This window comes from Mesorhizobium sp. M0571 (genome assembly GCF_040320985.1).
Taxonomy (GTDB): domain Bacteria; phylum Pseudomonadota; class Alphaproteobacteria; order Rhizobiales; family Rhizobiaceae; genus Mesorhizobium.
On sequence record NZ_JAMYQT010000003.1, the window covers coordinates 171,422 to 229,092 of the forward strand.

Here is a 57,671-nt window from a genome sequence, read left to right on the forward strand (position 1 = left end):
GGTTCGCTCCATATGCTGCCGAAGATGCACCACCGGCATGTCGCTGATATCGATCGAGACGGTGCCCGATTCGATCTTCGACAGATCGAGGATGTCGTTGATGAGGCTCAAAAGATCAGTGCCGGCCGAATTGATGGTGCGCGCGAACTCGACCTGCTTGTCATTGAGATTGCCTTGCTGATTGGTTGCAAGCAGGTTTGAAAGGATGAGCAGCGAGTTGAGCGGCGTGCGCAATTCGTGGCTCATATTGGCGAGGAATTCGGACTTGTATTTGGAGGTCAGCGCCAGCTGCTCGGCCTTCTCCTCCAGCGCCCGCCGCGCCATCTCGATTTCGAGGTTCTTATTCTCCACCTGCTTCTTTTCGTTCTCGAGCAGCTGCGCTTTTTCCTGCAGCTCCTCATTGGTGGCGTGCAGCTCCTCCTGCTTCTTGGTCAGCTCGGTCTGACGCGCCTGCAGCTCCGAGGTCAGCAACTGCGACTGCTTGAGCAGGCCTTCGGTGCGCATCGTGGCGGCGATGGTGTTGAGAACGATGCCGACGGATTCCATCAGCTGGTTGAGGAACGACTGGTGCGTGTCGCGGAATTCGCTGAACGAGGCGAGTTCGATGACGGCTTTCACCTCGTCCTCGAACAGAGCCGGAAGAATGATCACGTTCGCCGGCGCGGCATTGCCAAGGCCGGACGTGACGCGCAGGAAATCCGGCGGCACGTTGCCCAGCATGATGGCGCGCTTGTCGGCGGCACTCTGCCCGACAAGGCCTTCGCGCAGATCGAGGCGCTGCTTGATCTCCGCCTTGCTTTCGGCGCCATAGGAGGCCGCAAGCTCGAGATAGGATTCGTCCTCGTCGCGGTTGGTCACGTAGAACACGCCATATTGCGCATTCACCAGCGGGGCGAGCTCGGACATGATGAGACGCGAGACCGTGGCCAGGTCGCGCTCGCCCTGCAGCATGCGCGAGAACCGGGCGAGATTGGTCTTCAGCCAGTCCTGCTCGGCATTCTTCAACGTCTGATCCTTCAAATTGCGGATCATCTCATTGATGTTGTCTTTCAACGCCGCCACCTCACCGGAGGCCTGGACGCTGATCGAGCGGGTCAGATCGCCCTTGGTCACCGCCGTCGACACCTCGGCGATGGCGCGCACCTGGGTGGTCAGGTTGGCGGCGAGCTGATTGACGTTGTCGGTCAGGTCGCGCCAAAGGCCGGCAGCGCCAGGCACGCGGGCCTGGCCACCGAGCTTGCCTTCGATGCCCACCTCGCGGGCGACGTTGGTCACCTGGTCGGCGAAGGTCGCAAGCGTCTCGATCATGCCATTGATGGTGTCGGCGAGCGAGGCGATCTCGCCCTTGGCATCGACCGTCAGCTTGCGCTTGAGATTGCCTTGCGCCACCGCGGTCACGACATCGGCGATGCCGCGCACTTGGTTGGTCAGGTTCGTCGCCATCAGATTGACGTTGTCGGTAAGGTCCTTCCAGGTGCCGGCGACGCCCTCGACCCGCGCCTGGCCGCCGAGCTTGCCCTCGGTGCCGACCTCGCGGGCGACACGCGTCACTTCGCCGGCAAAGGAGTTCAACTGGTCGACCATGGTGTTGATCGTCGATTTCAGCTCCAGTATCTCGCCCTTGACGTCGACGGTGATCTTCTTCGACAGGTCGCCGCGCGCCACTGCAGTCGTCACCTCGGCGATGTTGCGCACCTGGCCGGTCAGGTTCTCGGCCATCGAATTCACATTGTCGGTCAGGTCCTTCCAGGTGCCGGCAACGCCGCGCACCTGCGCCTGGCCGCCGAGCTTGCCCTCGGTGCCGACCTCGCGCGCCACGCGCGTCACCTCCGAGGCGAAGGAATTCAGCTGGTCGACCATCGTATTGATGGTGTCCTTCAGCTCGAGGATTTCGCCGCGCACATCGACCGTGATCTTCTTCGACAGGTCACCCAACGCCACCGCAGTCGTCACCTCGGCGATGTTGCGGACCTGACCGGTCAGGTTGGCGGCCATTGCGTTGACGTTGTCGGTCAAATCTTTCCAGGTGCCGGCAACGCCGCGCACCTGCGCCTGGCCGCCGAGCTTGCCGTCGGAACCGACTTCGCGCGCCACGCGCGTCACCTCGGAGGCGAAGGAATTCAGCTGGTCGACCATCGTGTTGATGACGTCCTTGATCTGCAGGATCTCGCCCAATGCATCGACGGTGATCTTCTGGGTCAGGTCGCCGGTCGCAATCGCCGTCGCCACCTTGGAGACGTCGCGCAACTGCACGGTCAGATTGCCGGCCATGGCGTTGACGTTGTCGGTCAGGTCCTTCCAGGTGCCGCCGACGCCCTCGACGTGAGCCTGGCCGCCGAGCTTGCCTTCCGACCCCACTTCGCGCGCCACACGCGTCACTTCCGAGGCGAAGGAATTCAGCTGATCGACCATCGTGTTGACGGTGTCCTTGAGCTCCAGGATTTCGCCCTTGACGTCGACGGTGATCTTCTTCGACAGGTCGCCGCGGGCCACTGCGGTGGTGACCTCGGCGATGTTGCGCACCTGGCCGGTCAGGTTGGCGGCCATCAAGTTGACGTTGTCGGTCAGATCCTTCCAGGTGCCGCCGACGCCCTTCACCTCGGCCTGGCCGCCGAGCTTGCCTTCCGTGCCGACCTCGCGCGCCACGCGCGTCACTTCCGAGGCGAAGGAATTGAGCTGGTCGACCATCGTGTTGATGGTGTCCTTGAGTTCGAGGATTTCGCCTTGCACGGCGACGGTGATCTTCTTCGACAGGTCGCCGGAAGCGACGGCGGTGGTCACCTCGGCGATGTTGCGGACCTGGCCGGTCAGGTTCTCGGCCATCGAATTGACGTTGTCGGTCAAGTCCTTCCAGGTGCCGGCAACGCCGCGCACCTGCGCCTGGCCTCCAAGCTTGCCTTCGGTGCCGACTTCGCGGGCGACGCGCGTTACTTCGCCGGCAAATGAATTCAGCTGGTCGACCATGGTGTTGATGGTCGATTTCAGCTCGAGGATCTCGCCTTTGACGTCGACCGTGATCTTCTTCGACAGGTCGCCAAGCGCCACCGCCGTGGTCACCTCGGCGATATTGCGCACCTGGCCGGTCAGGTTTTCGGCCATCAGGTTGACGTTGTCGGTCAGGTCCTTCCAGGTTCCGCCGACGCCTTCGACGCGCGCCTGGCCGCCGAGCTTGCCTTCGGTGCCGACCTCGCGCGCGACGCGTGTCACTTCCGAGGCGAAGGAATTGAGCTGGTCGACCATGGTGTTGATGGTGTTCTTAAGCTCGAGGATTTCGCCTTTCACATCGACGGTGATCTTCTTTGACAGGTCGCCGGAAGCGACGGCGGTCGTTACCTCGGCGATATTGCGCACCTGCCCGGTCAGGTTCGTCGCCATGGCGTTGACGTTGTCGGTCAGGTCCTTCCAGGTCCCGGCCACGCCCTTCACGCGGGCCTGACCGCCGAGCTTGCCTTCGGTGCCGACTTCGCGCGCCACGCGCGTCACTTCCGAGGCGAAGGAGGCCAGTTGCCCGACCATGGTATTGACGATCTTGCCGATACGCAGGAACTCGCCGCGCAGCGGCCTGCCGTCGATTTCGACCATCATCGTCTGCGACAGGTCGCCCTTGGCCACCGCGCCGATAACGCGCGCCACCTCGGCCGTCGGCTGAACCATGTCTTCGATGAGGTCGTTGACGGAGCGGACGCTGGATTCCCAACTGCCGGTGGCGTTGCGGACGCGGCCGCGTTCGCCGATCCGGCCATCCTTGCCGACGACCTTGCTGAGGCGCTCAAACTCACGCGTCACCTGATCGTTGAGCTCGACGATTTCGTTGAAGGTATCGGCGATCTCCGAATCGAGGCCAGTGTAGACATTGTCGATGCGAACGGAGAAATCACCGCTCCGAAAAGCCTTCAACGCGTTCAGTATTTGACGACGGTCCAATTGCCCTTTGGATGCAAGCACGCTCACAGCGCCCCTCCCAGCTCACGACTCTCTTGAATGTCTTGATGAAACTGTCCCCTGCGGCCGACACAACTCCCCGCAAGCGCAACAACGCGGCATCTTCGATTTGGTTCCAGACAAAATTTCTGTTGTGACACAGGAATTTCACGGCCCCATTCACGAAACGATGAGCAACAAAGCTCTCATAGCGATTGTATTGATCACTATTTCCGTCAAACGGAACATCCCGGAAAAACTCTCGTTTGGTATAGATCGCGATACAGCGATGCACCCCAATGGAGACACTATCATGCTGAAATTACTCTCTGCAGCCCTACTTGCCATAGGCCTGGCCACATCTGCCATGGCGCAAACTGCCGGCCAGGAAACCGGCGGAACTGGCAATGATGCCAATACCGGTGTCAATACGGGCACTTCCGGCGCTAACACAGGAACCGGCACCGGAACTACGCCGAACACAATCGATCCGAACGCAACGAACGCCACGCCGCAGGGCAACGGCATGAATGACCGCTGCAAGGATACGGCGGGCAACGACACCGACAACAACACCCCAAGCGGCGCTATGACGTCGGATATGCAGAACTGCAACAAGTAACGGAGTTTTGCTCAGCCGTCATTTCAGCCCTGGAACCTATCCGAAATCGGTGCTCGTGGTTCGATCACACGCCAGGCTAGGATAGGTGTTCTATCGGGCGCAGACTCGTCATTTGGATGAAATGGCGAGTCTTGGGCTGATCGACCGTGCTTAATTATTTTCCGCGCGATAGGCGGCGGCCAGCTCGGTTCGGGCGGCTGTCCTGATGGTTTCGATAGAGAGAACTGGTGGAGCCAATCGGAATCGAACCGACGACCTCTTGAATGCCATTCAAGCGCTCTCCCAACTGAGCTATGGCCCCACTCCGGCAGTCCGCCGGCGCCGTTTCCGGCGAAGAGATCCGGCGCGGGTTGAGACCGCGCCGTTAGTGCAGGCGGCTTCTAACCCCGCCTTCCCCTAATATCAAGCCTTCGAGAACCGCTTTTTCTTGCCGGCGCGACGAAAGCCGTCAAATGCGGTTCGCACCCGCTCAGACTTCGTCGTCGTCGTCGCCGACGCCGATCATGTCGGCGACGTCGTCGTCCTCTTCCTCCTCGTCGGCGAGGAAAGTGTCATCCTCGTCATCGCCGAGGTCGACGTCGTCCTCGTCGTCGCCGAGATCGGGCAGTTCGTCGGCCTTCACGTCCTCGTCCGCCTCTTCGAGCGAAACGACCTCGACGCCCTCTTCCTCCTCGGCGTCGACCTCCTTTTCGACAACTTCCTCTTCCTCTTCGACGGCGGCAACCTTGCCTTCCTCGAAATAGGAGCGCGGATAGCTCTTGCCTGTGTAAGGCGAGACGATCGGGTCTTTGTTCAGGTCATAGAATTTTCGACCCGTCTCCGGGTCGATGCGTTTGGTGCCAAGTTCGGGTTTTGCCACAGCAAGCCTCGTCGATAAAAGTTTGGTCCCCTTAACCAGAGTTTACGGCGCTGTCAAAGCGAAAAGCCGGCGTCCCAAAAACCTTGAATTCGAAGGCCTCGTGCCAAGGGGATGACCATTTCGGTCCGCCATGATAGGAGACCGCGCAAACCAGAAGAAAATAGCCGGCCGCCGGCGTTCATCCAGGAAAGAACCATGTCGCATACTGCCGCCCCGATGCAGGCCACCGCCCGCAAATCATCTGCCCTTTCCGGCGCGGCGCGGGTGCCGGGCGACAAGTCGATCTCGCACCGCTCGTTCATGTTCGGCGGCCTAGCCTCCGGCGAAACCCGCATTACCGGGCTGCTGGAAGGCGAGGACGTGATGCGTACGGGCGCTGCCATGAAGGCCATGGGCGCCCATATCGAGAAGCATGGCGCTGAGTGGGTGATCCGCGGTACCGGCAACGGCGCGCTGCTGCAGCCGGAAGGCCCGCTCGATTTCGGCAATGCCGGCACGGGCTCACGCCTCACCATGGGCCTGGTCGGCACCTATGACATGGAAACCACCTTCATCGGCGACGCCTCGCTGTCCGGCCGGCCGATGGGCCGCGTGCTCGAGCCGCTGCGCCAGATGGGCGTGCAGGTGCTGAAGGCGACGCCTGGCGACCGCATGCCGATCACGCTGCACGGGCCCAAGCACGCCGCGCCGATCACGTACCGCGTGCCGATGGCATCGGCACAAGTCAAGTCGGCGGTGCTGCTGGCTGGGCTGAACACGCCGGGCATCACCACCGTCATCGAGCCGGTGATGACGCGCGATCACACCGAAAAGATGCTCAGGGGATTCGGCGCCAATCTGTCGGTCGAGACCGACGAGCGCGGCGTGCGCCACATTTTCATCGAAGGCCAGGGCAAGCTCACCGGGCAGACCATCGCGGTGCCAGGCGACCCCTCCTCGGCCGGCTTCCCGCTGGTGGCGGCGCTGATCGTGCCGGGCTCGGACATTATTATCGAAAACGTGCTGATGAACCCGACCCGCACCGGACTTCTGTTGACGCTGCAGGAAATGGGCGCCCGGATCGACATTCTCGACCCGCGCAACGAAGGCGGCGAGGATGTCGCCGATCTGCGCGTGCGCTATTCCGAGCTGAAGGGCGTCACCGTGCCGCCCGAACGGGCGCCGACCATGATCGACGAATATCCGGTGCTTGCAGTGGCGGCCAGCTTCGCCGAGGGCGAGACGCTGATGCAGGGGCTGGAAGAGCTGCGGGTGAAGGAATCCGACCGGCTGGCGGCAGTCGCCAACGGGCTGAAGCTCAACGGCGTCGATTGCAGCGAAGGCGAGGCCTCGCTTGTCGTGCGTGGAAAACCCGGCGGCAAGGGCCTCGGCCAGCATCCGAACGGACGGGGCACTATTGTCCAGACCCATCTCGACCACCGCATCGCCATGAGCTTTCTGGTGATGGGCCTGGCGACGGAAAAGCCCGTGACCATTGACGACCAGGCGATGATCGCGACGAGTTTTCCGGAATTCATGGGTCTGATGAAGGGGCTGGGGGCGGAGATCGGGTGAAATATGTCTGCGTACATTGGAAGCACGAAAGGCCGGAGCAACCATTTCACCTCTGGTATGAGATTGAAGATGACAATTATCAGTCGAGAACAATAGAGTTCTATCGGGACGGTTCGGTCGGGTTCGCGTCACGTGGCGTCGCGCCAGATGGATCAAAGGACCTCGACGTTGGCGGGACAACGAACTCAGACCAACCTTTTCCGGACCTCGACGAGATCAACGCTGATCCTGTATTTGAGGCGGTGGAAGTCACGGCGGCAGAGTTTGAAAAGCGTTGGCAGCAGGCGCTTGCCTCGAGGCGGCGAATGACCTCAACCTTCACCATCGCCATCGACGGTCCCGCCGGCGCCGGCAAGGGCACCCTTGCCCGGCGACTCGCCGACCATTACCGGCTGAACCTGCTCGACACCGGCCTTACCTATCGCGCGGTGGCGCATGCGCTGCTCCGGCTCGGCCTGCCGCTCGACAATGTTTCGGCCGCTGAAACCGCTGCCCGGCAGGTCGATCTGGCAAAGCTCGACCGCCCAGTGCTTTCGGCACACGCCGTTGGCGAGGCGGCTTCGAAAGTGGCAGTGATCCCGTCGGTGCGGCGCATCCTGGTCGAGAAACAGCGTGACTTCGCAAGAACACCGCCTGGCGCGGTGCTCGACGGCCGCGACATCGGCACCGTCGTCTGTCCCGATGCCGACGTAAAACTCTATGTCACGGCCAGTGCCGAGGTGCGGGCAAAGCGGCGGCTGGATGAAATCGAGAGCATCGGCGGCACTGCCAATTTCGATGAAATCCTTGCCGATATCGTGCGCCGCGACGAGCGCGACATGGGCCGCGTGGACTCGCCCTTGAAGCCGGCCGTCGACGCGCACTTGCTTGACACGTCGGAAATGGCTATAGAGGCCGCGTTTCTGGCAGCTCGGGCGATCATCGACGACGTCCTGGCCAAGAGAAATGAAGCCTGAGCCGGGTGTTCCCGCCGCCGCCGATTGCCGGCGACAAAAAGAATTCCCATATCAGGCATGAACCAGCCTGCCAGCATTCTTCATGCGCCGGAATTGCCGCTCAAAGGCGGCCAAGGGCTTTTTGCCCGGAACGCCGGCAGGCCAACGCAACGCTAACCCACGGCGCCGGCCCCGCGACAGATTGCGGGGCATTCCAGGAGAAACTATGTCAGTTGCAAATCCCACTCGCGATGATTTCGCGAGCCTGCTCGAAGAATCATTTTCCGCCGGCCATTCCGGCGAAGGCCAGGTCGTCAAGGGCATCATCACTGCCATTGAGAAGGACATGGCTATCATCGACGTCGGCCTCAAGGTCGAAGGCCGCGTGCCGCTGAAGGAATTCGGCGTCAAGGGCAAGGACACGACGCTCAAGGTCGGCGACACGGTCGAGGTCTATGTCGAGCGTATCGAAAACGCGCTTGGCGAAGCCATGCTGTCGCGTGAGAAGGCCCGCCGCGAAGAGAGCTGGGTCCGTCTCGAAGAGAAGTTCACCAAGGGCGAACGCGTCGAAGGCGTCATCTTCAACCAGGTCAAGGGCGGCTTCACCGTCGATCTCGACGGCGCCGTGGCCTTCCTGCCGCGCAGCCAGGTCGACATCCGCCCAATCCGCGACGTCTCGCCGCTGATGCACAACCCGCAGCCCTTCGAGATCCTCAAGATGGATCGCCGCCGCGGCAACATCGTGGTGTCGCGCCGCACCGTGCTCGAGGAAAGCCGCGCCGAACAGCGTTCGGAAATCGTGCAGAACCTCGAAGAGGGCCAGGTGGTCGAAGGCGTCGTCAAGAACATCACCGACTATGGTGCATTCGTCGACCTCGGCGGCATCGACGGCCTGCTGCACGTCACCGACATGGCCTGGCGCCGCGTCAACCATCCGACCGAGATCCTCAATATCGGCCAGACGGTCAAGGTGCAGATCATCCGCATCAACCAGGAAACCCACCGCATCTCGCTCGGCATGAAGCAGCTCGAGAGCGATCCGTGGTCCGAGATCGGCACCAAGTTCCCGATCGGCAAGAAGATCAAGGGTACCGTCACCAACATCACCGACTACGGCGCGTTCGTCGAGCTGGAGCCGGGCATCGAAGGCCTCATCCACGTTTCGGAAATGTCGTGGACCAAGAAGAACGTGCATCCCGGCAAGATCCTGTCGACGACGCAGGAAGTCGACGTGGTGGTGCTCGAAGTCGATCCGGCCAAGCGCCGCATCTCGCTCGGCCTCAAGCAGACGCTGGAAAACCCGTGGGAAGCCTTCGCGCGCAGCCATCCGGTCGGAAGCCAGGTTGAGGGCGAGGTCAAGAACAAGACCGAGTTCGGCCTGTTCATCGGCCTCGAAGGCGACGTCGACGGCATGGTCCACCTTTCCGACCTCGACTGGACCCGTCCGGGCGAGCAGGTGATCGAGGAGTACAATCGCGGCGACATGGTCAAGGCGCAGGTGCTCGACGTCGACATCGACAAGGAACGCATCTCGCTCGGCATCAAGCAGCTGGCCAAGGATACGGTCGGCGAAGCAGCGACGTCAGGCGAACTTCGCAAGAACGCAGTCGTCACCTGCGAGGTTATCGGCGTGAAGGATGGCGGTCTGGAAGTGCGGCTGGTCGACAGCGGCATCGAGACCTTCATCAAGCGCTCCGATCTCAGCCGTGACCGCGACGAGCAGCGCCCCGAGCGCTTCACCGTCGGTCAAAAGGTCGACGCCCGCGTCATCGCCTTCGACAAGAAGACCCGCAAGCTGCAGGTCTCGATCAAGGCGCTGGAAATCGCCGAAGAGAAGGAAGCGGTCGCCCAATACGGTTCGACCGACTCCGGCGCTTCGCTGGGCGACATCCTTGGCGCCGCGCTGAAGAAGCAGGGCAGCTGAGCCAACACCGCGCCTCACGCAGGTTGTAAACGAAACAAAAAGCCCCGCCGGAGCGATCCGGCGGGGCTTTTTTTGTACTAGACTAGGCCTGAATTTCAGGCCCTGCCGTAAAGCGGCACCAGCGTACCGCTGATCGCCATGTTGGCCGGCGAGGCAAGATAGGCTATGGCCTCGGCTGCCGCTTCGAGGCTGACCCATCTGCTGAAATCGGCATCCGGCATGTCAGCTCGGTTGGCCGGCGTGTCGAGCGTCGAGGGCGCCACGGCGTTGATCAGGATGCCCTTGGCCTTCAGCTCTTCAGCCATCGCCACGGTCATCGCGGCGACCGCCGCCTTGGCGGCGGCGTAAGCGACCTTGCCGGAGCCGCGCCGCGGGTCGAGCCCGGCTCGCGCGGTGACATTGACGATGCGGCCCGACACGGAAGATCCCAGCATCGAGCGTATCGCCGCGCGGCAGCACAGGAAGGTAGTTCGGGCGTTGGTGTCCATCATCTCGGCAAAGGAGGCGGGCTCGATCTTCTCGACCGGCGCGGCGGTGAAGCCGCCGGCAAGATGCACCGATGCCCACAAATCCGGAACACTGGCATAGAAGGCGTCGACCTTGGCAGGGTCGGCGAGGTCGACATTGTGCGCCAGCCTGACGCGGTCATGTGCCGGGAAGGGAAAATGCGCAGGCGCGGCAGCGTGAGCATTGGGCACATGGCAAATCGCGCCCTGCTCCAGCAGTTTCCCCACGACCGCGCCGCCAAGCGCCCCGGTGCCGCCGGTCACCACGATATGTCTGCCGTCCAGTGTTTCCATCATATTCGACCGCTCCGTGATTGCGCGCCGCCGGTGCGGAAAGTCGCGCCTTTCGCGCGATCACTCAACCGAAATCTCGATGACGTAGGGTCGTCCAGCCGCTCGCGCGCGCCTAAGCGCGTCCGCCAAGCCGCCAACGCCGGAAATCCGCTCGGCGGCAATGCCATAGGCTTCGGCCAGCTTGCAGAAATCCGGCGGCGCCGGCGAGACGCCGACCGGCTCGACGCCAACGTCAAGCATCGAGGTTTCGATCTCGCGGTAGCCGCGATTGTTCCAGACGGCGAAAATCACCGGCGCCGCCGCATCGAGCGCCGCGCCCAGTTCCGGCAGGGTGAACTGGAAGCCGCCGTCGCCGGTGAGGCAAACGACCGGTGCGTCGGGCCTGGCAAGGGCGGCGCCGATTGCCGCCGGCGGGCCATAGCCGAGCGCGCCGAAGCCGGTGGCGGCGTTGAACCAGCCGCCCGGCCGGTCGTGATCGTAATAGAGATTGGCGGCGTAGACCGGCTGGGTCGAATCGCCGACGATGATCGCGCCGGGCAGCGTATCGCGGATCGTCTCGACGGCCCGCAGTTGCGCCTGCATAGCCGGGCCGATCTCGGCAAAGGCTGCTTTGCGCGTCGCGGCGGCGCGAGCCGAACCATCATCCAACGGTGCCTGGCCCGTGCCGAGTTCGGCAAGCAGCGCTTCGAGCGCTGCGCCGCAATCGGCCTGGATCGAAATCCGCGCCGGCCGGCGGGCAAGCTGGTCGGCGCCGATGTCGATGCGGATCAGATTGGCGGGCAGGACAAAGCCGCCGTCACCATATCCGTCATAGTCGGTCGGACCGAATTCGGTGCCGGCGGCGATGACCAGATCGGCATCGGCCATCAGCGCACGCACCGCCTTCAGGCTGGGGCTGGCCGGCACGCCAAGCGGATGGCGATACAGCAGGCCGCGCGCATTGGCGGTCTGGACGACCGGCGCGCTTAGCCTCTCGGCCAGGCGCTGCAACGGCGCTTCGGCGGCTTTGGCGCCGCCGCCGGCGAGGATAAGCGGCTGGCGGGCAGACGCGCACAGCCTTGCCGCCTCTGCAATCGCCGCCACATCTGGCTCGGGCGGCGCTGAATTTCGCAGCAGCGCCACGATGCCGTTGGCCGGCATGGTCATGACATCGGTCGGGATCTCGATATGCACCGGGCCCGGACGCGAGGATGAAAACAGTGCGAAGGCGCGGGCGAGCACGCTGGGCAGTTCGCCAGCCTCGGTGACGCGGTGCGAAAACAGCGCCACCTTCTCCATCATGCCGCGCTGGTCCGGCAGTTCGTGCAGATGGCCGAGGCCCTTGCCCAGCGTCGGTGTGGCGTTGACGCCCGAGATCACCAGCATCGGCACCGAATCGGCGCGCGCCTGGCCCATGGCGGTGATGGTGTTGGTCAGCCCTGGCCCGGTGATGACGAAGGCGACGCCCGGCCTGCCGCTGGCGCGCGCATAGCCGTCAGCCATGAAGCCGGCACCCTGCTCGTGGCGCGGCGTGACGTGGCGGATATTCGACCGCGCCAGGCCGCGGTAGAGCTCGACCGTATGCACACCGGGAATGCCGAAGACGGTGTCGACGCCATGGGCTTCGAGCAAGGTGATGAGGGCTTCGCCGACCGTCGTCATTGTCTTAGCACCGGGCGTGTGAGGCAGGTTGGGCCGCCTTCGCAGGCAATGCACAGCGCATCGGCCTCGAATGTCGAGACCGTACAGCCGGCGGCCTGCATGGCCGCTGCTGTTTTGGGAAAGCCAGCAACGGCGATGACGTGGCGCGGCGCGGTCGGCAGGACGTTCAGGCTGAGCCCATTCGAGGCGAAGAATTCGTCGGCGTCGCCTTCGACCAGGCGAATGCCATGCGCGCGCAGCATCTGATAGAAGGCCACAGGCAAGAGCGGCGCATAAACCAGCGCCAGATCGTCGGCGAGCGGGCTGATCACCGACATCAGATGCAGGCAGGCCTCCTCGCCGTGCCAGAGCGGCAGATCGAAGCCATAGACCTGGATGCCCTTGGGCGAAAGCAGATTGGAGAGCTGCTGGATGCCGTGCTGGTTGGTGCGCACGCCGCGACCGACCGCCAGCGTCTTCGCATCCAGCCAGACGCAATCGCCGCCCTCGACCTGGCCGGGAGCCTCGATACGGCCGAGGATGGGGATGCCCATGCGCCCGTAGGCTGCCTCGTGCAGGCCGGGCTCGGGCCGGCGCAATGCCTTGCCCATGGCCAGGATAACGGCGCCATGGTCGGTCATCAGCGACGGATCGTGGGTGAAGACAGAATCGGCAAGCCCGTCATCGGCGTCGCTCAGCCATTCGATCTCGGCGCCTGAGGCCGAAATCAACCTGGCCAGCGCTTCATGCTGGGCCGCCGCCTTTTGCGGATCGAAGCCCGGGCCATAGTGCCACTCCAGCGCTTCGGCCCCATGCATGGCGCTGGCGGCGGAGCGCATCAGTACGCGCTGCAGCGGCCCGGCCATCGACTGCGACCCGTAAGCTTTGCCCACTAAATTCTCCTGAAACGCGCCCCCTCCTGCCAATAGCCACTCGGCAGGCCGTGATCAATGGTCCAAAAACTGCGGTTGACGGAGGCAAGCGGAACGGTCCATCTTGAGAATCGGAACGCTGTCCAGTGACGGGTAATGGGTAAAAAATTCCAGCAAGGACTGCCTCGGCCGCTCCGCGGGGCACCGCGACGATGACAGCGCCGGGCACCGCCCTGAAGCATACGGCGCAGAACGGCGCCGCCGAAGCCATTCACGTCGAGAACCTGCACAAGAATTTCGGCAAGCTGCATGTGCTGAAGGGCGTTTCGCTGTCGGCGCGCGATGGTGAGGTGATCGCCATCATCGGCGGCAGCGGCTCGGGCAAGTCGACGCTGCTGCGCTGCATCAATTGCCTGGAGAACCCGACCAGCGGCATCATCCGCGTCAATGGCGAGCAGATCCGGCTGAAGGCCGACAGCCACGGCCACACCGTGCCCGCCGACCGCAAGCAGATCGAACGCATCCGCTCCAAGCTCGGCATGGTGTTCCAGAACTTCAATCTGTGGAGCCACATGACGCTGATCGAGAACGTCATCGAGGTTCCCATTCATGTGCTCGGCGTCAAGCGCGATGCGGCGATCAGCGAGGCGGAGAAACTGCTGGCCCGCGTCGGCCTCGCCGAAAAACGCGACGTCTATCCCGCCTATCTCTCGGGCGGCCAACAGCAGCGCGCCGCGATTGCCAGGGCGCTGGCCATCAACCCGCGCGTCATGCTGTTCGACGAGCCGACTTCGGCGCTCGACCCGGAGCTGGTCGGCGAGGTGCTGAAGGTGATCGGCGACCTGGCGCGCGAAGGCCGCACCATGGTGCTGGTCACCCATGAGATGAAGTTCGCCCGCGAGGTCGCGACGCATGTCGTCTATCTCTACAACGGGCTGGTCGAGGAAGAAGGGCCGCCGGAGCAGATTTTCGGCGCACCCAAATCCGAAAGGCTGAAGCAATTCATCCGCAACATCGGTTAAACCGAGGCGGATGGAAAAACCGGGAACAACGACAAAACTGGGAGTCATGACCATGAAGACTATTCTCAAGACCTTTGCCGCAGCGCTGCTGCTTGGCGTTGCCGCGATGGGCGTGGCCAAGGCCGATCCGGTCAAGATCGGTGTCGCCGCCGAGCCCTATCCGCCGTTCACCTCGCCGGACGCTTCCGGCAAATGGGTCGGCTGGGAAATCGAATTCATCGACGCCGTCTGCGCCGAGGAGAAGCTCGATTGCGTCATCACGCCCGTCGCCTGGGACGGCATCATCCCGGCGCTGACGACCAAGAAGATCGACGTCATCGCCAGCTCGATGTCGATCACCGACGAACGCAAGAAGACGATCGACTTCTCCGACAAGTATTACAACACCCCGACGGCCATCATCGGGCCGAAGGACCAGAAGTTCGGCTCGACACCGGAGGATCTCAAGGGCAAGATCATCGGCGTCCAGGTCTCGACCGTGCATGCCGACTACGCCAAGAAGCACTTCGCCGAAGCGGCGGAAATCAAGGAATACCAGACCCAGGATGAAGCCAACCAGGATCTTGCCGCCGGCCGGGTCGACGCGGTGCAGGCCGATTCCATCGCCCTCGACGCCTTCCTGAAATCGGATCAGGGCAAGCAATGCTGCGACCTGAAAGGCATGGTCGCGCCGGATCTGGCCATCCTCGGGCCTGGCGTCGGCGCCGGCGTCCGCAAGGAAGACACCGAGTTGAAGGAAAAGATCAACGCCGGCATCAAGGCCATCCGCGCCAATGGCAAATATGACGAGATTTCGAAGAAATATTTCGACTTCGACATTTACGGTGCCGACACGCAGTCGAACTGACGGCCTTATCCCATGAGCGATAACCACGCGGCGCTGGCAGCGCGCCGCGTGGTTCGTCGAAAACCCATCCACGCAAGCTTCCGCAGGCGCAGATCGCCGGCGGTTTTAGCGCCAGCAATTCGGGGGCGACGCTGATCGACGCATTTCTTCCTGCTTGGGCCGCCTCTACGATCGCGCTTCTCTCGCCCACGCCGCCGGGCTGGGGTGGAACGCTCCTGGTCGGGCTGCTCCATACGATCGAGATCGCGGTCGGGGCCACCTGCCTCGGCCTTCTGATCGGCATCGGCGGCGCCTCCGGCAAGCTCTATGGCGGTCCGGTCGTGCGCGATCTCCTGGCAGTCTATACGACCGTCGTGCGCGCCGTGCCGGAGCTGGTGCTGATTCTGCTGCTCTATTACGCCGGCACCGACCTGATCAATCAGATGCTGGCGGCAATGGGCTATCAGCGCATCGACATTAGCGGGCTTGCGGCCGGCATTGCCGTGCTCGGTTTCGTCCAGGGTGCCTATTCTACCGAGGTGATCCGCGGCGCGATCCTCGCCATTCCGCAAGGCCAGATCGAAGCGGCGAGAGCCTATGGCATGCCTCCCGGCCTGCTGCTGCGGCGCATCACACTGCCGGCGATGTTGCCTTTCGCCATACCCGGCCTTGCCAATCTTTGGCTGATCGCCACCAAGGACACCGCCCTGCTGGCGGTCGTCGGCTTCTACGAGCTGACATTGGCGACGCGGCAAGCGGCAGGCGTCACCAAAGCCTATCTTACATTCTTCGTCGCCGCAGGCGCGATCTACCTGCTGTTGACGCTGGTTTCCAACCTGATCATCGGCCGGATCGAGACCTGGGCCCGCCGCGGCATGCCTTCGCTCAAGGAGGCCCGGTGATGACTGGCGAAGCTGTCGTTGTCAATGTCGCTGCACGCGCTTCGCTGTGGCTGAAGCCGCATCGCATCGTGCTGATCCTCATCGCACTGGGGCTGGTTCTGTCGGCGGCTTTCTTCATGCGTTGGGACTGGCTGCCGAAATATTACGAAATGGGACTGCTCGGCATCTGGCGCTCGCTGTGGATTCTTGCCGTCACCTGCACACTGGGCTTCCTGCTCGCCGTGCCGCTGGGGCTGGCGCAGGCCGCCGGCCCCATCTGGTTCGCGGCACCCGCCAAGGTCTTCTGCACCGTCATCAGGGGAACACCGCTGCTGCTGCAGCTCTGGCTGCTCTATTACGGCCTCGGTTCGCTGTTTCCGCAATATCCGTGGATTCGCCAGTCCTGGATGTGGCCTTATCTCAGGCAGGCATGGCCCTATGGCGTCCTCGGACTGACGCTGTCCTTCGCCGGCTATGAGGGCGAGGTGATGCGAGGCGCCTTTGCCGGCGTGCCGAAAGGGCAATTGGAAGCCGCCCGCGCTTTCGGCATGAGCCGCTGGAAGACATTCCAGCGAATCTGGCTGCCGCAGGCCTTCTACCGCGCATTGCCGACGCTGACCGGCGAAACCGTGCTGCAGCTGAAATCGACGCCGCTGGTGGCGACCATCAGCGTGATCGACATATTCGCCGTCTCCTCCAAGGTGCGGCAGGATACCTATCTCACCTATGAACCCTTGCTGCTCTTGGCGTTGATCTATATGGCGATCACCGGCATCCTCGTCTTCACCCTGGGCAAGATCGAGGCGCGGATCCCGAACAAGATCGGGTAGGTGAATGGTAAATGGTGAGTAGTGAGTAGTGGGATCAACCAGTCACCACTCCCATCCACCTATTCACGCTTCACTATTCACCATTCACCATTCACTACTCACCCAGAGGCAATCCCAATGCAACTCAGTCTCGACCAGGCGACAGGGCTGTGCCGGATGGCCGCACTTGGCGCCGGCGCCAACGAAGAGGCGGCACAGTCGCTGGCTGCCTCGATCGTCACGGCCGAGGCGGAAGGACTGTCGGCCGTCGGGCTGTCGCATTTCATCGATTATCTCGAAGCACTGGAGGCTGGCCGCATTGACGGCAACGCCGATCCGGTGATCACCAGGCCGGCGCTCGCCGTCTATCTCTCCGATGCGCGCGGCGGCCTGGCGCATACCGGTTTCGACCGCACGATCGATGACCTTGCCAAGGCGGCGCGGCTGTTCGGCGTCGCCATTTTTTCGCAGAAGAATGCCTATACGTGCGGCGCACTCGGCTATTTCACCGGGCGGCTTGCCGCGCAGGGGCTGGTTTCGTTCGCCGCAACCAACGGCCCGGCCGTGCTTGCCGGCTCGGGCTCGGTCAAGCCGGTCTACTGTACAAATCCGATGTCCTTTGCAGCACCCGCCGCAGACGGGGCGCCGCTGGTCATCGACCAGTCGTCGAGCGCCACCGCCTTCGTCAACATCCGCAAGGCGGCCGAGGACGGCAAGAAGATTCCCGAAGGCTGGGCGCTGGACGCCAGCGGCAACCCGACCACCGATCCCGCGTCCGCCATGAAAGGCGCTATGATTGCCTTCGGCGGCCAGCGCGGCGCCAACATCGCGCTGATGGTTGAGGTGCTGGCTGCGGGCCTGTCGGGCGCCAACTGGTCGCTCGATGCGCCATGGTTCAGCGGCGGACCGGACAGTCCGGGGACCGGCCTGTTCGTGCTCGCCGTCGAGCCCAAGCTGCTCGATCCGGACTTCGAGAAACGGATGAAGGATCAACTCGACCGGCTGCGCCGCCGCTATGGCGTGCATGTGCCAGGGCGTGCCCGGGCAGAAGCGGCTGAGAAGGCGGCGGCTCGCGGCATAAGCGCGCCGAAAGCCGTGGTGCAGCGCATTTCCGAATTCGCCGCCCGCTATTCATCCTGAAGAAATTCGTTTGTCCGATGAGTGGCTGACCACGCCGGCCGATCCGGCAGCGCGAGCCTACTTCCCGCAATGATGATCGTTGATGACGTTCAGCGCATTCGCGTCCGGTCCTACCCTGTTGTAGGAGCAGGGTTCGGCGGCCGTCGTGAACAAGTGGTTGTCATAGTAACGCGGGCCACCGAACAGGATGTCGATGATGTCGCCATTGGCGGAAACGTAGCGTTCGGGTTGAGCTTGGTGGTGATGCCGGTTTCCGGCGAACGCCGAAGCGCCAATGCTGCAGCCTGTTGCGAAAGCCAGAGCGAAGATCGCAACGCATTTTTTCGTCATCGGCAATATCCTCCATTCGGAATCAAACCATACATCTAAAATCGCCGACCGAATAAAAGTTCCTGCCGGTGCTGGTCCTATCGGATGTTCGGGGTTGGGGCGGGCGTACTTGCTTCACGCCCTCCCGATATCGTCTCAGGTCAAGCGGCCCGTTGAACCATGGTTGCAAATGAACGCGACCCCGGAAAGCCGCGCCTCGGCCGGGTTTTCTGCCGTTTCGAACGGATCCGGAAAATCATGCTTCAACAATGCCGGGCGACCTATGGTCACCCTTTGCCTTTGGCGCGAAACGGACTATGAAACGGCTTCAACCGAGCCATCTGGATAGCCCGCCGGAGCCAGCCATGACCGAAATCCTGCAGACCCCAAAGCTCGTCGTCGTCTTCGGCGGCTCCGGCTTTGTCGGTCGTCATGTCGTGCGGGCGCTGGCCAAGCGCGGCTACCGCATCCGAGTCGCCTGCCGCCGGCCCGATCTCGCCGGCCACCTGCAGCCGCTCGGCAATGTCGGGCAGATCCAGCCGGTGCAGGCCAATGTCCGGGTGCGCTGGTCGGTCGACCGCGCCGTGCAAGGCGCCGACCATGTCGTCAATCTGGTGGCTATCCCGTATGAGGGCGGCCGGCAGAAATTCGCTGCCGTGCATGAGTTCGGCGCACGCGCCATCGCCGAGGCGGCGCGCACCGTCGGCGCCGGCCTCACCCATATCTCGGCTCTGGGTGCGGATCTCCACGCGCAATCGGACTATGCGCGTACCAAGGCGCTCGGCGAAAAGGCGGTTCTGGAGACGATCCAGGACGCCGTGATCTTGCGGCCATCGATCAATTTCGGGCCGGAGGACGGTTTCTTCAACCGCTTTGCCAACATGGCCCGCTTTTCCCCAGTCCTGCCGCTGATCGGCGGCGGGCAGACGAAATTCCAGCCGGTCTATGTCGGCGACGTCGCCGAAGCGGTGGCGCACTCGGTCGACGGCAAGGTCCAGGGCGGCCAGATCTATGAGCTCGGCGGGCCGCAAGTGCTCAGCTTCAAGGAATGCATGCAAGAGCTGCTTGTCATCATCGAACGCAAGCGGCTTCTGCTGCCGATGCCATGGTGGCTGGCGAACCTCCAGGCATCAATTCTCGGGCTGCTGCCCAAACCGTTGTTGACCAAGGACCAGGTCCTGCTGTTGCGCCAGCACAATGTCGTGTCGGATGCCGCCGTCAAGGATAACAGGACGCTCGCCGGCCTCGGCATTCAGCCTCGGTCGATCGGAACCATTCTGCCAAGCTATCTCTGGCGCTACCGCGCCGCCGGCCAGTTCCAACGCAAGTCCGCATAATACGGAACGAACGTTCAGCCGCTTACGGCACGCGCCGGGTGACCTGCATCGGCAGCCCGCCTTGCGGCTGCGTCGTCAGCTTCTGCACCGGCCAGGGCCGGGTCTCTGCGGTGGTGTCGAAACGGTAGCGCGACAGCATGATCGCCAACGCGATGATCGCCTCCTGCATGGCGAAGCTGGCGCCGATGCAGACGCGAGGCCCGGCGCCGAACGGTAAATACTGGAAACGGTCGATCTTTTCGCGGTTTCCCGGATGGAAGCGTTCCGGCATGAAAGCGTCCGGCCGGTCCCACAATTTCCGATGGCGGTGGACGACCCACGGCATCACCAGCACCGCGGCGCGCCGCGGTATATAGAGGCCGTTCCAGGTTTCGGGCTCGATCGGTTCGCGGTTGATCGACGGCGCCGGCGGATAGAGCCTGAGCGCCTCGTCGAATGCGGCGCGGGTGAGCGGCATTGCGTCGAGCCATTTCGTCGGGTCGGGCTCGCGCGCCAGCACCGCATCGATCTCGTGCTCGATCTTTTCGCGCTCCCACGGCGCTTCGGCAAGGCAGTAGAGCGTCCAGCCGAGCGCCCTGGCTGTAGTCTCGTGGCCGGCGCCGATGAAGGTGATGATATTGTCCTCGACCTCGGCCCGGGTCAGCCCGTCCGGTCCCTCCGCCTTGAGCAACAGAGTGAGAAAGTCCATCCGGAGCGCGCTTCAGCCGCTCTTCGCGCATCTGCACCGTGTCGGTGACGATCTTGCGGAAGTAGGCCATGGTCTTGCGGCCGCGGATGCGGGTCAGGCGCGGCATCCAGTCGGGCGCACGCAAAAGGTCGAGCGGATCGACCCGGCCCATCGTCTCGAACAGGCGGTCGATCTCCTTGGCGAAGCTGCCCGGCTCGCCCGATATCTCGCCCGAAAACAGCGTCTCGGCCAGGATGTCGAAGGTGAGCAGCGTCATGTCGTGGGCGATATCCGACGTGCCACCCTGCTCGTAGCGCGTGACGAACTCGAGCGTGCGTTTCAGCATCGGCTCGGCGAAGCCGAAGATGTGGCGCGGCGTGAACACCGGCGCCATCGCCTTGCGCGAACGCTTCCAGACATCGCCCTCGGCGGTCAGCAGGCCGTCGCGCAAGATCGGCCGCAGGATCAACTGGCGCACCGTCGCCATCTTGTAGTTCTTGGCATTGTCGACCAACACGTGGCGGATGAGGCCGGGATCGTTGGCGATGACCAGCCGCCCCCCGACGCCGTTCACCGAAATCCAGGGCTCGTTGTAGGTCGCCTCGCCCCACAGTTCGAGCGGATTGCGGTATACGATGCGGATCATCTCCAGCGTCGAAGGCGGCGAGGTGCGCGGCTTCGGCGCCGGCGGGACGAAGGGGACGGGCTGACTGTCCATGGCGTGCTCCGCTAGCGAGCTCAATGTAGTGGCTGGCAAGGCAAGCGTCCATGTGGCCGAACGGCAAGGCGAAGCATCCACTCTCTGGAATGTGACCGGGGCACCGGAAAGTGCCTGCTTGTTGTGTCTGGTTGCGTGCCTTAGGTGGCACTCACCAACAGATACCGCCAACCGGCAGGAGCCCACCTTGAAGCACCAGTTGAACGTCATCATCGGCAGCACGCGGCCGGGCCGCGCCGGGCCGGTTTTCGCAAAGTGGCTGGAGAGCTTCGCGGCCGAGCACGGGAAATTCGAGCCGGTGCTCACCGACATCGCCGCCTTCAACCTGCCGGTGCTAGACGAGCCGCATCATCCGAGACTCGGCAAATACGAAAACAGCCACACGAAGGCTTGGTCGGAGGCAATCGACGCCGCCGACGCATTCGTCTTCGTGGCGCCGGAATACAATTATTTCGCAGCCCCCGCGATCGTCAACGCGGTCGACTACCTGCTCAGGGAATGGCGATACAAGCCGGCCGCCATTCTCAGCTATGGCGGTGTCTCCGGCGGCTTGCGAGCGGCGCAGGCGGTCAAACCGCTGCTGACCTCCGTCGGCGTCATGCCGATCCCGGAAGGCGTGGCGCTGCCGATGTACCAGAAACTGCTCGACGAGACCGGTGCCTTCCTGCCCAGCGAGCAGGTGCTCGGCGGGGCCAGGACCATGCTGGACGAGCTGTTCCGCTGGAGCGAAGCACTGAAGCCGATGCGGGTCGGCTAACAACGCGAACAGCCTGGCTTGCTCATGCCATAAAGAGATGGAATGCTCCGGCAAATGACCGGGCCGGGGCGGTTCGATTTGCGTCTTCTGTTTGCCTTGCTGCTGATCCTCTCGACGGCCTCCGCTGCCGTGGCGGAGCGGCGCGTTGCGCTAGTCATCGCCGAGAACGACTACCGGCTGATCCGGCCGCTCGCCAATCCCGTCAATGACGGCGAGATCATGGAAACGGTGCTGAGGAAGCTCGGTTTCGAGGTCTTCCTCGAAACCAACCGCGACCTGCGGCGCATGCGCCGGGCGCTCGACGATTTCCGCGACGATGCCAAAGGCGCCGACGTGGCGTTCGTGTTCTTCTCCGGCCACGGCGTCGAGATCGCCGGCGAGAACCGGCTCCTGCCGGTCGATGCAGACTCGTCGTCGCTCGATGCGCTGGAAAAGACCAGTCTGCCGCTGGAAGAGGTCCGCGAGGTCGTCGCCGCCACCAGCAAGATCGGACTGATTGTGCTCGATGCCTGCCGTAGCGATCCATTCGCGGGCACGGGCGATGAAGGCCGCGGCGCGACGGCACTGGCAAAAGACGTCAGCGACAAGGTCCGGCCGGGTCTTGGTCGCATCGGGCGGGCAGAAAACATCCTGTTTGCCTTTTCGGCGGCGCCCGGCGAGACCGCAGCGGATGGGACCGGCGAGAATTCGCCGTTCACCGCGGCGCTGACGAAATATCTCGGCACCGAAGGGCTCGAGATCCGCTCCGTGCTGACGCTCGTGCAACAGGAGGTCTACGATCTCTCGCGCGGCAAGCAATTGCCCTATGTCGAGAGCGGCCTGCCGCAGCTGTTCTTTGCCACGACAGCCAAGGAGAAATTGCCGGAGCGCGAACGCCTGTTGCTGGCCATGGCCGAGGTGACGCCCGAGATGCGCGGCGAGGTGGAAAAGATCGCCAGCGACGCCGACATGCCGCTGGCACCGCTTTATGGCGCGTTGATCAGTTCCGATGCCGGCCACCTCTCCGCGGACAGTCTGAACGCCAGGCTGCGTGAGGCGGCCGACGCCTTCGTCAAGGTGCGAAGCGAAATGCAGACCCTTGGCTCCGACGATCTGCGGGTGGCAGCGTTGCGCCGGCAGGCCGAAGAGCAGCTTTCGCTGGGAGCGTTCGATGCCGCGCGGAAAAAGCTCGCCGAGGCAGCCGAGATCGACAATGTCTCGCGCAACGCGCTGAAGGCTAATTTCGTCAGCCGCACGCTTTCCGAAGCCGCGACGCGCTATCTGTCCGGCGGCGCGGCGCGCGCCGACCTCGACTACGCCACAGCCATCAAGGATTATGAATCGGTGCTCGCGCTTTATGGCGAAGCCGGCCAGGTGGTGCTGTCGCTCGACGATGCCGACCGCTTGATCCGCACGCTGGACGAGCTCGGCAAGCTCTATACCACGGTCGGCAATATCGAGGCGGCCGGCCGCGCCTTCGAGGCGCTGCAAGCTGATCTCGAGCGGCGGTCGCATCAGGAAACCGATCCGAACGTGAAGCGCGACTTCGCCGTCAGCCACGTCAAGCTCGGCAATGTGCGGATGGCGCAAGGCAATCTGCCGGCAGCGCTGCAGAACTATGAGACCGCCAAGACCGTTCTGCAGGGCCTGACCGAGGCAGAGCCGGACAATCTGGAGTGGTTCGGCGACCTCGCCATGACCGACGACAAGATCGGTAACGTGCTGGCGACGCAAGGCGATCGGGCCGGCGCCGCACAGGTCTATCAGGAAAGCCTGTCGATCAAGAAACAGCTCGCTGCCGGCGAACCCGACCGTGCCGAGCTGCAGCGCGACCTGACCATCGCCTATGATGAGATCGGCCATCTTGCCCATGTCGCAGGCCAACTGGACAACGCACAGGCGGCCTATGAAGAGAGCCTGAAGGTGCGGCTGGCGCTGGCGGCGGACAAGCCGGGAGATGCCGACCGGCAGCGTGACGTCTCGGTCAGCCACGATACGATAGGCGACCTGCTGCGCGAACGCGGCGACGCCGCCGGGGCGCTGGCGGCCTACAAGGAAGGCCTGGCGATCATCAAGCAACTGGCGAAACGCGATCCGGACGACACCGAGCTGAAACGCGACCTGTCGGTCGGCAACGCCAAGATCGGCAACGCGCTGAGCGACCAGGAGAATTGGCCGGCGGCACTTTCGGCTTATCGTGAGGCACTCTCGCAGGCCAGCGCGCTCGCCGCCGGCGACCCGAACAACACCGATTGGCAGCGTGACCTGTCCGTGTGCCTCGAGAAGGTCGCCGGCGTCCTGGCGATACAGGGCGACCACAAAGGCGCGCTGAAAGCCTATCTGGACAGTTACGCGATTGCACAGAGGCTGGCGAAGCTCGATCCCGCCAATTCCGACTGGCAGCGTGACTTGTCGATAACGCTGTCCGAAGTCGCCACGCTGCGCCTCAGGCAGCGCGACGTCAGAGGAGCCCGGCAAGCCCTTCAGGACAGCCTCGCCATTCGCGAGAAACTTGCCCAGTCCGATCCGGACAACGCCACCTGGCAGCGCGACCTTGTGGTCGCCTATATCGACTACGCGCAGATTGCGAAGGATCCGAAAGCCGTGCTTTCCAAGGCGCTCGACATGACGCTCGAGCTCGACCGGACCGGTCGGCTGGCGCCGCGATACAAGTTCATGATCAAGTTCCTGCGTGAGCGGCTGGCCAAGATCGAAGCCAGGCGCCGGTAGCCGGCCCACGCGACGGTCATTCCGTTCGGAAACGCCTGCAAACCTTGGAAAAACCGCCTTTTGCGCCTATATCTACGACATTAGAAATGCGCGATTCGACGCCGATTTTTCGCGCTCTGCACACGGCATCAATCAGACAGGTTTTCATGAGCGACCAGACCGACATCGCCAACGGCGTTGAAGCCGAATACGGCGCCGATTCCATCAAGGTTTTGAAGGGCTTGGATGCCGTTCGCAAGCGGCCGGGCATGTATATCGGCGACACCGACGACGGCTCGGGCCTGCACCACATGGTCTATGAAGTCGTCGACAACGCCATCGACGAAGCACTGGCCGGCCATGCCGACCTGGTGACGGTGACGCTCAATCCGGACGGCTCGGTGACGGTCATCGACAATGGCCGCGGCATTCCGACCGATATCCACACCGGGGAAGGCATTTCGGCGGCCGAAGTGATCATGACGCAGCTGCATGCCGGCGGCAAGTTCGACCAGAACTCCTACAAGGTGTCGGGCGGCCTGCACGGCGTTGGCGTGTCGGTCGTCAACGCGCTGTCGGCTTGGCTGAAACTGAAAATCCGCCGCAACGGCCAGATCTACGAGATGAGCTTCACGCATGGCGATGCGGACGCGCCGCTGCGGGTCACCGGCACCTACGAACAACACAAGGTCCCCGGCACCTATGAAGGACGCAGTGGCAGCGAAATCACGTTTTTGCCGTCGTCCGAAACCTTCACCATGGTCGAGTTCGACTACGGTACGCTGGAGCACCGGCTGCGTGAACTCGCCTTCCTGAACTCCGGCGTGCGCATCGTTTTGACCGACGCCCGCCATGCCGACATCGTGCGCCATGAACTGCACTACGATGGCGGGCTGGAAGAGTTCGCCAGATATCTCGACCGGACGAAGAAGCCGCTGCTCGACAAGCCGATCGCGATCCGCGCCGAGCGCGACGGCATCACCGTCGAAGTCGCCATGTGGTGGAACGACAGCTACCACGAGAACGTGCTGGCCTTCACCAACAACATCCCGCAACGCGACGGCGGCACGCATCTGGCCGGCTTCCGCGGTGCGCTGACGCGCCAGATAACCGGCTACGGCGATTCCTCCGGCCTGACGAAGAAGGAAAAGGTGGCGCTGATCGGCGACGATTGCCGCGAAGGACTGACGGCCGTGCTGTCGGTCAAGGTTCCCGACCCGAAATTCTCCTCGCAGACCAAGGACAAGCTGGTGTCGTCCGAGGTTCGCCCGGTGGTCGAAGGGCTCGTCAACGAAGCGCTCGGTACCTGGCTCGAGGAGCACCCGACCGAGGGCAAGGCGGTCATCGAGAAGGTCATCCAGGCCGCTGCCGCGCGCGAAGCCGCGCGCAAGGCACGCGATATCACCCGCAAGAGCTCGCTCGGCGTCACCTCGCTGCCCGGCAAGCTGGCCGATTGCCAGGAGCGCGATCCGGCGAAATCCGAAATCTTCATCGTCGAGGGCGACAGCGCCGGCGGCTCGGCAAAGGGCGGCCGTTCACGCCAGAACCAGGCCATTCTTCCGCTGCGCGGCAAGATCCTCAATGTCGAACGCGCCCGCTTCGACCGCATGCTCGGCTCCGACATGATCGGCACGCTGATCACCGCGCTCGGCACCTCGATCGGCAAGGACGAGTTCAATGCCGACAAGCTGCGCTACCACAAGATCATCCTGATGACCGACGCCGATGTCGACGGCGCCCACATCCGCACCTTGCTGCTGACCTTCTTCTTCCGGCAGATGCCGGAACTGATCGAACGCGGCCATCTCTATATCGCGCAGCCGCCGCTCTATAAGGTGACGCGAGGGAAGAGCTCGCAATATATCAAGGACGAAGCCGCCTTCGAGGAATTCCTGATCGGCTCGGGGCTGGAAGAGGCGTCGCTTGCGCTCAGCACGGGCGAGGTGCGGGCCGGACAGGACCTGCGCAGCGCCATCGACGACGCCTTGGCTGTCCGCCAGCTCATCAACGGATTGCATACCCGCTATAACAGAGGCGTGGTCGAGCAGGCAGCGATCGCCGGCGCGCTCAACCCCGAGATCTTCACCGACCTCGGCCGCGCCAACGAGATGGCCGAGCGTGTTGCGCGTCGTCTCGACATTATCGCCGAGGACACCGAGCGCGGCTGGACAGGCCGTATGTCAACCTCGAACGAGGGCACCGGCGGCTATGTCTTCGAGCGCACCGTGCGCAGCGTCAAGGAGTTCGCGCATCTCGATCTGGCGCTGATCAATTCCGCCGATGCACGCCAGCTCGACCGCTATGCGCCGCGCCTGTCAGAAATCTACGGCGAGCCGCCGGTGCTGCGCCGCAAGGACGTCTCCGAAACCATTTCGGGGCCGCTCGCACTGCTCAATGCCGTTTTTGCCACCGGCCGCAAGGGCCTGACCATGCAGCGCTACAAGGGCCTTGGTGAAATGAACGCCGAGCAGCTCTGGGAAACGACGCTCGACCCGAATGTGCGCTCGCTCTTACAGGTAAGGGTCAATGACGCAACGGACGCGGACTCACTGTTTTCGCGATTGATGGGCGACGAGGTCGAGCCAAGGCGCGAATTCATCCAGGAGAATGCGCTGTCGGTCGCCAATCTGGACATCTGAGCCGCGATCCAGATACCCAGCCGGCGGGCGTGAAGTGGATCGGTGCGCCTTGGCGCACCGATGCGCCTGCTGCATTGCAACAAAGATCACCGCGTATCTCCCGGAACGGAAAGTCTTTCAAGGCATTGTAGTCGATCACAATCGCCGCAGGAGGCATCCATGGGACGTGGCATTTTGCTCTGGCTTCTCGGAGTTCCGATTCCGATCATTATTCTCCTGATGCTGTTCGCACGGTAGGGGGCTTCGATGTCCACCCTAACGTCTGTCGACGTTTCCGCACCGACGGAATCCTCTTCTACTGCTGTCACCTGGGGGCCGATCATCGCCGGCGCCTTTGCTGCGTCGACGCTTACCTTCATTTTGATGCTGCTCGGCTCCGGGCTCGGGCTGAGCATGGTGTCGCCATGGTCCGGCTCGGGTGCGTCAGTCACCACTTTCGCCGTTTCCACCGCCGTCTGGCTGATCATCGTGCAGTGGCTATCTTCCGCTCTCGGCGGCTACCTTGCCGGACGCCTGCGGACCAAATGGGTCGGCATCCACACCGATGAAGTCTTCTTCCGCGATACCGCTCACGGCTTCCTGGCCTGGGCGCTTGCGACGCTGCTCGTCGCCGGCGTGCTCGGCACGGCGCTTTCGGCCGCAATAGGCACCGGTGTCCAGGCTGCTTCGACTGTGGCATCCGGCGCGGCAATGGGCGCTTCGGCGGGTGCCACTGCAAACGCTGGTGGCGCCTCGACTGACAGCGCCACATCGTATTTCGTCGATACGCTGTTCCGCCCGGCCGATCCGGCAAGGCTCGCTGCCGCCAATCCGGAGAGCGACGCCGCGGCAACTGCGCAGGCGTCGCGAATTCTGATCGCGAGTGCGGCAGCAGGCGAAATATCGGGCGACGACAAGACCTATCTGTCGCGGCTGGTGGCCGCCCGTACAGGCCTGTCCGAAGCGGATGCCACCGCTCGGGTCGATGCGGTAATCGCCAAAGTGCAGGACGCCAAGGTCAAGGCCCAGCAGGCGGCCGACACCGCCAGAAAGGCGGGCGCCACCTTCTCGCTGATTGGAGCGCTGTCGCTGGTCGTCGGGGCTTTCATTGCCAGTGCAGCTGCAGCACTTGGCGGCAGGCAGCGCGACGACGAGGAGGCAATTTTCCTGACCAACCGTTGATCGGTGCTTAAGCGAGTTTGATCCGCTTCAGGGAAGGTTACCCCGAAGCGGATTTTGCTTTGAGCTGTCGTCGCCATGATCGTGCGCCGTTCATTGCCTATAGCTCAGTTCCCAGCTTGCGGCCGAGATCGATTGCGTCGCGCAGCACGGCAAGATGCGAGCGCGGCACGCCGGATGGTGCGTTGGCCTCGACGCCGCTCGCCGTCAGCGACCAATAAAGGGTGTGCGTGAAGGCGCGGCCGCGCGGGCCGCGCAACTCGACCTGAATGTTTTCCACCCCCGGACCGAAATTCTCCGTCATCGGTCCGGAAATCGGGTCGCCGGTCAGCCAGCCATTTCCCCTGTCGAAAATGTTGGTCCAGCGCGTCGCCGCAAACACCGCGCCATGATGCACCGCCCGCTGCGGCTTGCCCGAATGGCTGCGCCCTTCCTGATAGAGCACAGTCCCGCCGCCTGCCGTGTCGGCGATCGGCGGACATGCCGAAAACAGGCGTTCGGCGATGCCGCGCCTGAATTCGGCGAGGTTGTAGGTAACCAGAAACTCGCTGTGGGTCAGCGGACTGCCGAGCGTGACGAAATCGCTGATCTTCCACGGCAGCGGGTGATCCGCATCCTTGGCACGGAGCTGCTGGTAGAGCTCCCATTGGTCGCGCTGGAATCCGGAGAGGTCATCGAGATGCTCGGGCCAAGCTGAAACATCGGCGGCCAGCGTCGCCTTGTCGACGGCGCGGATCGCCTTCAGCCTCGCTTTGTCGCGAACGGCTTCCAGCCTTCGAGGCCTGAAATCGGCCCACAATATCTGCAGCAGATCATAGGCGATGATTGACCCCAAGCTGTGCGAGACCAGGACGATGCGGTCGTAGGCGTCGTCCATCATAAGGCGCTTCAGCAGCTTGAGGCCACGCTCGCGGACCAGCGCGCGCTTCTCGACCGTCGTCGCTTCGGCCCGTACATAGGCAGCGACATCGCCGAAATAAGGCAGGCCAAACTGGTCCACCGACCAGATGACGAATGACGCCACGACGGTGAGAAGCACACCGGTCGTCCAGGAGATGTAGCCTTGCCAGGCCGACGTTGCGAGCGCCAGCGCCGCGCCGAGGACGACGATAGTGGCCAAAAGCGTGACAGCGTAGAGTTTGCGCACATCGTGCGGAATATCGGCGGGCTTGCGCCAGAGCAGGGTCGTCACCCAGGCAGCAAGGCGGCTCCGGGTCGTGCCTTGGGTGATGTCGGCCCAGTAAAGCTCGTAGAAATCGGTGCGGCGGCCATCGACATCATAGGGCGTGGTGATCCGGCGAAGCTCGTGCGAATTGGTCCGGCTGTCGGGCGTGATCCAACTCTGGTTGATCTTCGCACCCGTCGGGTCGGCCGGATCTGCGACATGGGCATAGAACGGAGCACGGGCGGGATCGTGGCTCCATATCGCCTGGACAAATCCCCTCAGGGTGTCCATGGGCCGCTGTTCGCCCATGCCGTGTACGACCACCACCGCCTGGCTGAGCTTGCGCGGCGCCTTCTCTGCTGCAGTCAGATCGGTGGCCGGCGATGCAGCAGAACCAGGGTCGGGCACCGGCACCTCCACCGACGACGCCGTCAGACAAGACGACCGGTCGCTATCGTAACTTCAGAACCGGTAACAGCCAAGAAAAAGCCCGGCGCGAAGCCGGTCTGTATTCGACGACCGACCGGCAGTGAGTTGGCAACGACGCCGTTTCAGTGATCCATCGCCTTGACGATCTCTTCGGTCATCTTCTTGGCGTCGCCGAGCAGCATCATGGTGCCGTCCTTGTAGAACAGCGTATTGTCGATACCGGCATAGCCGGAGCCGAGCGAGCGCTTGACGAACAGGCAGGTGCGGGCCTTGTCGACGTCGAGGATCGGCATGCCGTAGATCGGCGACGATTTGTCGTCGCGGGCGGACGGGTTGGTGACGTCGTTGGCGCCGATGACATAGGCGACGTCGGCTTGCGCGAATTCGGAGTTGATGTCCTCGAGCTCGAACACTTCGTCGTAAGGCACGTTGGCTTCGGCGAGCAGCACGTTCATGTGGCCGGGCATGCGGCCGGCCACCGGGTGGATCGCGTATTTGACGTCGACGCCATTGGCCTTGAGCTTGTCGGCCATCTCGCGCAACGCATGCTGCGCTTGCGCCACCGCCATGCCGTAGCCCGGCACGATGATGACCTTCTGCGCGTTCATCATCAGATAGGCGGCGTCGTCGGCCGAGCCCTGCTTGACCGTGCGCTCGATGCCGTCATCGGCAGCTGCGGCCGTCTCGCCGCCGAAGCCGCCGAGAATGACCGAGATGAAGCTTCGATTCATGCCCTTGCACATGATGTAGGACAGGATCGCACCGGACGAGCCGACCAGCGCGCCGGTGATGATCAGCGCCAGATTGCCGAGCGTGAAGCCGAGTGCCGCCGCTGCCCAACCCGAGTAGGAATTGAGCATCGAGACGACCACCGGCATGTCGGCGCCGCCGATCGGGATGATCAGCAGGACGCCAAGGACAAGCGAGGCCACGACGATCAGCCAGAACACCAGCTTCGACTCGGTGGTGACCAGCAGGACGATCAATACGACGAGCGCGATGCCAAGCGCGGCGTTGATGAAGTGGCGGCCGCCGATCATGATCGGCTTGCCCGACATGCGGCCGTCGAGCTTGAGGAAGGCGATGACCGAGCCGGTGAAGGTGATGGCGCCGATGGCGACGCCAAGGCTCATCTCGATCAGAGCCTGGGCGTGGATATCGTTTACCGTGCCGATGCCGAAACTTTCAGGCGCGTAGATGGCGGCGGCCGCCACCATGACGGCGGCAAGGCCGACCAGAGAGTGGAAGGCGGCAACCAGCTGCGGCATCGAGGTCATGGCGATGCGCCGCGCGGTGACCGCGCCGACCGAGCCGCCGATCAGCAGACCGAGCACGATCAGGCCGAAGCCTCCCGCGGATGGGGTCGCCAGCGCCAGCGTCGTGGCGATGGCGATGCCCATGCCGATCATGCCGTACATGTTGCCCTGGCGGCTGGTGGTCGGGTGCGACAGGCCGCGCAACGCCAGGATGAAGAGGATGCCGGAGACCAGATAGAGGAAGGAGGCAAAGTTGGCGTTCATAGCGCTCTACTTTTCCTTCTTCTTGTACATGGCCAGCATGCGCTGGGTGACGAGGAAGCCGCCGAAGATGTTGACCGAGACCAGCACCAAAGCAACGAAGCCGAAACCAGTGGCGATGCCGGAGGCAGAGATGCCGACGGCCAGCAGCGCACCGACGACGATGACTGAGGAAATCGCGTTGGTGACCGCCATCAGCGGCGTGTGCAGCGCCGGTGTGACCGACCAGACGACGTAATAGCCGACGAAGATCGCCAGCACGAAGATGGCGAAGCGGAAGACGAAGGGATCGATCGCCCCGCCGGACAGCGCGTGCGCGGCGTCGGCGGCGGCCTCAGTGCCGGGAGCGGTGGCCAGGTTCTGTACCGCGAGCCGGACGGCAGCTGTCGCCTGGTCGAGCTGGTCGAGGGCTTTCTGCAGGGTCTGGTCCATCACGCGATCCCCCCGGTGGTCTTTGGCTTCCTTGAAGCGGCCGGTTTCTTCGCAGCCGGTTTGGCCGAAGCGTCGGCAACCATCGTCTTGGCCGGAATGGCCGGCGGTTCGACGCGCGGCTCTTGCTCAGCCCTGACGAAAGCAGGATGAACGACCTTGCCGCCATTCGTCAGCATCGTCGCCTTGACCAGTTCGTCGTCGCGGTTGACGGCAAGCGTCTTCGTCGCCTTGTCGACCAGCGTCTCGAGGAAGGCATAGAGGTTTCTCGCATAGAGCAGCGAAGCGGAGGCCGCGACGCGACCGGGAACGTTGAGATGGCCGACGATCTTTACCCCGTTGGCCGTGGTCACCACCTGCCCCGGCACGGCGCCCTCGACATTGCCGCCGCGCTCGACCGCGAGGTCGACGATCACCGAGCCGGGTTTCATCGAAGCGACCATCGCCGCCGATACCAGCTTCGGCGCGGGCCGGCCGGGTATCAGCGCCGTGGTGATGACGATGTCCTGCTTGGCGATGTGCTCGGCGGTAAGCGCCGCCTGCTTGGCCTGATACTCCTTTGACATTTCCTTGGCGTAGCCGCCGGCCGTCTCGGCCGCCTTGAACTCCTCGTCCTCGACCGCCAGGAATTTTGCGCCGAGCGAGGCAACCTGCTCCTTGGCGGCCGGGCGCACGTCGGTGGCGGTGACCACGGCGCCGAGGCGGCGCGCGGTGGCGATGGCCTGCAGACCGGCGACGCCGACGCCCATGATGAAGGCCTTCGCCGCCGGTACCGTGCCGGCCGCGGTCATCATCATCGGCAACGCCCGGTCATATTCGCCAGCCGCGTCGATCAATGCCTGATAGCCGGCGAGGTTCGCCTGGCTGGATAGGACGTCCATCGACTGGGCACGGGTGATGCGCGGCATGAACTCCATGGAAAAGGCAGTAACACCGGCCTTTGCCAGCGCGGCAACGGCAGCATCGTTGCCATATGGATCCATGATGGCAATGACGGCAGTGCCCGGCCGATAGGCTTTCAGCTCGGCCTCGCTCGGCCGGCGCACCTTCAGCACGACATCAGCCCTGGAAACATCGCCGGCCTTACCGATCGCGGCGCCCGCCTTGGCAAACTCCTCGTCGGGAATGCGCGACGCCGTTCCGGCGCCGGCTTCGACGACCACGTCGAAACCCAGTGCCGTCAGCCGTTTCACCGTGTCGGGCGAGGCCGCGACGCGCGGCTCGTTCGCGTCAAGCTCACGAGGGATGAAAACCGTCTGTCCCACCGCATGATCCTTTCGGCCGGAACCCGTTACCCAAGACGCCGACCGGCCCCCGGCGGCGCCCTCGACAAAGGTTGGAGGAGTCTACCGGAGAATAAAGGCGCCGACGGCAAGGATCAGAACGAACAGGATAGTCCCCGAGAAGAAACCGCCCACGAAGAAGCCGAACGCCATGGCCAGAAGCACGGCGGCGCAAAATAGCGATCCATATTTGGCCAGCATCACAAAGCCGGCATAGGTGCGGTCGTGCTCGGCATAGTCCATCTTCGCGCCCAGTTCGACAGGACCGGTCGGCGTGTGTTCAGCCATAGGAATACCCCTTCGAAGACATCTTTCAGGCACATAGCGAAAAGCCGCGTCAAGGGCAATGGCGCTATTGCCGCATCGCCGCAGCCAACTGTCTCAAGCGAAACTGGAAATCGCTGCGTCAATGATGTGGCGCAACATGCGCAGCGGTCTTATGACTGACCCGAGCCTGAAAACGAGGCGGGGCGGAGCGCGGCGATACCAATCACAATGGATGGCAGGTCCGCTATTGCCGATGTCGTTAGCCGGCGAGATGCGGGAACAACCCGAGCAGGCCGACAACGATCAGATAAAGGGCGACGATATAGTTGAGCAGCCGCGGCATCACCAGGATCAGCACGCCTGCAATCAGCGAGATAAGTGGAGTAAGGGCGAGCGTCGAAATGGTCATATCGGTTCCTTTGATCGGATCGCTGTCGAAGCGATGCTTGGCGGATGTCAGACATGCCGACCTACCACCAGCACCCTTGCCAGAACGCCGAAGCAACCGGAAGGCTCCATGATCTCGTTCAGGCGGCTTCGCGAAAATACTTGGCGGTGGGCAGGATGGTCAGCGGCGCGAGTTCGCCGGCACCGGGCGTATCGAACAACATGCGCTGCTCCATTGGCGTCGAACGGAAGAACGGAAAGCGAGCGTAGGTTTCATTCTTGATCGCCAGGACATCGGCTTGATAAAGCAGCGCGAAACAGTTGATCACGCCGGCATAGGGCCGCGCATCGCCAATCGGTCGCGCCCGATAGATGCGCTTGTAGAAAGCCGCATGGTCCTCGCGGATCATGGATATGCAATAAGGCGCGCCGAAATGGAAGCAAGCCATGCCCGCAAGGCGCAGCGTCACATACGGGATCTGCGGGTAAAGCCGTGACCATTCGGCGTCCACGGCAAAACGGCTCGGGTCGATAAAGACTTCGCCGGCCGCCAGACGCGGCATCAACAAGTCCTTGTAGACGCTGAGCGCTGGTGATGTGGCGTTATCAGCAGACACGTTATGCAGGCGCATTGTGCTGACCAGCCGCCCCTCGATGTAGATTCCGAACGTATGGCAATTGGGCAGTTCGTCAAACTCGTCATGGACCTGACGGGACGCATTCTCGGGCACCAGATCGTTCATCCGATAGGAATTGTAGCGCAGCCTGTAAATGCTTTCGAAGTCCTCGCCGCTTTCACAGCGTCGGTACTCCGTCCGGTCAAGCAGCGCATAAACATGTTGCGCGAAGCTGGACATGGTCTCGGACGCATCTTTCCCACCAGCGCCCGCCGCATGGCCGAGCGAACTCAACTGGGCACACATGAACTCTATTCCCCGCGATTACCGCCACCAGCCGACACTACGGACGGGTCATGAGATGTAAAGATGAAAATAAGTAGGAGCTCGTTTACCGCTCGTTAAGGTTAACAATTAATAAAATTATACTAAAATACGCGGTTTTTCAGCGCGAAGTCAGCGCCGCGGCGCCTTCCTTGCCGTCTGGATGTCCTTGGCGAAGGGCCAGACGGTGCTCGACATCGTCTCGATGCCGGACGCGCTGAGTGCCGACCCGAACAGAAAGCCCTGGACCATGTCCGGCTTGACCTGCAATGCTAGGATCTTGAGCTGTTCGAAGGTCTCGACACCTTCGACGGTAACCGAAAGTCCCAGCGGCCGTGACAGGTTGACGATGCCCTTGAGCAATTCGAGCGACCGGCTGTTCTGAGTGACATCCATCAGGAACGAGCGATCGATCTTTATTTTGTCGAGCGGCAGTTTGTGGAGATAGCTGAGGCTCGAATACCCGGTACCGAAATCGTCGAGCGCAATGCGCACGCCGAGCCGCTTCAACTCCTCGATATATTGGCGTGTCAGCGACTTGTCGTCGAGCAGCGCCGTCTCGGTGACCTCGATCTCCAGACGTCCGGCGGAGAGACCGGATTCGGCCAGCGCGTCGCGAACCTTCTGGATGACATCACGGTTGCGGAAATCCTTGGCCGAGAGATTGACCGACACGCTGGTCTGGGCCGGCCATTTGGCGCATTCCGTGCAGGCCGCATGCAGGACGAAGGTGCTGATGTCGGAAATAATCCCCATTTCCTCCGCCAGCGGAATAAAGATACCGGGGGAAATCGGCCCGAGATCGGGATGATCCCAGCGGCACAGCGCTTCGCAACTGGCGATACGCATGGTGCTCATCGCCACGATCGGCTGATAGACCACCCGCAATTCGTTGTTTTCCACGGCGCTGCGCAGGTCCGCCTTCATCAGCTGACGGCTGCGGAAGGCGGCGTCCATCGAGGCCTCGAACAGCCGCCAACCGTTCTTGCCAAGCTCCTTGGCCTTGTAGAGTGCAAGGTCGGCTTTGACGATCATGGCGTCAACGTCGGTATCCTTGACCCGCGACAGCACCGCGCCGCCGCTGGCCTGGATGCGTAATCCGTGGCCGGCGACATCGACCTCGCCCTGTAGATTGACAAAGATCTCATCAACCTGGCCGGTCAGGTGGCTTTCATCCTCGATGCGCTCGAAGAAGATCATGAACTCGTCGCCGCCGAAGCGGCTGACGGTGATGCCTGGCCCAGCGACTGCCGCCAGCCGCTCGGCAACGGCGTAGATCAAGCCGTCGCCAACCGGATGGCCAAGCGTGTCGTTGACGCTCTTGAAATCATCGAGATCGAGCACCACCAGCCCGCAGAGACGCTCGGGGTCGCCCGATTCCATGGATTCCACGACCAGTTCGTGGAAGTAGGCGCGGTTGGGCAGGCCGGTGAGACTGTCGTAGCGCGCCATGAAGCGGATCTTGTCTTCCGCCTCGACCCGGGCGGTCACATCCTCGAAAGTGACGACGCCCAGTTCCTGGCTGCCTTCGCGCGCCGAAAATTCATAGTGCTGGCCGTTGGTGAGCGAGACCAGAACCTTGCGGTCGCGGCCCTCGCGCAACGCACGCGTCAGCTGGGCTTCGATGTAACGGCAATCTTTCGGCGCCAGCATGCCGCCGGCAGCGCCGCGCATCAGCAGACCGTGGATCGAGCGGCCTAGCAGCGCATCGGCCGATTTGAGCGACATCAGGTGCGCGGCTTCGGCATTGGCCACCGCCACCCGGCCGTCGGGACCAAGCATGACAAGGCCATGCGACATGGTGTTGAGCGCGCGGTTGAAACGCTGCGCGATGCGGTTCGCCTTCTTTTCCTCCGACAGGGCGGTAAACAGGACTTCGCGGACGATGTCGGCGAACCGCTTGATCGCAAACAGAAAAGGGGCCGACATCAGACCGAGGATGATGTGGTAGATATCGCCGCGCAGGATAAAGCCAAGCGATATGGGCCATGTGGTGGTTATGATAAAAATCATGACCATGCGCGGCGACCCATAATTGCGGCCGGCAATCGACGTGACCGATGCCAGAGTGACGCAGACAGAGGCTATTTCGGCATAGTTGTCGTGGCTGTCATTTGCCAGATAGATACTGACGAAACAGAACGCGCCAAGCATGAAACCATGCATCGAACCGAAAATTATGTAATCGTTTTCGCGATCATGGGCTTCTTCCCACGTCGTCGGGGAAGGAAGTCGCCCATATTTTCGGATGTTGCGAAGGCGCAGAGTACCGACAATGATGAGCCCAGCGGCAACTAAAAGATACGCCAAGTCCATGGTCTTCCAATAGACCAGAATGACGAGGAGTGTCTGCGCAACAAGGCCGATCGACAGCGTGAACCCGTCGCGAAACAGCGTTTCCACGAACGGAATGTAAACGTCGACCGGAATCTCGTTTTTTCGTCTCAGATTCACGCCTGGATCCCAACCCTGGGGAACCCAGCAGTGTCACATTGGCCTTAAGAAAGGTTTAGAGCAGCGGTTTGGGCTCTATTGGCATTCATTGGTGACGCAGCGGAAGCGGGGAAACTACAGTTCAGGTAAACAAGGCGTATCACAGCGCTGAATTATTCGGCGGCTTGAAGTTGCGGCCGCAGCGGCGCCGTCGAGAGGCGGTCGAGCAGACGCTGGCGTTCGCCGGCGGCTTTTTCGGCACTGGCCTGCTTGACGTGGCCAAAGCCGCGGATGAGCGCTGGTACCGAAACAAGCGCGGCAGCGGCCTCGATCTTGCCCGGCGCCAGCGCGCCGGCGACAAGCTCCAGGTCGGCTTCATAGAGGGCAAGAAGCTGCCGCTCCATACGCCTCTCGGCGCTGTAGCCGAACAGGTCGAAAGCCGTGCCGCGCAGGCCCTTCATCGCCGCCAGCAGGCGGAACCCGTTCATCATCCACGGGCCAAAGCTCGATTTCTTCGGCTTGCCGTCACTGCCGCGCCTGCCCATGATCGGCGGTGCGAGATGGAATTCAAGCTTGCCGTAGCTCTGGAACTGCTTTGCGAGCTCTGCGGCAAAGGAGCCGTCCGTATAAAGCCGCGCCACCTCGTATTCGTCCTTGATCGCCATCAGCTTGAACAGGTTCTTTGCGGCAGCCTCGGTCACCACGGTCGACCCGGGCACAGCATTGGTTTCGGCCTTGCGCAGCGCCGCCAGTCTGTCGGCATAGCGCTTGCCATAGGCGGCGTTCTGATAGGCGGTCAGGAAGGCGACGCGGCGAGCAATGATATCGTCCAGCGTCTCGGCAATGGCGGCATGCTGCGTGGCCTTGCCCGGCTGGGCGAGAAGGCTGCGGACGAAATCCGGCTGGTGGGCGGCGCGGCGGCCCCAGCGAAATGCTGCGACGTTCATAGCCACCGCCTCGCCGTTGAGTTCGATCGCCTTCTCGACCGCCTCGGCCGACAGCGGCAGGCCGCCGTGCTGGAAGGCGAAGCCGAGCATGAACATGTTGGCGCCGAGCGAGCTGCCGAACAGCGCGGTGGCGGTGCGGGTGGCGTCGAAGAAATGCGTCTTGTTGTCGCCCGCGGCGGTTCGTATCGCTTTCTTCAGCCGCTCTACAGGCAGTAAGAAATCGGCCGAACGGGCGAACTCGCCCGGCATGATCTCGGCGGTGTTGGCGAGGAAGATGGTATGGCCCTCGCGCACCGCGGCCAGCACCTTCTTGGCACCCGAAACGACGAGATCGCAGCCAAGCACAAGGTCGGCTTTGCCGGCCGATACGCGAATGGCGTGGATGTCGTCCGGCGTGCGGGCTATGCGGACATGGGTGAACACCGAGCCGCCCTTCTGGGCGAGGCCGGCCATGTCGATCATGCCGCAGCCCTTGCCTTCGAGGTGCGCGGCCATGCCGAGCACCGCGCCGATGGTGACGACGCCGGTGCCGCCGACACCGTCGATGATCGCCGCCCAGCCTTGTTCACCGAGCGGAAATTGCGCCGGCACCGGCACCCCTGCGAGCGGGTCGGCTGCGCCGGCGATGGCTTCGGCTTTCCTGATCTTGGCGCCGTGCACGGTGACGAAGGACGGGCAAAAACCGTTGACGCAAGAGAAGTCCTTGTTGCAGCTCGACTGGTCGATCTTGCGCTTCCGGCCGAATTCGGTTTCGACCGGCTGGATCGAGACGCAATTCGACTGCACGCCGCAATCGCCGCAGCCTTCGCAGACCAGTTCGTTGATGAAGACGCGCTTGTCGGGATCGGGGAAGGTGCCGCGCTTGCGGCGGCGGCGCTTCTCGGCGGCGCAGGTCTGGTCGTAGAGCAGCACCGAGACGCCCTTGACCGCGCGCAACTCGCGCTGGACGAGGTCGAGGTCGTCTCGGTGGTGGATGGTGGCGCCAGCGGGAAATTCCACCTTGCCGGCATATTTGTCCGGCTCGTCGGTGACGATGGCGATGCGCTCGACGCCTTCGGCGCGCACCTGCCTGGCGATCATGTCCACCGTCAGGCCGCCCTCGTGCGGCTGGCCGCCGGTCATGGCGACGGCGTCATTGTAGAGGATCTTGTAGGTGATGTTGGCGTCGGTCGACAGCGCGAAGCGAATCGCCAACACACCCGAGTGGTTGTAGGTGCCGTCGCCGAGATTCTGGAAGATGTGCTCGCGCTTCGAGAACGGCGCCTGGCCGACCCATTGCGCGCCCTCGCCGCCCATGGCGGTGAAGCCGACGGTGTTGCGGTCCATCCACAGCGCCATGAAATGGCAGCCGATTCCGGCGGCGGCGAGCGAGCCGTCCGGCACCTTGGTCGAGGAATTGTGCGGGCAGCCGGAGCAGAAGAAGGGCGTGCGCGAGGCAACGTCTGACGTGTCGGCGAGCATCGCCTGGAACTGGCGCAATTTCGCTACCCGCGCGGCGATCTCCTCCGACGGGCCGATCGTTCTCAAGATCCTCTCGCCGAGCGCGATGGCGATGTCGTTGGGGTCGAGCGCGCCCTTGGCCGGGAACAGCCAGTCGCCGCGCTCGTCCTTCTTACCGACTATGACCGGCTGCGTGGCGGTGCCGTAAAGGTTCTCGCGCAACTGCACCTCGATCAGCGAGCGCTTCTCCTCGACGACGACGATGGTGTCGAGGCCGCGGGCGAAGTCGGCAATGTGCTGCAGGTCGAGCGGCCACGGGCAGCCGACCTTGAACAGCCTGATCCCGATACGATTGGCGACCGCCTCGTCGATGCCGATATCTTCCAGCGCCTGACGAACGTCGAGATAACTCTTGCCGATGGTGACGATGCCAAGCTTGGGGCTGCGGCCGCCTGAATAGACGATCCGGTTCAGCCCATTGGCATGAATGAAGGCCGAGGCGGCGGCGCGCTTGTATTCATGCAACCGCTCCTCCTGGCCGAGCATGTCGATCTCGTTGCGGATGTTGAGGCCGCCGGGCGGCATGTCGAAGTCCGGCACGACGATGTTCAGCCGTTCGAGCGCTGCATCGACCGAGGCCGTCGATTCGACGTTGTCCTTGACGCATTTGATCGCCGCCCAGGTGCCGGCAAAACGCGACATGGCAAACCCGTAGAGACCGTAATCGATGATCTCCTGGACACCGGCCGGATTGAGGATCGGCACCATGGTGTCGACGAACAGGAACTCGGTGGCATGCGCGTTGGTCGAGGATTCGGCCATATGGTCGTCACCCATCAGGGCCAGCACGCCGCCATGTCTGGATGAGCCGGCGAGATTGGCGTGGCGGAACACGTCGCCGGAGCGGTCGACGCCCGGACCCTTGCCGTACCAGACCGAAAAGACACCGTCATGCGTGCCCTCGCCCAACAATTCGGCCTGCTGCGAGCCCCAGCAAGCGGTGGCGGCGAGCTCCTCGTTGAGACCGGGCTGGAAGACGATGTCCGACTGCGCGAGCTGGTTCTTCGCCTTCCACAGCTGCATGTCGAGGCCGCCGAGCGGCGAGCCGCGATAGCCGGAGACGAAACCGGCGGTGTTCAGGCCAGCCCGGCGGTCGCGCTCGCGCTGCATCAGAAGCATGCGGATGACCGCCTGGGCGCCCGACAGGAAGATACGCTCCTTTGCCAGGTCGAACTTGTCGTCTAGCGCGACATTGTGCAGCGTCATCAGGCATTTCCTGTGCGGAGGCCCCGCCTAGAGGTGCGCGGCCAACGTCGGAGTCGAGTGCCTACAGTCTTTCTTCCCTTGCCGGGGAGGTCAAACAAAATCGAAGGTGCAACGCGGTGCGCAACAAATGATCCGTGCGCGGCCGGGTGGCGCCACGAAACGCCTGTCGGGCAGGATGGCCGAGCACGAAAATTCCGGCGACGGTCAGTGCCGCTGGTGACGCATCATGCAGCCTTTGGGCAACTGGGCTTCGGTTCGCCGGGAAGCTTGCCGTCGACATGGCCGGCCAGGTCCTTGTTGAGCTCGTAGACCGGCCCGACCACCAGAGGCCGGTCAGGCAGCACCGACTGGTCGAGCGAGGACGTCAGCGTCGTCTCGAAACTCTGCAGCAGCTTGCCGCTGGAATCCTCGATGCGGATCGACACCGCATAGGGCTTGTCCTTGACGACGCAAGTGAGCGGCGGGCTGGTGAGCGTCACATGCGGCAGCTTCGGCCATATCTTCTGGTTAACGATGATCGGATCACCGCCGGCCGGGTTCTGGAAGGAGACCACGGCGACCTGTCCCTCACCCACTGGCCGCAGCGGATTGAGGGTGATGACGTAGGTGGCGATACCCAGCCGGTAGTTGAACTCGAACAGCTTCCCGGAAATGGCGAACAACTGGTCCTTGCCGGAATCACGGCAAGCGCCAAGCACGGCTGTCGCAAACAACGCCGCGCCGACAACGATCGCGCGCCAAAATATTTTAGACATTGATGACCTCCCTGGCCGCCGTCCGGCGGCGATAGTGACGGTTTGCCTTCTGGCGGTTGCCGCATACCGCCATGTCGCACCAAAGGCGGCTGGAATTGCGGCTTCGGTCGACAAACAGCCAGCTGCAATTGGGACATATCCTCAGCCTGGCGATGGTGTCGTCGCGCAGCAGCGACAGCGCCGAGATGGCCAGCGCTACCTCGAAGGCGACCGGCGTCGCCGCATCGCCGAACGGTTTTCCCGGCGCACCGATTTCGGTGCGGCTTTGTGCGAGGCCATCGGCGCAGGCTTCCAGGAATTCAGGCATGTCGCCGGTGGCGATCGCACCTTTCGACACCGCACGGCGAAACAGCCGATCGGTCGTCTCCCGGATCGACAGCACCATCGGCGCGATCTTTTCAGGCACCGGCGCTTCGAGCCGCCTGCCGCCGAGCTCAACGGCGCGAAAGCTGCTCGCGGCTTCGGCAAAGCGGGCGATCTCGGCCGGATCTTCGAAACGATCGAAGATTTTCTCCGGATCGTTCCGCAAAACGACCGTGTTCGCCGTGTCGAGCGCAAGCATCCCGCCGGTGAAGCGGTGCGGGGTCCAGGGTACTGTCATATGGCGAAATCTAACCGATAAATCGCGTTTGACAAGTTAGATTCCGGGTGCAACGCTCGTGACGGAGGCGACCGCATGCTCTATTTCTTCCAGCAGGTTCTAAACGGGCTGCATTCGGGCGCGCTCTACGCATTGCTTGCCTTCGGCTACGTGCTGACCAACGGCATCCTGCACCGCACCAATCTTGCCTATGGGGCGCTGTTCGCCTTTTGCGGGCATACAATGATCCTCACCGCGGCGTTCGGCTATCAGGCGCTGTGGCTGACGCTGTTTGCATCGGTCGCGCTTGGCGTAGCTGCGGCGTTCCTTTATGCGGCGCTGCTCAGCCATGTCCTGTCGCGAAGCATCTTCGAACCGTTGGCCGACCGTTCGCCCAACGCCATCGTGGTGACGACGCTCGGCATATTGCTGGTCTTGTCGGAAGCCAGCCGTATCGCCGCCGATACCCATGACCTATGGTTGCCGCCAATGCTGGCCCAGACCATCGTCTTCGCGCAGAATGCCAGCTTCAAGGCGACGTTGACGCTGATCCAATTGCTCGATTGCGCCGCCGTGCTGGCGGCCATCGCACTGGCTGCATGGGGCTTCGCATATTCGAGCTTCGGTCGGAGCTGGCGCGCCGTATCCGACGATCCCAAGGCGGCGGCGATGTGCGGCGTCGATGTCCGCGCGGTGTTCCGGCGCGCGGTGCTTTTCGGCGGCCTTTGCGCTGCGCTGGCCGGGGTGCTTGCCGGCTTCTACTACGGCAACATCAGCTTCGGCACTGGTCTGGTCTACGGGTTGAAGATCCTGTTCGTGACGGCAGTGGGCGGCTATCTCTCGCCGCTCCGGGCGGCACTGGGCGCGGCCGCTTTCGGCATGGCCGAATCACTATGGGCCGGCTATTTTCCGCTCGAATGGCGGGACGGCTGGATGTATCTGTTCCTCGTCGCCATGCTTGTGCTGATCGGCGCCGGGCGCGACCAACAGAAGATCGCCTGAACCACATCAGACTTTGGTTGGATGAAAGCGCCGCATCTCCTTGGACATGCAAAGGACGCAGCAGCATTTTTGCCGGCCCTCACCTCACAACTGTGTTTATGCGGGCTATCCCGTGTTGACCCGCCGGACCACGCACTGCATACCGTTGGGCCACAGCGACGCGGCGGACAGGGAACCGGCGCGCTCTGACACAAGGGAGGAATGCATGGCAGGGCTTCTCGCTCTATCCAGGGCCATTGACCGTTTGAACGAGTTCATCGGCAAATGGGTATCGTGGCTGATCCTGTTGGCAATCCTGGTAAGCGCCGCCAATGCCGTCATCCGCAAGGTGTTCGACATGTCGTCGAACGCCTGGCTGGAACTGCAGTGGTATCTGTTCGGCGCCGCCTTCATGCTGGCCGCCGCCTACACGCTGAAGCAGAATGACCATATCCGCATCGATATCGTCTACGGCATGTTCTCGCGCCGCGTGCAGCACTGGATCGACCTTTTCGGTCACGTCTTCTTCCTGATGCCGTTCGTGATGTTGATGGTGGTCTATTTTGTTCCCTATGTGTCGCTGTCGTATCGCAGCGGCGAGATGTCGAACAATTCCGGCGGGCTGATCATCTGGCCGGCGAAGGCGATCCTGCTGGTCGGCTTTTTCCTGCTCGCGCTGCAGGGCATTTCCGAAATCATCAAGAAAATTGCCATCATACGCGGCCAAATGGACGATCCCACTCCGTTCATATCGGTGCACGAGCAAGCCGAACTCGAAGCGAAGGCGCTCGTCGAAGAGGTGCGCTCGTGATCGAGTTCATCGCCCAGAACATGGCGCCGATCATGTTCGCCTCGCTGATCTTCTTCCTGCTGATCGGCTACCCCGTCGCCTTCTCGCTCGCCGCCAACGGTCTGATGTTTTTCTTCATCGGCGTGCTGCTGTCGCCCTATTCGGGTGGCTCGATCAATCTCGCCTGGCCGTTGCTGCACGCGTTGCCGGACAATTTCTACGGCAGCCGGGTGATGTCGAACGATACGCTGCTGGCGATCCCGTTCTTCACCTTCATGGGCATCGTGCTCGAACGGTCCGGGATGGCCGAAGACCTGCTCGACACGATCGGCCAGTTGTTCGGACCGGTCCGCGGTGGCCTGGCCTACGCCGTGATCTTCGTCGGCGCGCTGCTTGCCGCGACGACTGGCGTGGTGGCGGCTTCCGTCATTGCCATGGGACTGATTTCGCTGCCGATCATGCTGCGCTATGGCTACGACCGGCGGCTGGCGTCCGGCGTCATTGCCGCGTCCGGGACGCTCGCCCAGATCATCCCGCCGTCACTGGTGCTGATCGTCCTGGCCGACCAGCTCGGCCGCTCGGTCGGCGATATGTACAAGGGCGCGCTGATCCCCGGGCTCATTTTGACCGGCATCTACATGCTCTACATCCTGCTCATGTCGATCTTCCGGCCGAAGTCGATGCCGGCACTGCCGCTGGAGGCCCGCACGTTCGGCCACGGTGTGCTGTCGCTGCTGGCGGCGCTGCTGGCGGCGGTGGTGGTTTCCTATGCGGCGTATCGCTACCTCGCGCCGAACCATGGCGGCAACGCCGATATCCTCGGCGCCACCATCGGCGTGATCTTCATCTATGTCATGGCGATAATCGATCAGCGCCTGAAGATCAACGTCATGTCGAGGCTGGCGCAGCAGGTGATCATCGTGCTGATCCCGCCACTGGCGCTGATCTTCCTGGTGCTGGGCACCATCTTCCTCGGCATCGCCACGCCGACGGAAGGCGGCGCCATGGGCGCCGTCGGTGCGCTGGCGATGGCGGCGATGAAGGGCCGGCTGTCGCTCGACGTGGTCAAGCAGGCGCTGGCTTCGACGACGCGGCTGTCGTCCTTCGTGCTGTTCATCCTGATCGGCGCGCGGGTGTTCTCGCTGACCTTCTACGGGGTCAATGGCCACATCTGGGTCGAGCACCTGTTGACGTCGCTGCCGGGCGGTGAAGTCGGTTTCCTGATTGGCGTCAACATCCTCGTCTTCGTGCTCGCCTTCTTCCTCGACTTTTTCGAGCTTGCCTTCATCATCGTGCCGCTTTTAGCGCCGGCGGCCGACAAGCTCGGCATCGACCTGATCTGGTTCGGCGTGCTGCTCGGGGTCAACATGCAGACCAGCTTCATGCATCCGCCCTTCGGCTTCGCGCTGTTTTATCTGCGCTCGGTCGCCGCGCGCGTGCCCTATCTCGACCGGCTCACCGGCAAGCAGATCGCGCCGGTCACCACCGGCCAGATCTATTGGGGCGCAGTGCCGTTCGTCTGTATCCAGGTCATCATGATCGGCCTGACCATCGCCTTCCCGCAGATGGTGATGCACTACAAAGGCACCGTCGTCGATCCGGCGACCATCAACTTCCAGGTGCCGGAAATGCCCAGCCTGTCGCCTCTCGGCACGCCACCGGTCGGTGGCAGCACGGCACCCGCTGCGCCCGGTGCGCAGGATCTGTCGCAGCCACCGAGCTTCGATGAAAAACCCCCTGCGAAACCGGCGGCACCGGCAACCGATCTGTCGCAACCACCGAGTTTCAAGTGACGAAGGCCGGGCAGCCATGAAGGCGGTGCGACTGGAGCGAGTGGGCGGCCTAGCCGTGCGCGAGGTCGAGAAACCTACCGCCGGGCCGGACGAGCTGCTGGTGCGGATCGAGGCGTGCGGTGTCTGCGGCACCGACCGGCATCTTTTCCATGGCGAATTCCCGTGCACGCCGCCGGTGACGCTCGGGCATGAATTCTCCGGCATCGTCGAGGCGATCGGATCTGCCGTATCCGGCTTTTCCGCTGGCGACCGCGTTACCGGCGATCCCAACATCGCCTGCGGGCGCTGTGCGCATTGTCAGGCAGGCCGGGTCAATCTCTGCGGCAATCTGCGCGCCATCGGCATCCATCGCGATGGCGGCTTTGCCGAATATCTTGTCTTGCCGCAGAAGCAGGCCTTCGTTTTGCCGGGCAATCTGAAGCCGACGCATGGTGCGTTCTGCGAGCCGCTCGGTTGCTGCCTGCATGGCGTAGACCTTGCCGCGATCCGGCCAGGCTCGTCGGTCGCCGTGCTCGGCGGCGGCGTGATCGGCCTGCTGACGGTGCAATTGGCGAAGCTCGCCGGGGCGACGACCATCATCCTGTCGACGCGTCAGGCCTCACGGCGGGCTCTTGCCGAGCAACTTGGCGCAACGGCGACGGTCGATCCCAGCGCTTCCGACGTCACCGATGTGATCGTCGGACCGTCGGGCTTGATGCCGGGCGGTGTCGACGTGGTGTTCGAATGCGCCGGCGTGAAAGAGACAGTCGAGCAGGCGATGCGGCTGGCCAAAGCGGGCGGCACGATTGTCGTCGTCGGCGTGATGCCGCAAGGCATGAAAGCGGCGTTCGAACCGTTCGACCTGCTGTTTCGGGAGTTGAAGGTCCTGGGCTCGTTCCTCAATCCCTTTACCCATCGCCGCGCGGCCGATCTCATCGCCTCGGGTGCCATCGAGGTCGACAGGCTGATATCGCGACAAGTCGGGCTCGACGAGGCGGCGGCGGTCATTGCCAACCCGCCTGCGCCAGGTGAGGTCAAAGTCCTGGTGATGCCCGGCTGACCGCAAACGGAATGCACTGCGGCGCCGGTGTCCCGAAGGAACGCCGGCGCCGCAGAGCAGCGAAGGTCAGAGCTTGCCGTTGCGCTGCTGGACCATCATGAAGGTGTCGTAATTGTATTCGGCCACCTGCGCCCAGAGATAATGCTCCTTGCGGAACGCCTTGATCGAGTCCCAGATCTTCTTGAACGGCGCGTTCGAGGCTTCCATCTCGGCATAGACCTCGTTGGCCTTTTCGAAGCAGGCGGCCATGATCTCCTGGCTGAACGGGCTCAACTTGGCGCCGCCGGCCACCAGCCGCTTCACCGCCGCCGGGTTGAGATAGTCGTATTTCTGCAGCATGTTGGCGTCGGCCGCTTGAGCGGCAGTATGCACCAGCGACTTGTAAGCCGGCGAAAGTTCGTCGTATTTCGCCTTGTTGAACATCAGATGGACGGTCGGTCCACCTTCCCACCAGCCGGGATAGTAGTAATAGGGCGCAACCTTGTAGAAGCCGAGCTTCTCGTCATCATAAGGGCCAACCCATTCGGCGGCATCGATCGTGCCTTTCTCCAGCGCCGGATAAATGTCGCCACCGGCGATCTGCTGCGGAACCACGCCGAGCCTTTGCACCACTTTGCCGGCAAAACCACCGATACGCATCTTGAGGCCGGAAAGGTCGGCGACCGTTTTGATCTCTTTGCGGAACCAGCCGCCCATCTGCACGCCGGTATTGCCGCCCGGCAGCCCGAACAGACCCTGCGTCGCCAGGAACTCGTTGAACAGATCGATGCCGCCGCCATGATAGTGCCAGGCGTTGATGCCGCGCGCGTTGAGCGAGAACGGAACCGCCGCTCCCAGCGCCCAGGTCGGGTCCTTGCCCCAGTAATAGTATGCCACCGTATGGCAGGCCTCCACGGTGCCGGCAGTGGTGGCGTCGGCGGCCTGCAGGCCGGGAACGAGTTCGCCGGCCGCAAAGACCTGAACCTGGAAGTTGCCGTCGGTCGCCTCCGACAGCATCTTGGAAAAGACTTCGGCGCCGCCATAGATCGTATCGAGCGACTTCGGGAAGGACGACGCCAGCCGCCAGGTCACTTTCGGATTGGACTGGGCGATGGCCGGCGCAGCAAGTGTCGCGGCAGCGGCCGCAGCGCCGAAACCGGTGGTGCCGGCCTTGCGGATGAACGAACGACGATCCATGAAGTTCCTCCCTTTTGGATCAACTGACCGACATTCGGGACGCTTCGGCGCCCGGATCGGCTTCGAGCCGACAATACACAGGCAAGGAGTCGAGTCCAGCGCGGCAGCCCGGTTTGAGTGGCGCATTTCGGGGAAATTCACGGCGTTGGGGCAGATCTTGCAACTATAGTCTAAGGTCGATTAACTGGCCTACGCGACACGCCGAAACTTGCCATGGAAATGCGCCTTCGGATCGCCTATTTTGCAGGCAGATAATTCGTTGCACCCGATGGGATCCGGACCAAATGCACCAGCCGCTCGTCGCCATATCGACCGACGTTCGCCAGTTCGACAATTACACCTGGCATGCCGCTCCGCAGCAATATCTTGAAGCGGCGCTTTCGGGTGCAGGCGTGTTCCCGCTGCTCGTACCGTCGTTCGGCGACCGGCTCGACTTCGATGAGCTGCTTTCCGCCGTCGACGGCGTCATGGTCACCGGTTCGAAGTCCAACGTCCATCCCTCGCTCTATGGCGGTGACGCCAGCGAAGCCGACGGCCCCTACGATCCCGCCCGCGACGCCACGACGCTGCCGTTGATCCGCAGGGCTGTGGAGCGCGGGGTGCCGTTGCTCGCCATCTGCCGCGGCATCCAGGAGATGAATGTGGCACTGGGCGGCACTCTTGCCACTGAAATTCAGGAACGCGACGGTTCGCTCGACCATCGAGCGCCGGCAAGCGACAATCAGGATGAGCGTTTCGCCATCCGCCAGACGATTTCGATAAAACCCGGCAGCTGCCTGGCCGGGATCTTCGGCGCCGGCGACATCATGGTCAATTCGGTGCATCGCCAGGCGGTCGACCGGCTTGGGCCGAAGCTGCAGGTCGAGGCGGTCGCCGCCGACGGCACTGTCGAAGCCGTTTCGGTGCGCGATGCACCGGCTTTCGCCGTTGGCGTCCAGTGGCATCCCGAATACTGGGTCAAGTCGGACAGCAACTCGGCAAAGATATTCCGTGCATTCGGCGATGCGGTGCGCCTGCATGCTGCCGCAAAATCCGGCGCGCGCGCCGCGGCAGAATAATCCCGCCGCGCTCGTCAGTCGCCGCTATTGTATGACCATGATCTTTTCCGAAAACCGGTTTCCACTTTTCGGGATCACGGTCTGGCCGCCAGCGTCAGCAGCGGCAGCGCCGGTGCATAGGATTCGTAGCCGTCGCCGTCAGCGACCGAGAACATGACGATCGGATCGGTGCCGTCGGCGCTGAAGGTGACCGTGCCGTCATCCTGCTCTCGCCAGAACTTCGCCTGCTCGACGCCCGGCAACACCCGGCGGCAATTCGCGGCGACCGTCAACAGCGACAAACCTTGCGAAATCTCGGCGCCGCGGCTGACTGCACAAGACGCCTCGTCGCCATTGGCGGTAAGCCTGTAGTTGCCGGACGACGGCGCTGTCTCGTTGGCTGCGAGGCTTTCTCCGCTACCGGCGTAAAACAGCTGGGCGCAGCCGAACAGCGCGGCGACCGCCAGCAATCCGGGAAGCGTTTTCATCCTTTTTTCTCCGCGCATTCCAAGCGCGCCGCGTTCCAAGAGATCAGGAGGCGCGCTTCATCTTGCTCTCATGTCGCTGTCAGGCGGACATACACGAGCGAAGGATCAGAATGATTCCGAAGGGTTAAGCTGAAGTTAACAAATATGGCAGGCCGCTCAGGACCTCGCCTGGAGGTTTGCGGTCTCCGGTACCGGCGTCAGCGCCCTGCGCTGCGAAAACCATGAAACCAGATTGTCGACGCACAGATCCGCCATGGCGCGGCGGGTGTGCTGCGAGGCCGAGCCGACATGTGGCAAAAGCGAGGTGTTGGGCGCGGCAAGCAACGCCTCTGGCACATTCGGCTCGTCGGCAAAGACGTCTAGCCCGGCAGCGGCGATGCTGCCGCTGGCAAGTGCGGCGGCAAGGGCTGGTTCGTCGACCGTGCTGCCGCGGCCGATATTGACGAAGACGCCGTTCGGCCCAAGGGCCGAGAGGATTTCGGCATTGACCGCCTGTTCCGTCGAGGCCCTGCCGGGCGCCACCGAGATCAGTGTGTCGACCGCCTCGGCGAGACCTTTCAGCGTCGGGTGATAATCATAGGACAGGCCTTCGACGCGGCGCCGGTTGTGATAGGCGATGGGCAGTCCGAAAGCGTCGAGCCGGCGGGCAATGGCGAGGCCGATGCGGCCCATGCCGAAGATGCCGACATGGCGGCCGCGCAAGGTCAGCCGGCTTAGTGGATAGTTGCCGTTGCGCAGCCAACTGCCGTCGCGCAGCCAAGTCTCGGCGCGCGGCAATTCGCGAACGGTGTTGATCAACAGCCCGATCGCCGTGTCGGCGACCTCCTCGGTCAGCACATCCGGCGTGTTGGTGACCATGATGCCGCGCTGTGCGGCGTGGCGGACGTCAACCGAATCATAGCCGACGCCGAAATTGGCGATGATCTCGAGCTTCGGCAGCGCATCCATCAATGCAGCGGTTATGCCGCCAAAGGCGGCAATGCCGCGCACAGTGCGGCGCATCTCGTCGGTGACCAGCGACGGATCGGCGCGTTCGATCCAGACGCGGCTGAACGCCCCGTCGATGCGGCCGACGGCATGGTCGTTGAAATGGCCCGGCACCAGAATGGCAACCGCTTGCTGCTGTTCGGCTTTTGTCATGCCCGCTCCACCGGTTTGCCGGTCGACTGGCGCACGTGCAGTTCCGGCTTGATCAGTTCCTGCGACGGCCGCACCGTCTGTCCGTTTAGCTTGTCGAGCAGCGCGCTGGCGGCGCGGCGGCCGACCTCGCGCTGGCCGTTCCAGACAGTGGTCAGCGCCGGCGTCGCGATCGCCGCCTCCTCGAGGTCGTCATAGCCGGTGACGGAGATGTCGATGCCCGGCACCAGCCCGGCGCGCGCGATGCCGTTCATCAGGCCGATGGCGACGAGGTCGTTCCAGCAGCAGGCCGCGGTCGGCCTGTCCTTCAGCGCCAGGAACTGCCCGGCGGCCTCGAAGCCGGCCTGCTTGGTGCGCGGGCCGACGATGCGCCAGGACGGCCTGACCTCAAGCCCGGCCGCCTCCATGGCGTTGACATAACCCTGGTAGCGGTCGCGGCCGGTCGAGGTCTGGTCGGTGCCGCCGATCATGGCAATGCGCTTGTGGCCAAGCGAAATCAAATGATTGGTGGCAAGCCCGGTGCCATAGGCATCGTCGCCGCGAAAGACCGGCACGTCGGCACCTTCGACGGTGCGTGCAATCAGCACTGCCGGAAGACCGTTTTCCTCGGCCATGATTATGTCTTCGGGCGGTGTGCCGATGGCTGGCGACATGATGACGCCGTCGGCGCCGAGCTGCAGAAGCGTGTCGATGAAGGTGCGCTGTTTCTCGAGCTGGTCGTAGTGGTTCGACAGGATGAAGGTCTGCCGGCTGCGGTCGAGCTCGCTCTCGATCGAACGCAATATCTCGGCAAAGAAGGGGTTCATGATGTCGTGGACGACGACGCCGACAATGCCCGAGCGCGAGGTGCGCAGGCTGGCGGCGCGGCGGTTGTAGATATAGCCGATGGCGCGTGCATGTTCCTTGATGCGGTCGCGGGTGCCGCCGGCGACCAGCGGGCTGTCGCGCAAGGCCAGCGAGACCGTGGCCGTGGACACGCCCAGCGCATCCGCGATGGTCGAAAGCTTGATCTTCTGTGCCAGCGCCCTGCGCTCCCGAAGCAATTTAAACTGTTTAAAGGCCGGCTCTTATGCCATCGATCCCGAGCAAATCAAAGTTTTTTTGCCAGCGCTTCCGCCTCCGCGTCCAGCATCGCGCGGTTGCGCACGCGAAGCTGGTGCTCGCGATGGACGATGTAGAGGCCGCTGGCGACGATGACGCCGGCACCAAGCAACGTCCAGCGGTCGGGAAACTGGTTGAAGACGATGAAGCCGCAGATGATCATCCAGATCATCTGCGAATAGGGATAGGGGGCCAGAGCCGTGGTGGTGGCAAGGCGATAGGCCTGCACCAGCAGCCAGTGACCGATGGCGCCGAAGACGCCAAGCATCGAGAGAATGAACCAGTGCCAGCCGTCAGGCGGCAGCGACAACGAAAGCGGCAGCATCGGCAAAAGCAGCACGGCCGGCGCGAGCGCCGAAAACAGGATGAGGCTCTCGGACGTCTCTGTAGCCGACAACCGGCGCGTCATGATGACGTAGAAGCAATTCGACAGTATCGAGCAAAGCGCGAAGAGATACCCGATGCCGAAAACACCGACGCCCGGCCGGGTGATGATGAGGACGCCGGCAAGGCCGGTCAGGATCGCCAGCCAGCGGCGCCAGCCCGCCCATTCGCCGAGCAGCGGACCGGCAAGCGCGGTGATCACCATCGGCCCGAAAAAGTAGATCGAAGTGGTTTCCGCGAGCTGCAGCGTCCGCAGCGCCAGAATGTTGAACATGGTCGACCCGAACAGGAACAGACCGCGCGTGATGTGCGCCGGCAGGTTGGCCGGACGAAAACGCGACGGCTCGCGCCACCCGCGCAGAAAGACGCCGACGAGCAGGACATGGACCGCGAAGCGGGTCCAGGCGACGATCAGCGCCGAGACGCCGGCCAGGACAAGGTATTTGCTGCTGGTGTCGAGGAAGGTGAAAAACACGTAGACGGAAAGCATGCAGAGGATCGCCGCCGGCGACGTCGCGCTTTCGTCTTGTCTTGAGGGAGCACTCAATTTCAGGCCGGACGGGAAGCAAGGCAGTCCTTCACCAATGCGGGAAATGTCGCCTGCCGGCAAGCCAAAAGAGGCTGGCACAACGACAGGCGCCGACAGGCACAGTCTCTGTTCCGCATATCGCTGTGCCAGAACGTCCACGCACTCTTGGGTGACATGCGTCAGGCGTGCATCCGGGCACCCTTGGTGATCTTGTCGACGAGCTTCTTTTCGGCGCGAAGCGCGATGCCGACGATCTTGGCGTCGTCCGGGGCAAATTCGGCAAAGACGGCACGGTTGGCCAGATCATGACCGGTCGAAAACATTTCCTCGACATAGAGCGAGGCCGTTACGTCGCGATCCAGCGCCCGCCGATGGATCGCGCCGAGTGTCTGGCCGTCCGCCGAAAGCACGATGACCGGCTGGATCGACAGCGGGTTGTAGATATTGCCGGCGCGATCACGGTAGGGGTCGCCGATAATGTCGGGAAATTGCGCGACGATGCCGCTGGTCAGAAAGGCGGTGACATTGAGCTTTTGCCAGACGGGAAGATCATCCTTGAGCACGATTGCAAATTTCGTATCGAACATGCGACAGTTTCCAATCCGAAAGGGCCAATCCGAGGCTGCGAGAGAAGCGATGCCGCACGGTCTAGACGGGGAAGCCTTTCAGGGTCTTGGACGTTTGTGCGTGGATGCAGCCGAAAACTGCATCGTACCGGCACCCCGTGCTGCCGGCATGGAACGCATCGAGGCCCGGTTCCACGGCAACGCCTTCGATCTCCATCGCCACGACACCTATGCGATCGGGGTGACGCTTTATGGCGTGCAGCGCTTCCGCTATCGCGGCCAAATGCATCAGAGCTTGCCTGGCCAGATCATCATTCTTCATCCGGACGAAATGCACGACGGCGGCGCCGGCACCGAAGACGGATTGCGATACAGAATGCTGTATCTGGAGCCATCGCTGATGCTCGATTGTCTCGGCGGCGGATCACTGCCATTCGTCGGGAATGCCGTGGTGACAGACCGCGATCTCCGCGCGACGCTGCTTTCGGCGCTCGGGCCGCTGGATCAGGAACTGGACGAGCTGTTTGTCGTCGATTTCATGACGCAGCTTATGCAAAGCCTGGCCCGGCACGCCGGTCAGCCGGCGAAACCGGTAGCGAAAACGGCGTGGCGCGCCGCCAGCCTGGCGCGCGACTATCTGGAAGAAAATGTCGCGCGGATTGTGCGTTCGGATGAATTGGAGGCGATCACCGGGTTGGACCGTTATGCCCTGTCGCGGCACTTCCGCGCCACCTTCTCGACCAGCCCGCACCGGTTCTTGTTGATGCGCCGGCTTCAGCGAGCCCGTCGGATGATCGAAGCCGACGAGCCGCTGGCGCAGATCGCCATCGCAGCCGGCTTCAGCGACCAAAGCCATTTCAATCGGCATTTCAAGAAGGCGTTCGGCGTCACGCCCGGACGTTGGTCGGCACTGACGCGCCGGCCGTCAGCGGCGAACGCGTGACCTATTCAAGGATCTTGTCTTCGATATCCAGTTCGTCATCCGGGAGCACCATTTCGCCGTTCGAAAGGTTCGCCTCGACACGGGCAAGCAGCTTGAACAGCGCTTTCTGATCCTTCTTGTCGAGACCCTTCAATGCCTGCTTTTCGGTCTTCTTCACCGATTTCTCGATGGCGTGGATGATTTCGCGGCCGGTGTCGGTGAGGAAAATATGAGCCTGGCGGGCATCGGCGGAAGAGGCGCGCTTTTCCAGAAAACCCTGCGCCTGCAGCCGGTTGATGGTCTTGGTGATGGTCGGCGGACGCACGCCGAGGCGGCCGGCAAGATTGCCGGGCGTCTGCCCGTCCTCGCGGTCGAGCGCCAGCATGATCTGGTCCTGGCCGGCATAGAAGCCATGCGCCAGAAGCCGAGCGGCAAGCGCCGTGCGCGCCAGCCGCGCCGCCGAATGCAGCCGGCTCATTGTTGCAGTCTTATCCGCCTTGGCCATGCTCATCCCTCCTCGGCCGAACCGGTGCGGACAGCATAGAAGCAGCCCGCCGGTTGGCAATGACGATCGAAAACATTCCGGCTCGGAAAATAGCTTTGCCGGCAAGCATCTCGGTTCGCCGTGGCTAATGCCAGATGTTTATTTCAGTTAGATGACAAACGACTTTCCGCGAGGACTAGATGGCGATGTGACGAGGTGTTCTCAACCGGCCTTCACCGCGACCACCATCAAGGCCTGATAGGCGTCCGCCATTTCCCGCAGCGCTGCCTCCGACAGCGGCCCGGCCTGCCGCGCAATGCCGTCCCGCGCGTTCGATGTGTCGCGTTTGCCCGGGCGATCTTTATAGGGCGCGACGGTGGCGAATATCTGCTCGCTGAGGCTGTCGGGGAAGAACATCTGGCCGGTCATTACCGAGCGGTCATCGGGGAAGATCTTGAAATGGATGTGGGTAGTGCGGCCCCGATACCAGCCGGGATAGATGGTGGCGAATGAAGCAATGCCGCTTTCATCGGTTCTCTGCCAGCCCCGCAGAAAACTCTGGCCGGACGTGTCGACATCCTGTCCGTCGCCCTGTCCAGGATATCCGGAATAGGCGCCTTGGGCATCGCAATGCCAGATGTCGACGCGCGCGTCGGGAAGCGGCCGGCAGGCAGCATCGACGATTTGCAGCCGCACGTTGAGGGCAATGCCCCTCTTGCCCTCGGTGATGTCGGGGCGTTCGAGCTTCGGGTCGAAATAGAACGGCCCTTCCGTGACCTCGGGCGTGATGGCGCAGACACCAGCACCGGCTTCAAACAAAGCAAGCCCGGCATAGGGCGAAACCTGCCCAGCTCTTGCCCCGGCGGGCAGGAATATGCCGCCGGCGGTGACAGCTACAAGACCGAGTGCCTGCCGCCGGCTTAGTGGCAAGGACTTGTCGGACATCTGGCACCTCTTCAATGCGAACAGCCCCCGTGAGCAGCCCTTGGCCTATCTAGGCCCCACCACCAGCCCGCGCCAATGAAAGTTCGGTAATGTGGGGAATGTTCGGCAATGCAGGGAACTTTCGGTAATGCAGGCCTCTTTGGCCCACCGGTTTGCCTCGTGCAAAAGCAGAGCACACATCCTATATGGAGCCGACAATCCCTATTCGAGGCACAATATGAGCGACGCACAGACGCAGATCCCCGTAACCGTCCTCACCGGCTATCTTGGCGCCGGCAAGACGACACTGCTCAACCGCATCCTTTCGGAAAACCATGGCAAGCGCTACGCCGTCATCGTCAATGAATTCGGCGAGATCGGCATCGACAACGAGCTGATCGTGGAATCCGACGAGGAAATCTACGAGATGAACAATGGCTGCGTCTGCTGCACCGTGCGCGGCGACCTGATCCGCGTCGTCGAAGGCCTGATGCGCAGGCCCGGCCGCTTCGACGCCATCGTCGTCGAGACTACCGGCCTCGCCGATCCCGTGCCGGTGGCGCAAACCTTCTTCATGGACGACGACGTGCGTTCCAAGACCAGGCTCGATGCGGTGGTGGCGCTGGTCGATGCCAAGCACCTGCCGCTGCGTCTCAAGGATTCGCGCGAGGCCGAGGACCAGATCGCCTTTGCCGATGTCGTCGTGCTCAACAAGACCGATCTGGTCACCCCCGAAGAGCTGAGCAAGGTCGAGGCGACGATCCGCGCCATCAACCCGGCGGCACGCATCCATCGCACCACGCGCGCCGGCGTGGCGCTGACCGAGGTGCTCGATCGCGGTGCGTTCGACCTGTCCCGTGCGCTGGAGAACGATCCGCACTTCCTCGAGGCGCATGACGATCACGACCATCATGATCATGACCACCACCACCATGATCACGACGGCCACGATCACCACGATCATGACGGGCATCATCATGCGCACCCTTCCGACATCCATGACGTGACCGTGCAGTCGGTGTCGCTGCGCGGCGGCGAGATGGACCCGAAAAAGTTCTTCCCGTGGATCGAGAAGGTCACCCAGATGGAAGGCCCCAACATCCTGCGACTGAAAGGGATCATCGCGCTGAAAGGCGATGACGAGCGCTATGTCATCCAGGGCGTGCACATGATCATCGAAGGCGACCACCAGCGCGCTTGGAAGGACGGCGAGAAGCACGAGAGCCGGCTGGTGTTCATCGGCCGCGAACTCGACGCCGAGCGGTTGAAGAAGAGTTTCGAGGCCTGCCAGGCTTAGATCGCAACGGATATCTGGTTGGCCACCTGCTTGCTCGAGCAGGAAAGGTCGAGTAAGCCCCCTAACGGCCCTCGCAAGCGCCCTGAATCAGACATTCAACCGATCACAAACTCATGCCCACAGTCGCCCCGCTCGATCTCGAAGGCCATTGCCTCGCCGCCGGCTTCCTTGGCGACGTGCCGCATTTCGCGCTGGCCGACGGCACCGTCCATCGGCTCGACCATGGCCACAAGACGGTGCAGGCCAATGACGGAATGCTCGCCGCCGTTCACGATGCGGCAAACGACCGGCTGATCACCGGCGGTGAGGACGGCAAGATCTTTGCCGTGACCGCCGGCGGCAATACCACGGAATTGGCGACCGCAGGCAAAAAATGGATCACCAGCGTCGCCGCCGGGCCGCAAGGCGCTGTTGCCTATGCTTCGGGCAAGATTGCCTATGTGCGCTTTGCCGACGGCAAGACCAGAGAATTCTCGCATCCGCGCTCGGTCGAGGGGCTGGCCTTCTCGCCCAAGGGCATGCGCTTCGGCGTTGCCCGCTACAATGGCGCAACGCTGCATTTCCCGGCCGCCGACGGCAAGCCGGTCGAACTCGAGTGGGCCGGCGCCCACACCGGCATCACCTTCTCGCCGGACGGCAGCTTCGTCGTCACCACAATGCAGGAAAACGCGCTGCATGGCTGGAAACTCGCCGACGGCAAGCACATGCGCATGTCCGGCTATCCCGGCAAGGTCAAAAGCCTGTCGTGGAGCGCCAAGGGCAAATGGCTGGCGAGTTCCGGCGCGCCGGCGGCGATCGTCTGGCCGTTTTCGGGCAAGGACGGGCCGATGGGCAAGGCGCCACTGGAACTCGGCACGCGCGGCAACGCCATGGTCACCTGCGTCGCCTGCCACCCGAGCCAGGATGTCGTCGCCATAGGCTATGATGACGGCATGGTGATGGCGGTGCGCTTCGCCGACGCCAGGGAAGTGCTGTTGCGCCGGCCGGGCAAGGGCGCCGTCACTTCGATGATGTGGGACAAGGAAGAGCGCCGCATCGCTTTCGGCAGCGCCGCCGGCGATTGCGGCGTCATCGACATTTCGGCGTAGTCCGTTACTCAGCTCCACAAGATACTTTGCCGGTCAAT

At 63.0% G+C, this 57,671-nt stretch carries 47 protein-coding genes, 1 tRNA gene and 3 pseudogenes (2 of these 51 running past the window's edge); 23 read left to right on the top strand and 28 right to left on the bottom strand.

The genetic code is table 11. The features are described 5' to 3' along the window. Positions 1–3,654 (bottom strand): annotated as a pseudogene (locus tag NKI85_RS05375) (HAMP domain-containing protein); its annotated part reaches 381 nt to the left of the window's first position; the annotation flags it as partial. Between the two features lie 457 nt (positions 3,655–4,111). Here NKI85_RS05375 and NKI85_RS05380 point away from each other — a divergent pair. After that, complete coding sequence (locus NKI85_RS05380; RefSeq protein WP_352522540.1) at positions 4,112–4,543, top strand: hypothetical protein; 432 nt, start codon at positions 4,112–4,114, stop codon at positions 4,541–4,543. A 225-nt stretch (positions 4,544–4,768) separates the two neighbouring features. Here the strand turns inward: NKI85_RS05380 and NKI85_RS05385 are convergent. Continuing rightward, positions 4,769–4,844, bottom strand: a tRNA-Ala gene (locus NKI85_RS05385). A 168-nt stretch (positions 4,845–5,012) separates the two neighbouring features. Beyond that, a complete protein-coding gene (locus tag NKI85_RS05390; protein WP_352522539.1) occupies positions 5,013–5,402 on the bottom strand; it encodes a TIGR02300 family protein in 390 nt (129 codons plus the stop codon). Positions 5,403–5,597: 195 nt separating this feature from the next. Here NKI85_RS05390 and aroA point away from each other — a divergent pair, with 195 nt between their 5' ends. The 4 genes and pseudogenes from aroA to rpsA all read left to right on the top strand — a co-directional run bounded on the left by aroA (position 5,598) and on the right by rpsA (position 9,815). Next, positions 5,598–6,956: a 3-phosphoshikimate 1-carboxyvinyltransferase gene (gene aroA / locus NKI85_RS05395; RefSeq protein ID WP_352522538.1), complete on the top strand. Its 1,359-nt coding sequence runs from the start codon at positions 5,598–5,600 to the stop codon at positions 6,954–6,956. After that, positions 6,953–7,231: pseudogene (locus NKI85_RS05400) on the top strand (DUF6881 domain-containing protein); the annotation flags it as partial. The gene aroA and the pseudogene NKI85_RS05400, both read left to right, overlap by 4 nt. Before the next feature lie 30 nt (positions 7,232–7,261). After that, on the top strand, positions 7,262–7,912 hold the full coding sequence (gene cmk, locus NKI85_RS05405; protein WP_352522763.1) for a (d)CMP kinase: 651 nt from the start codon (positions 7,262–7,264) through the stop codon (positions 7,910–7,912). Positions 7,913–8,117: 205 nt separating this feature from the next. Further along, positions 8,118–9,815 carry a 30S ribosomal protein S1 gene (gene rpsA, locus NKI85_RS05410; RefSeq protein WP_023676278.1) on the top strand — a complete coding sequence of 566 codons (1,698 nt, stop codon included), beginning with the start codon at positions 8,118–8,120 and terminating at the stop codon, positions 9,813–9,815. A gap of 95 nt (positions 9,816–9,910) precedes the next feature. On the opposite strand, the gene NKI85_RS05415 is transcribed toward rpsA, so the two are convergent. From NKI85_RS05415 to NKI85_RS05425, 3 genes are read right to left on the bottom strand one after another with little or no spacing between them, the layout of a single operon-like run. After that, on the bottom strand, positions 9,911–10,618 hold the full coding sequence (locus tag NKI85_RS05415) for an SDR family NAD(P)-dependent oxidoreductase (protein ID WP_352522537.1): 708 nt from the start codon (positions 10,616–10,618) through the stop codon (positions 9,911–9,913). A gap of 57 nt (positions 10,619–10,675) precedes the next feature. Then, positions 10,676–12,256, bottom strand: coding sequence for a 5-guanidino-2-oxopentanoate decarboxylase (locus NKI85_RS05420; RefSeq protein WP_352522536.1), 1,581 nt, complete (start codon positions 12,254–12,256; stop codon positions 10,676–10,678). Next, a complete protein-coding gene (locus NKI85_RS05425; protein WP_352522762.1) occupies positions 12,253–13,101 on the bottom strand; it encodes a dimethylarginine dimethylaminohydrolase family protein in 849 nt (282 codons plus the stop codon). Before NKI85_RS05425 ends, NKI85_RS05420 begins: the two co-directional genes overlap by 4 nt. A 218-nt stretch (positions 13,102–13,319) precedes the next feature. Here NKI85_RS05425 and NKI85_RS05430 point away from each other — a divergent pair, with 218 nt between their 5' ends. The 5 genes from NKI85_RS05430 to NKI85_RS05450 all read left to right on the top strand — a co-directional run bounded on the left by NKI85_RS05430 (position 13,320) and on the right by NKI85_RS05450 (position 17,785). Further along, on the top strand, positions 13,320–14,129 hold the full coding sequence (locus tag NKI85_RS05430; RefSeq protein WP_352522535.1) for an ABC transporter ATP-binding protein: 810 nt from the start codon (positions 13,320–13,322) through the stop codon (positions 14,127–14,129). 52 nt (positions 14,130–14,181) lie between these two features. Beyond that, positions 14,182–14,976: a transporter substrate-binding domain-containing protein gene (locus NKI85_RS05435; RefSeq protein WP_352522534.1), complete on the top strand. Its 795-nt coding sequence runs from the start codon at positions 14,182–14,184 to the stop codon at positions 14,974–14,976. Between the two features lie 215 nt (positions 14,977–15,191). Next, positions 15,192–15,857 (top strand): ABC transporter permease, encoded by a 666-nt coding sequence (locus tag NKI85_RS05440; protein ID WP_352522761.1) that lies wholly within the window; start codon positions 15,192–15,194, stop codon positions 15,855–15,857. Then, positions 15,857–16,666: an ABC transporter permease gene (locus NKI85_RS05445; RefSeq protein ID WP_352522533.1), complete on the top strand. Its 810-nt coding sequence runs from the start codon at positions 15,857–15,859 to the stop codon at positions 16,664–16,666. The genes NKI85_RS05440 and NKI85_RS05445 overlap by 1 nt, the downstream gene beginning before the upstream one ends. A gap of 117 nt (positions 16,667–16,783) precedes the next feature. Then, positions 16,784–17,785, top strand: a complete 1,002-nt coding sequence (locus tag NKI85_RS05450) for an Ldh family oxidoreductase (RefSeq protein ID WP_352522532.1) — start codon at positions 16,784–16,786, stop codon at positions 17,783–17,785. A 57-nt stretch (positions 17,786–17,842) separates the two neighbouring features. Here NKI85_RS05450 and NKI85_RS05455 read toward each other — a convergent pair whose 3' ends face one another. Next, positions 17,843–18,115, bottom strand: a complete 273-nt coding sequence (locus tag NKI85_RS05455; RefSeq protein WP_352522531.1) for a hypothetical protein — start codon at positions 18,113–18,115, stop codon at positions 17,843–17,845. Positions 18,116–18,459: 344 nt separating this feature from the next. Between NKI85_RS05455 and NKI85_RS05460 the strand changes: the two genes are divergently transcribed. Continuing rightward, positions 18,460–19,431 (top strand): complex I NDUFA9 subunit family protein, encoded by a 972-nt coding sequence (locus NKI85_RS05460; RefSeq protein WP_352522530.1) that lies wholly within the window; start codon positions 18,460–18,462, stop codon positions 19,429–19,431. A 22-nt stretch (positions 19,432–19,453) separates the two neighbouring features. Here the strand turns inward: NKI85_RS05460 and NKI85_RS05465 are convergent. Next, positions 19,454–20,816 (bottom strand): annotated as a pseudogene (locus NKI85_RS05465) (cytochrome P450). A 187-nt stretch (positions 20,817–21,003) separates the two neighbouring features. On the opposite strand from NKI85_RS05465, the gene NKI85_RS05470 reads away from it, so the two are divergent. The 4 genes from NKI85_RS05470 to NKI85_RS05485 all read left to right on the top strand — a co-directional run bounded on the left by NKI85_RS05470 (position 21,004) and on the right by NKI85_RS05485 (position 28,061). Further along, entirely contained in the window at positions 21,004–21,573 is a 570-nt protein-coding gene (locus NKI85_RS05470) for an NADPH-dependent FMN reductase (RefSeq protein WP_352522529.1), read from the top strand. A gap of 42 nt (positions 21,574–21,615) precedes the next feature. After that, positions 21,616–24,282, top strand: a complete 2,667-nt coding sequence (locus tag NKI85_RS05475) for a caspase family protein (protein ID WP_352522528.1) — start codon at positions 21,616–21,618, stop codon at positions 24,280–24,282. 146 nt (positions 24,283–24,428) lie between these two features. Beyond that, entirely contained in the window at positions 24,429–26,900 is a 2,472-nt protein-coding gene (gene gyrB / locus NKI85_RS05480; RefSeq protein ID WP_352522527.1) for a DNA topoisomerase (ATP-hydrolyzing) subunit B, read from the top strand. Positions 26,901–27,146: 246 nt separating this feature from the next. Continuing rightward, positions 27,147–28,061 carry a hypothetical protein gene (locus NKI85_RS05485; protein WP_352522526.1) on the top strand — a complete coding sequence of 305 codons (915 nt, stop codon included), beginning with the start codon at positions 27,147–27,149 and terminating at the stop codon, positions 28,059–28,061. Between the two features lie 97 nt (positions 28,062–28,158). Here NKI85_RS05485 and NKI85_RS05490 read toward each other — a convergent pair whose 3' ends face one another. The 11 genes from NKI85_RS05490 to NKI85_RS05540 form a co-directional block, all read right to left on the bottom strand. Further along, positions 28,159–29,631, bottom strand: coding sequence for a hypothetical protein (locus tag NKI85_RS05490; RefSeq protein WP_352522525.1), 1,473 nt, complete (start codon positions 29,629–29,631; stop codon positions 28,159–28,161). A gap of 143 nt (positions 29,632–29,774) precedes the next feature. Further along, the gene (locus tag NKI85_RS05495) at positions 29,775–31,172 is read right to left on the bottom strand and encodes an NAD(P)(+) transhydrogenase (Re/Si-specific) subunit beta (protein ID WP_352776319.1); all 1,398 of its coding nucleotides are present in this window, start codon (positions 31,170–31,172) and stop codon (positions 29,775–29,777) included. A 6-nt stretch (positions 31,173–31,178) separates the two neighbouring features. Further along, a complete protein-coding gene (locus tag NKI85_RS05500; RefSeq protein WP_502895988.1) occupies positions 31,179–31,601 on the bottom strand; it encodes a proton-translocating transhydrogenase family protein in 423 nt (140 codons plus the stop codon). Further along, complete coding sequence (locus NKI85_RS05505; protein ID WP_352522522.1) at positions 31,601–32,863, bottom strand: Re/Si-specific NAD(P)(+) transhydrogenase subunit alpha; 1,263 nt, start codon at positions 32,861–32,863, stop codon at positions 31,601–31,603. The genes NKI85_RS05500 and NKI85_RS05505 overlap by 1 nt, the downstream gene beginning before the upstream one ends. A gap of 81 nt (positions 32,864–32,944) precedes the next feature. Next, positions 32,945–33,169 carry an aa3-type cytochrome c oxidase subunit IV gene (locus NKI85_RS05510; protein ID WP_352522521.1) on the bottom strand — a complete coding sequence of 75 codons (225 nt, stop codon included), beginning with the start codon at positions 33,167–33,169 and terminating at the stop codon, positions 32,945–32,947. 238 nt (positions 33,170–33,407) lie between these two features. Further along, positions 33,408–33,557 (bottom strand): DUF3096 domain-containing protein, encoded by a 150-nt coding sequence (locus tag NKI85_RS05515; protein WP_013528205.1) that lies wholly within the window; start codon positions 33,555–33,557, stop codon positions 33,408–33,410. A gap of 118 nt (positions 33,558–33,675) precedes the next feature. Beyond that, positions 33,676–34,458 (bottom strand): N-acyl amino acid synthase FeeM domain-containing protein, encoded by a 783-nt coding sequence (locus NKI85_RS05520; protein WP_023676258.1) that lies wholly within the window; start codon positions 34,456–34,458, stop codon positions 33,676–33,678. A gap of 150 nt (positions 34,459–34,608) precedes the next feature. After that, positions 34,609–36,930, bottom strand: a complete 2,322-nt coding sequence (locus NKI85_RS05525; RefSeq protein ID WP_352522520.1) for a putative bifunctional diguanylate cyclase/phosphodiesterase — start codon at positions 36,928–36,930, stop codon at positions 34,609–34,611. A gap of 152 nt (positions 36,931–37,082) precedes the next feature. Beyond that, positions 37,083–40,562, bottom strand: coding sequence for an indolepyruvate ferredoxin oxidoreductase family protein (locus NKI85_RS05530; RefSeq protein WP_352522519.1), 3,480 nt, complete (start codon positions 40,560–40,562; stop codon positions 37,083–37,085). Between the two features lie 224 nt (positions 40,563–40,786). Further along, complete coding sequence (locus tag NKI85_RS05535; RefSeq protein WP_352522518.1) at positions 40,787–41,317, bottom strand: hypothetical protein; 531 nt, start codon at positions 41,315–41,317, stop codon at positions 40,787–40,789. After that, positions 41,310–41,918, bottom strand: a complete 609-nt coding sequence (locus NKI85_RS05540; RefSeq protein ID WP_352522517.1) for a CGNR zinc finger domain-containing protein — start codon at positions 41,916–41,918, stop codon at positions 41,310–41,312. Before NKI85_RS05540 ends, NKI85_RS05535 begins: the two co-directional genes overlap by 8 nt. Positions 41,919–41,993: 75 nt before the next feature. Here NKI85_RS05540 and NKI85_RS05545 point away from each other — a divergent pair, with 75 nt between their 5' ends. The 4 genes from NKI85_RS05545 to NKI85_RS05560 all read left to right on the top strand — a co-directional run bounded on the left by NKI85_RS05545 (position 41,994) and on the right by NKI85_RS05560 (position 46,500). Continuing rightward, entirely contained in the window at positions 41,994–42,899 is a 906-nt protein-coding gene (locus tag NKI85_RS05545) for a branched-chain amino acid ABC transporter permease (RefSeq protein ID WP_352522516.1), read from the top strand. 205 nt (positions 42,900–43,104) lie between these two features. Beyond that, positions 43,105–43,689, top strand: coding sequence for a TRAP transporter small permease subunit (locus NKI85_RS05550; RefSeq protein WP_352522515.1), 585 nt, complete (start codon positions 43,105–43,107; stop codon positions 43,687–43,689). Continuing rightward, a complete protein-coding gene (locus tag NKI85_RS05555) occupies positions 43,689–45,461 on the top strand; it encodes a TRAP transporter large permease (RefSeq protein WP_352522760.1) in 1,773 nt (590 codons plus the stop codon). Before NKI85_RS05550 ends, NKI85_RS05555 begins: the two co-directional genes overlap by 1 nt. A 16-nt stretch (positions 45,462–45,477) precedes the next feature. Continuing rightward, a complete protein-coding gene (locus NKI85_RS05560) occupies positions 45,478–46,500 on the top strand; it encodes a zinc-dependent alcohol dehydrogenase family protein (protein ID WP_352522514.1) in 1,023 nt (340 codons plus the stop codon). 66 nt (positions 46,501–46,566) lie between these two features. On the opposite strand, the gene NKI85_RS05565 is transcribed toward NKI85_RS05560, so the two are convergent. Beyond that, positions 46,567–47,676 carry a TRAP transporter substrate-binding protein gene (locus tag NKI85_RS05565; RefSeq protein ID WP_023718055.1) on the bottom strand — a complete coding sequence of 370 codons (1,110 nt, stop codon included), beginning with the start codon at positions 47,674–47,676 and terminating at the stop codon, positions 46,567–46,569. A 284-nt stretch (positions 47,677–47,960) separates the two neighbouring features. On the opposite strand from NKI85_RS05565, the gene NKI85_RS05570 reads away from it, so the two are divergent. Beyond that, a complete protein-coding gene (locus NKI85_RS05570) occupies positions 47,961–48,734 on the top strand; it encodes a gamma-glutamyl-gamma-aminobutyrate hydrolase family protein (protein ID WP_352522513.1) in 774 nt (257 codons plus the stop codon). Between the two features lie 74 nt (positions 48,735–48,808). Here NKI85_RS05570 and NKI85_RS05575 read toward each other — a convergent pair whose 3' ends face one another. The 5 genes from NKI85_RS05575 to NKI85_RS05595 form a co-directional block, all read right to left on the bottom strand. Further along, positions 48,809–49,201 carry a hypothetical protein gene (locus tag NKI85_RS05575; RefSeq protein WP_352522512.1) on the bottom strand — a complete coding sequence of 131 codons (393 nt, stop codon included), beginning with the start codon at positions 49,199–49,201 and terminating at the stop codon, positions 48,809–48,811. A gap of 156 nt (positions 49,202–49,357) precedes the next feature. Beyond that, on the bottom strand, positions 49,358–50,341 hold the full coding sequence (locus NKI85_RS05580) for a 2-hydroxyacid dehydrogenase (RefSeq protein ID WP_352776323.1): 984 nt from the start codon (positions 50,339–50,341) through the stop codon (positions 49,358–49,360). After that, positions 50,338–51,360: a LacI family DNA-binding transcriptional regulator gene (locus tag NKI85_RS05585; protein ID WP_352522759.1), complete on the bottom strand. Its 1,023-nt coding sequence runs from the start codon at positions 51,358–51,360 to the stop codon at positions 50,338–50,340. The genes NKI85_RS05580 and NKI85_RS05585 overlap by 4 nt, the downstream gene beginning before the upstream one ends. 68 nt (positions 51,361–51,428) lie before the next feature. Then, positions 51,429–52,313: a DMT family transporter gene (locus NKI85_RS05590; protein ID WP_352522510.1), complete on the bottom strand. Its 885-nt coding sequence runs from the start codon at positions 52,311–52,313 to the stop codon at positions 51,429–51,431. Positions 52,314–52,531: 218 nt separating this feature from the next. Further along, positions 52,532–52,939 (bottom strand): DUF2000 family protein, encoded by a 408-nt coding sequence (locus NKI85_RS05595; protein WP_352522509.1) that lies wholly within the window; start codon positions 52,937–52,939, stop codon positions 52,532–52,534. 49 nt (positions 52,940–52,988) lie between these two features. Between NKI85_RS05595 and NKI85_RS05600 the strand changes: the two genes are divergently transcribed. Further along, positions 52,989–53,861, top strand: coding sequence for an AraC family transcriptional regulator (locus NKI85_RS05600; protein WP_352776325.1), 873 nt, complete (start codon positions 52,989–52,991; stop codon positions 53,859–53,861). 1 nt (position 53,862) lies between these two features. Here NKI85_RS05600 and NKI85_RS05605 read toward each other — a convergent pair whose 3' ends face one another. Further along, the gene (locus NKI85_RS05605; RefSeq protein WP_352454736.1) at positions 53,863–54,345 is read right to left on the bottom strand and encodes a MarR family winged helix-turn-helix transcriptional regulator; all 483 of its coding nucleotides are present in this window, start codon (positions 54,343–54,345) and stop codon (positions 53,863–53,865) included. A 201-nt stretch (positions 54,346–54,546) separates the two neighbouring features. After that, positions 54,547–55,269 (bottom strand): intradiol ring-cleavage dioxygenase, encoded by a 723-nt coding sequence (locus NKI85_RS05610; protein WP_352522507.1) that lies wholly within the window; start codon positions 55,267–55,269, stop codon positions 54,547–54,549. 217 nt (positions 55,270–55,486) lie between these two features. Here NKI85_RS05610 and NKI85_RS05615 point away from each other — a divergent pair, with 217 nt between their 5' ends. Beyond that, positions 55,487–56,545 (top strand): CobW family GTP-binding protein, encoded by a 1,059-nt coding sequence (locus NKI85_RS05615; protein WP_352522506.1) that lies wholly within the window; start codon positions 55,487–55,489, stop codon positions 56,543–56,545. 113 nt (positions 56,546–56,658) lie between these two features. Further along, positions 56,659–57,633, top strand: coding sequence for a WD40 repeat domain-containing protein (locus NKI85_RS05620; protein ID WP_352522505.1), 975 nt, complete (start codon positions 56,659–56,661; stop codon positions 57,631–57,633). Positions 57,634–57,637: 4 nt separating this feature from the next. Here the strand turns inward: NKI85_RS05620 and NKI85_RS05625 are convergent, their stop codons facing one another. Next, positions 57,638–57,671 carry the 3' end of a hypothetical protein gene (locus tag NKI85_RS05625; protein ID WP_352776327.1) on the bottom strand. It continues 419 nt past the right edge of the window, so the window shows 34 of its 453 coding nt (coding positions 420–453); the start codon falls outside the window, past its right edge — the gene reads right to left on this strand; the stop codon is at positions 57,638–57,640.

Coding starts and splice junctions, on each gene's coding strand:
- NKI85_RS05380 (WP_352522540.1), top strand. CDS start 4,112: ATGAGCAACAAAGCTCTCATAGCGATTGTATTGATCACTATTTCCGTC.
- aroA (WP_352522538.1), top strand. CDS start 5,598: ATGTCGCATACTGCCGCCCCGATGCAGGCCACCGCCCGCAAATCATCT.
- cmk (WP_352522763.1), top strand. CDS start 7,262: ATGACCTCAACCTTCACCATCGCCATCGACGGTCCCGCCGGCGCCGGC.
- rpsA (WP_023676278.1), top strand. CDS start 8,118: ATGTCAGTTGCAAATCCCACTCGCGATGATTTCGCGAGCCTGCTCGAA.
- NKI85_RS05415 (WP_352522537.1), bottom strand. CDS start 10,618: ATGATGGAAACACTGGACGGCAGACATATCGTGGTGACCGGCGGCACC.
- NKI85_RS05420 (WP_352522536.1), bottom strand. CDS start 12,256: ATGACGACGGTCGGCGAAGCCCTCATCACCTTGCTCGAAGCCCATGGC.
- NKI85_RS05425 (WP_352522762.1), bottom strand. CDS start 13,101: ATGGCCGGGCCGCTGCAGCGCGTACTGATGCGCTCCGCCGCCAGCGCC.
- NKI85_RS05430 (WP_352522535.1), top strand. CDS start 13,320: ATGACAGCGCCGGGCACCGCCCTGAAGCATACGGCGCAGAACGGCGCC.
- NKI85_RS05435 (WP_352522534.1), top strand. CDS start 14,182: ATGAAGACTATTCTCAAGACCTTTGCCGCAGCGCTGCTGCTTGGCGTT.
- NKI85_RS05445 (WP_352522533.1), top strand. CDS start 15,857: ATGACTGGCGAAGCTGTCGTTGTCAATGTCGCTGCACGCGCTTCGCTG.
- NKI85_RS05450 (WP_352522532.1), top strand. CDS start 16,784: ATGCAACTCAGTCTCGACCAGGCGACAGGGCTGTGCCGGATGGCCGCA.
- NKI85_RS05455 (WP_352522531.1), bottom strand. CDS start 18,115: ATGACGAAAAAATGCGTTGCGATCTTCGCTCTGGCTTTCGCAACAGGC.
- NKI85_RS05460 (WP_352522530.1), top strand. CDS start 18,460: ATGACCGAAATCCTGCAGACCCCAAAGCTCGTCGTCGTCTTCGGCGGC.
- NKI85_RS05475 (WP_352522528.1), top strand. CDS start 21,616: ATGCTCCGGCAAATGACCGGGCCGGGGCGGTTCGATTTGCGTCTTCTG.
- gyrB (WP_352522527.1), top strand. CDS start 24,429: ATGAGCGACCAGACCGACATCGCCAACGGCGTTGAAGCCGAATACGGC.
- NKI85_RS05485 (WP_352522526.1), top strand. CDS start 27,147: ATGTCCACCCTAACGTCTGTCGACGTTTCCGCACCGACGGAATCCTCT.
- NKI85_RS05495 (WP_352776319.1), bottom strand. CDS start 31,172: ATGAACGCCAACTTTGCCTCCTTCCTCTATCTGGTCTCCGGCATCCTC.
- NKI85_RS05500 (WP_502895988.1), bottom strand. CDS start 31,601: ATGGACCAGACCCTGCAGAAAGCCCTCGACCAGCTCGACCAGGCGACA.
- NKI85_RS05510 (WP_352522521.1), bottom strand. CDS start 33,169: ATGGCTGAACACACGCCGACCGGTCCTGTCGAACTGGGCGCGAAGATG.
- NKI85_RS05515 (WP_013528205.1), bottom strand. CDS start 33,557: ATGACCATTTCGACGCTCGCCCTTACTCCACTTATCTCGCTGATTGCA.
- NKI85_RS05520 (WP_023676258.1), bottom strand. CDS start 34,458: ATGTGTGCCCAGTTGAGTTCGCTCGGCCATGCGGCGGGCGCTGGTGGG.
- NKI85_RS05530 (WP_352522519.1), bottom strand. CDS start 40,562: ATGACGCTGCACAATGTCGCGCTAGACGACAAGTTCGACCTGGCAAAG.
- NKI85_RS05535 (WP_352522518.1), bottom strand. CDS start 41,317: ATGTCTAAAATATTTTGGCGCGCGATCGTTGTCGGCGCGGCGTTGTTT.
- NKI85_RS05540 (WP_352522517.1), bottom strand. CDS start 41,918: ATGACAGTACCCTGGACCCCGCACCGCTTCACCGGCGGGATGCTTGCG.
- NKI85_RS05545 (WP_352522516.1), top strand. CDS start 41,994: ATGCTCTATTTCTTCCAGCAGGTTCTAAACGGGCTGCATTCGGGCGCG.
- NKI85_RS05550 (WP_352522515.1), top strand. CDS start 43,105: ATGGCAGGGCTTCTCGCTCTATCCAGGGCCATTGACCGTTTGAACGAG.
- NKI85_RS05560 (WP_352522514.1), top strand. CDS start 45,478: ATGAAGGCGGTGCGACTGGAGCGAGTGGGCGGCCTAGCCGTGCGCGAG.
- NKI85_RS05565 (WP_023718055.1), bottom strand. CDS start 47,676: ATGGATCGTCGTTCGTTCATCCGCAAGGCCGGCACCACCGGTTTCGGC.
- NKI85_RS05570 (WP_352522513.1), top strand. CDS start 47,961: ATGCACCAGCCGCTCGTCGCCATATCGACCGACGTTCGCCAGTTCGAC.
- NKI85_RS05575 (WP_352522512.1), bottom strand. CDS start 49,201: ATGAAAACGCTTCCCGGATTGCTGGCGGTCGCCGCGCTGTTCGGCTGC.
- NKI85_RS05580 (WP_352776323.1), bottom strand. CDS start 50,341: ATGACAAAAGCCGAACAGCAGCAAGCGGTTGCCATTCTGGTGCCGGGC.
- NKI85_RS05590 (WP_352522510.1), bottom strand. CDS start 52,313: ATGCTTTCCGTCTACGTGTTTTTCACCTTCCTCGACACCAGCAGCAAA.
- NKI85_RS05595 (WP_352522509.1), bottom strand. CDS start 52,939: ATGTTCGATACGAAATTTGCAATCGTGCTCAAGGATGATCTTCCCGTC.
- NKI85_RS05600 (WP_352776325.1), top strand. CDS start 52,989: ATGCCGCACGGTCTAGACGGGGAAGCCTTTCAGGGTCTTGGACGTTTG.
- NKI85_RS05605 (WP_352454736.1), bottom strand. CDS start 54,345: ATGGCCAAGGCGGATAAGACTGCAACAATGAGCCGGCTGCATTCGGCG.
- NKI85_RS05610 (WP_352522507.1), bottom strand. CDS start 55,269: ATGTCCGACAAGTCCTTGCCACTAAGCCGGCGGCAGGCACTCGGTCTT.
- NKI85_RS05615 (WP_352522506.1), top strand. CDS start 55,487: ATGAGCGACGCACAGACGCAGATCCCCGTAACCGTCCTCACCGGCTAT.
- NKI85_RS05620 (WP_352522505.1), top strand. CDS start 56,659: ATGCCCACAGTCGCCCCGCTCGATCTCGAAGGCCATTGCCTCGCCGCC.